The organism is Zobellia galactanivorans (assembly GCF_000973105.1).
Taxonomy (GTDB): domain Bacteria; phylum Bacteroidota; class Bacteroidia; order Flavobacteriales; family Flavobacteriaceae; genus Zobellia; species Zobellia galactanivorans.
In genome coordinates this window covers 4,052,147-4,109,817 of sequence record NC_015844.1, presented here as the reverse complement: position 1 = coordinate 4,109,817, position 57,671 = coordinate 4,052,147, and the positions used below count along the sequence as shown (strand labels likewise).

Sequence of the window (57,671 nt, the reverse complement as noted above, 5' to 3'; positions counted from 1 at the left end):
AAGCACCAATCCGCTCCCCATCAACTCCTTTAACTTCGCTCTACGTGCTATGTACTCTTCTGTTGAAAACATGAATAAAATATCAAATAATTAAACTTAAAACTTGAACCATCAAAAAACGGGCTAGTTACTTATTTAGCTTCTTCCGGTAGAGGTGCTTTTAGGCAATTTCCCATAGTCCGCCACAAATATCCTTGTTTTTTAATTCTTATTTCGACTCTTCTCGATCATCTTCTTATACGTAAGTTGACGATACTGTTTCTTCGCGCTCTCCGGGGCATTTCTATTGAACAGAATAGCGTATTTTTCGTAATCGTTCGCTTTTATCCCCTCTTTTACCAAACGCTTATATTGCCCATCATAAAGCTTCCGCATTTGGGCCAGTTCCGTTTTGTAGGCGTCATCCTTTGCCAGATTGTGCATTTCAAGTTTATCTTCCGAAATATGGAACAATTCTTCCGTAGGCCGCATGCGTTCATCGGTATATTGCCAGTAGATATATTTATAGGCTTCGGTAACCACGGACATGGCCTGAATTTCATCGTTTCCCCACATATTGGTCAAGGCTATATGATCTCTTTCAACACCCGACTCCTTCGCCATTAAGGGCACTAAGTTTTCCCCGTCCATATTTTCAGGTATTTCAAGACCGGCATAACTCAAGATGGTCGGGGCCATATCTATATTGGCCGTTACGGTCTTCCGCTTAATACCGCGTTGGCTTTGGGGCGCCCGTGGGTCGTAGATGATAAATGGCGACCTGGAAGCTTCCTCATACGGCAGTACCTTTCCCGCAAGGTTATGGGCTCCACAGCTATAGCCGTTATCACTTGTAAAAATGATGATGGTATTTTTATCGACACCCTGTTCCGCCAAGGATTTACGAATCATTCCAATGGCATAATCCACACCATGGATCAACTGATTGTATTTTGTAATGGCTTCTTGATAGGACGCTTCCGACTCCCTCCAAAAATTATAGGAATTATACTGACGGCCCGATTTTGCCTGGGGCGACAAATGGGTGGCATTTTCCGCTCCGTAATTATCGGGTTTTTTATAGGTTTGTCCGGCATAGACCCCATCAAAGAAAGGATCGGGTGTAAAAGGTAAATGGGGAGCCTTAAAACTAATGGACATACAAAACGGCTTCCCTGAACTCTTCGCCTCCTTTATAAAATCTCCCGCCCAAGCACCATAGGCCCGTGTGCTATGTGGATATTCCTTCGCATATCCTGCTATAGTCGGGTTTTTGGCCGTCTCGTATTCGGTTTGTTCAGGCCCTCCGCCCCATTTGTCAAAATAACCTACCGGCAATCCGTCCTCGATTTTTTCTGAATCTCCCCCCTCAAGTACAAATCCGACCTTGCCCGCAAAGCCCGTAAAATAACCAGCTGCTTTCAACAACACCGGATAGGAATTTTCGAACTTGTCTACCCCAAGGTCACCATGCATGAAATTACACCCGGTTTTGTATTCATACATCCCCGTTAATATATTGGCCCGACTCGCCATACATATAGAGGTCGTATTATAGTGATTGAGAAATAACACACCATCTTTGGCCAATTGGTCCATATTGGGTGTTTTCACCTGGTCGTTTCCGTAACAACCAGTGGCTACACTCGTCTGATCATCGGAAAGCAGGAATATAATATTAGGTCGCTCTACATTTTCAGACGATCCTTCCTTTTTTTGAGCCGTTGCAATAGCGCCTGTGATAAAAAGAAGAAAGGCTAAATAAGGTCGTATACCTGCGCCGCAGAAAACTGTTGGATATGACATTGTCAAATGTTTTGAAAATTAATTAATTCTTAATCGGCTTCCAGCACTACTACCCGTTTCCTCGTTTCCCACAAGAGGGCCCGTTCTCTTTTAATCCCCCTCTACGTGCCATGCTTTTCTGTAAAAAAGGAAGACACCAAAAGTTTTAAAGGGACTTATTTACCTCCTGCCGGCAGGTTTTCCTTCCAAAAATTTTCCATGGTCTGTCTTAGATGGTATGAAGTATTTTCCCGTTCATAAATGCCATGCGCCCTCATGGGGTAAGACATCATATCAAATATCTTATTATTGGCGATTAGCTTGTCTACCAACATTTCATAACTCTGGTAGTGCACGTTATCATCTGCCGTACCGTGTATGACCATAAGATTACCTTCTAAGTTTTGGGCGAAATTTATAGGGGAACCGTCATGGTAGCCTTTGGCATTATCAGACAATAGGCCCATATAGCGCTCTTGGTAGGTGGCATCGTACAATCTTTGATCGGATACGAAGCTCACGGCCAACCCGGACTTATAAGTCCCTGGGTAACGGAACATACAGTTCAAGGTCATCTGGCCTCCACCGCTCCATCCCCAAATACCCACTCGGGCCGGATCGATAAAGCCATAGGTATCGATTATTTTATTTGCCGCCTTGTTTTGGTCTTCAGACGCTAGAATACCTATCTGTCCATATATGGCATTCCTCCACTTTTTTCCTCTAGGGGTTTTCGTTCCCCTGTTATCAACGCTCATTACGATGTAGCCTTGTTGTGCCATATATTGGTCCCAAAGGCTTCCTCCACCCCAATTATCTTGAACCGTAGCACCCGCAGGCTCACCGTACACGTAAAACAACAATGGGTATTTTTTTGAAGGGTCAAAATCAATCGGTTTGATCATAAAGGCATCAAGAACATCATCGCCTATATCAACTTTTACAAACTCCTTAGGATTCAGTTTTAGCGCATCATATTTTTCTTTCAGCTCCTTATTATCCTCAAGTACGCGTACCGTTTTATGGGAAGGTAGACTTACCAGCGAATATACGGACGGTGTCGTTGCATTTTGGAATACATGTATTCCCCATTTGGCATTTTGAGAAATCTGATAAGAGTTCTGACCTGAATTTGACGCCGGTGTTACACGCTGGGCAGTACCCTTTCCATCAATCCTACTTCTGTACAAATAACGTTGCGTAAAGTTATCGGGCGAAGCGATATAGTATACATAACCACTTTTGGGATCTATACAGTTGATACTCACTACATCAAAGTCCCCTTTGGTAATCGGCTGAATATCCGAACCATCTCTTGAGACCTTATATAGTTTCAACCAACCATCGCGTTCGCTAGACCATGTAAAATATCTCTCATTATCCAACCATCGAATATCATCGTGAATATCCAAAAAGGCTTCATCTTTCTCTGTTAGAATATTTTTGAATTCAAGGGTTTCAACATTGGCCACATACACCTTATTCGTGTTTTGGGGACGATTGAGCTGTTGGATCATTACTTCGTTAGAATTCGGAATAAAGTCCATTCGGGCCAAATAATTATTTCTTGGGTCCCCGGGAATATCAAACCATTTTGTACTTCCTCCTTTTGCCGGTACTACGCCTACTTTTACGGCGGAAAGTTGTGTGCCCACCTTAGGGTAAGGCATTGGAATAGGCTTTGAATAAATAGAATCGAGATTATTGATCATATAAAAAGTGCCCACACCTTCTGTATTGGATTGCCAGTACGCGATATGCTCTCCGTCGGGACTCCATCGAAACCCGTCCCTACAATTCAATTCTTCCTCATAGACCCAATCAAAGGTGCCATTAATAATATGATCACCCCCATCTTTGGTAATCTGGGTAAAGCTGTTCGTATTCAAATCCTCTACATAAATATTCAGGTTGCTAACGTAGCCGACCCTAGAACCGTCTGGGGAAAACTTGGCGAACATTAAAGTAGCCTCGGGCAAGGTTTTACCTAATTGGACCAGTTTTTTGGTAGCAAGGTCCAATACCCAATAATCGCCACGGGTGTGGTAGCGCCACACTTTTCTGGTATTGGTAAAAACGAGAAGTTTTGTGTTGTCTTCAGACCATTTGTAATCTTTGATAACCAATGGCTTTTCACTTCCCTGAGGTATTAAATCGGCCGCTGAAACGACAATGGACCTTCGTCCGGTTTTGGCATCGTACTTAACGATATCCTTACCTGATAAATCTTTGTTCGCCTCCAATGTAGAATAGCCCTTATTGTCTTTCATCCACCTGATCGGACCATAGCCTTTCTGGCCAAACTCACCGTTTTTATAAATATCGGCCAAGGTCAGTTTTTTCGCTTCTTGCGCATAGCCCACATTCACAAATACCAAAATTGCCAATAGAACGTTCAATACAGCTCTCTTCATAGTTATTCCTCTTTACAAATAATCTCTTGTTAGATAATAATTTTCTTTTGCCCTACAACACCCAAAGGTATCATCTAGAAGCCACACAATATTAGGGTAGATTTTACGAAATCATGTTATACATTTTAGCCGAAAACAATACTATTTTCTTGTTTTCTTTGCCGACCCGCCCCCGTTTTTCCTTAATTCCTAACTTTTAAAGTAGCTCGATTGGTTTCAAAATACCTGCCTATTAAAGCCTTATCTAGGCACACTTGCGGTTTTTACCGGAGCAATCTCCCGTTACTTTAATGCGATACTCGGAGGGGGACATCCCGGTCTGCTTTTTAAAATGCCGATTAAAGTTCGATAAATTATTAAAACCACTTCCGTAACAACAATCTGAAATAGAATACCCCTTATCCTTCAGCATTTTACAAGCGCTTTCGATTCTAACTTCGGCCAAATACTGTGAAAACGTTTTTTGTTCATGAGACTTAAAAAATCGACAAAATCCGGTAGGTGACATGTTTGCTATTGCCGAAATTTGTTCCAATGTGATCGTATCCCTATGATTCTCTTTAATAAAATCGAAGATTTTTCTCAGCTTCGGCTCTTCACTTGCCTGATTACATTTCATCGCCGCTTTTGCCGACAGTACCATTATATCTTTGTTTCTAGACGCATGATCTATAAGCTTATAGAACGACAACATCTTATGCAAGCCTTTGGCCTTGTGGATTTGAAGGACTTGATTCGCCAAAGCCCGGTTTTCTGTACAGGACAACTTTAACCCATAATCGGCAAAGGAAATCAGCTTTTTAATATGATAGGCTTCCGGCACATTGTTAAGGGCTTCTTCAATTTGACTCAAGTTGAAGAACAAGGATATAACTTTTAAGTTGTTCGATTTATTTTCCCTTCCATTATTTTGATCATCATTGAACGAACGCGCTATTCTTCCCGCAAAAAAGAATAAATCATTTTTCACAAAGGGCACTACATTATCCCCAATAAAAAATTCACCCTTTCCACGTAATACCAATAACACGACAAATTCGTCAATAGAACGGCCCGAATCGTACAATCGGGCGGAAACATTCGACCCAAAAGAAAAAATCTTTTTCATAATCGTCTGGTTTATATTATTACATCAACTTACTCCCATAGCCCCCCCCTAATAAATAGGCTATTTCAAAACGTAGCCACACTATCCCTATACTGGGTCGGCGTCATACCTATAACACTCTTGAACTGCCTGTGAAAATTAGAAAGGTTCGTAAACCCGGTCGTAAAGCAGGTTTCGCTGGCATTGTGCGCACCGGACCGCATTAACTCACAGGCCTTGGCCACCCGTAACTCTATCAGAAATTGCGAAAAGGTCTTTTGGGTTCTAGATTTAAAAAATCGACAAAAAGAGGAAGGATTCATATTAAAACGCGTAGCGATATCCTCTAATGTTATTCTATTGGAGTGGTTGTTCTCCATAAATTTAAAAATCTCGTTCAGTTTCCGAATGCCATATTCATCGTGGCTGATTGTTTTACAATTTTCGTTGGCCAAACATTCATTTTTTCCGTTTACCGCAATATCTTCCAATATGTACAATAGCTCCAGCAAGCGTTCAAAACCGTTCTTCGATTTTAAACGACTCATTGACCGGAGTAGTTTGGGTGATTGCAAGCGATCTAGCTTCAACCCTAGGTCGGCCTTTTTTATAAGTTCGACAATAGGCCCGGTTTCCGGCACACCATTCAACATAGAATTTAAAGAGTCCGCATTAAAAAACACACTAATGTAGTGGGCCCTGGCCTCCTCTTCGGTTAAGGCTTCGTTATTTTCATTTCTAAAAACATGGGGCAAATTTTTCCCGAACAGATATGAATCACCCGGTTTGAAACCATAACTCTTTGAACCGACCACAAGGGTTCCTTCCCCCTTAAAAATATAGGTCAATTGGTATTCTTCATGAAAATGCACCGCCTTGTAAAAATTGCGATCACTCCATTCTTCTATATATAAAGATTTACCTCTAAAAAAAGGTACTTTAAACCCAATAGCGTTCATTTATAAGACTTTTTTAAATAGAGTTACAAACTCGAATTTACAAAAAAAGTATTAACTTAGACGAATCAACAGCATTTTCATCAAACAATAACCAATAATCCATAAAAAACGAAAGACTTTACTCTTTTTATCACATATAAATATGAATATTTAGAAAATTCATAACTTTAAAAAACAACAAGGCAACATTCACCCATATACTTTTTACAATGAGCTTATTCCCCAGTATTTTCAATGACGTAATAGGACCCGTAATGAGAGGCCCCTCAAGCTCCCACTGTGCAGCGGCACTGCGAATTGGCAGAATCTGCAGAGACATTATGAAAAACGACATTACGGAAGTCTACATTGAATTCGACCCCAATGGATCATTGGCCACGACCCATTCGGGACAGGGATCCGATATGGGACTTTTTGGAGGCCTGTTAGGCTGGAATGCGGATGACGAGCGACTAAAGGACTACCAGCTCCATATGGATGAAGCCCATATTAAGGTAACCATAGATATACACCCTATTGGCGCCACCCATCCCAATACTTACAAAATAACATTAAAAAACGAAAAAACGAGCCACCAAGTCATAGGCCTATCCACAGGCGGCGGCATGATCGAAATCATAGAAATAGACCAAACCCCAGTTTCACTATTCGGAGACCTCCACACCACCTTAATTTACTCGGACACACCTAAGCAAACCGCCAACACCCTTAAAACGCTAGACCTTAAGGAGAGTACCATTTATCCAAACGGCAGCACATTTGTCTTGATCAACTCAAATTCGGGCGACCAAAAGATTCTGTTTGAAAGCATTACGGCGCTACAAGACGCAAACGACATCATATCAATAGAACCGGTACTCCCCATTAAATCGAGAAAAAATCTAAGCGTTCCTTTTATTACGGTAGAGGAAATGCTCGAATACAACAAGGACAAAAACCTAAGCCTATGGGAACTGGCCGTCGCTTACGAAAGCACTAGGGGCAATATATCTTCGGACGAAGTCTTCGAAAAAATGGGAACGATAGTAGATATCATGAAAAACTCTATCGACCTTGGCCTAAAAGGCACCCACTATGATGACCGAATACTAGGAAGCCAATCATTGGTTTTTAAAAAGAAAATGACCAAAAAAGAACTTGTTCGTGGCGATGTCCTCAACAACTCCATCATGTTCACCTCGGCCATGATGGAAGTAAAAAGTTCCATGGGAGTAATCGTTGCCGCCCCCACAGCCGGGTCCTGCGGAGCATTGCCCGGTACTATTATCGGCACGGGCACAACCATGGGGCTCTCTAGGGAACTTATGGTACAAGCCATGCTAGCAGCCGGTCTCATCGGCGTTTTCATTACCGCACATGCAACGTTTTCCGCAGAAGTTGGCGGTTGTATGGGCGAATGCGGTTCCGCTTCCGGTATGGCCGCAGCTGGGGTCGTTACCCTAAAAGAAGGTTCGTTAAACCAAGCATTGGCAGCGGCATCCATGGCGCTTCAAAGTTCGTTAGGACTTATTTGTGATACGGTTGCGGACCGCGTCGAAGCCCCTTGCCTCAACCGAAATGTAATGGCCGCCTCAACGGCCATATCATCGGCCAACATGGCGCTTTCCGATTACGACCAGGTCATACCTTTAGACGAGGTAATCGAAACCATGAAAAAGGTAGGTGACGCCATACCCCATACCTTAAGGTGTACCGGCCTTGGTGGATTGGCCATCACCAAAACCGCCAAGAAAATCGAAAACCAATTGAACAACAACAAAAACGTGGTTTCTACAGGCTTTAAAAACTGCTAAGCTATCCTCCTAACTTAACCACCACCTTAATTCGATTCCGCATTTAAACTACTTTCGCATATCTATTTAACAAGTAATACTTTACTATAACTATCCCATTTAGCCACTTCGGCGAATTTCCGTCAAAATAGTATATCATATGGGCAACATATCAACTAATATGCAACGATGACTATATTAACTTTATAGTATTATTAAACTCATATTAATAATCTATGAAAGCCATCAACAAATTACCTTCCAAAAAAATTAAACTACTGCTATTTGGCATTTGCTCTTTATTGGCAAGTGCGATGCAAGGACAGAGCCCAAACATCTCTGGAACCATTGTAGACGAAACCGGAATACCTCTCTTAGGGGTCACCGTCCTCAACGAAAGTTCCAATAAGGGTACCGTTACCGACTTTGATGGTAACTATACCATTGAAGCCGACAACGGTGATGTTTTAAAATTCAGTTACATCGGGTATACTGAAAAGAGTGTTAGCGTTGGAACGAGCCCAACCATCAATATTACTTTAGAACCAAACGTACAATCACTAAACGAGGTTGTCGTTACCGCCTTAGGTATTACCCGAGAGAAAAAAGCCTTGGGTTACGCCGTACAGGAGATAGATGGCGACGATATTAAAAACACCTCGGAAACGAATGTTATCAACGCCTTGGCGGGTAAATCAGCCGGTGTTTTCGTAAACAGCTCCAACGGAAACGTAGGTGCGTCATCACGGATAACCATAAGGGGTAACCAATCATTGACGGGAAACAACCAACCTTTGTTTGTTGTAGATGGCATACCTATAGATAACACCGTGGTATCCAGCTCCAATGGTGGCTACGATTTTACCGATATGGGTAACGGTGCAGCGGACATCAACCCTTCCGATATTGCCGAAATGACCATCTTAAAAGGCGGGAACGCCGCGGCACTTTACGGCTCGAGAGGAGCAAACGGTGTTGTTCTTATAACTACCAAATCAGGAAAAGGCAAAGGCTTTTCTGTTTCTATAGAAAATTCCGTCACCATGAGCTCGCCCCTTCTATTACCGGATTACCAGAACGAATACGGTCAAGGTGGCGGTCAACAGTATTGGTATAAAGACGGACTGAACGGAGGTAAAAATGATGGTGTAGACGAAAGTTTTGGCCCACGTTTAGATTATGAAGTACAGGCTGAGGATATAGTTCCAGGTGGCAAATTGTACTGGGCGGTTGAAGCGGGCTTCCCCCAAACTCCCGGTCAAATCCTATCACTCCCACAATTCAACTCGCCAATCGACCCAGCTACCGGAGAACGTATCCCCACTCCATGGGTATCCAATCCAAACAACATTAAAAACTTTTACGAGACAGGGATAACACGGGTTACCAATGTAGCCATGAGCAATTCGGGTGAATGGGGCACTATGCGCCTATCGGTTACCAACTCGGACCAAACAGGTATGGTACCGAATACCAACCAAATAAAGAATACCATCAACTTTTCAGGTAGCACGGACCTAACGGATAAATTATCTTTTGAGGCAAAGGCTTCCTACATCAGTTCCCACGGAAACCTGAACGGTTCCGGATATACCTTTAACAACATAGGTATGCAAACCATTTGGACCGCAAGACAGGTAGATTGGGAGTATATGAAAAACAATATTGAAAATCCAGACGGAACACAAATCAGCTGGATCGACAGATGGCACAACAACCCGTATTGGATCCAGTACAAAAACCTCAACCCACAAACCAAAAATAGGTTGATAGGTTCGGCCAGCCTCAAATACCAATTTAACGACTGGTTAAGCCTTACTACCAGGGCAGGTATAGACTATTCCAATGAACAAGTTGAACTAATAAGGGCATACTATGGCAATAATGACCCTGAGGGTCGCTATAGCGTCAGCAACTACTTCCGTCAAGAAATCAACGCAGATATCTTATTGTCCGCCGTTAAGAATATCACGGACGACTTATCGCTCTCGGCCAACCTAGGTTCAAATATCATGAACAACCAGTACCGTTTACAGAACTCCTTTGTAAATAAATTAGTGGTACCGGACACCTATTCCCTATCCAATGCCAAAGAAACCCCTACTACCACCTTCTTTCAAAGAGAGAAGGAAATCCAAAGTGCATACCTAGCCCTTTCACTTGGCTATAAAAGTCAACTTTATCTTGATTTGACCGGCAGAAACGATTGGTCATCTACACTACCCGAAGCAAACAATTCGTATTTCTATCCTTCCGCAACCACGAGCTGGTTGTTCTCCGAAACATTTAAAACCAATAAGAGTTTGCTAAGTTTTGGTAAAATCAGGTTAAGTGTTGCACAGGTGGGTAACGATACAGACCCTTATCGTTTAGATGCCACATACAATGCCGCAACGCCTTATGGCGATAATGCATCCTTCAGTTTGAGTACGGCCATGCCACCATCCGATTTGGTAAACGAGCTGGTTACCTCTAGTGAAGTAGGTTTAGACACCAAGTTTTTCAATAACAGATTGGGAATTGATTTAACGCTTTACAAATCCGTGGCAAAAAATCAAATACTTAGCGCCCCAGTTTCACCAACTTCCGGCTTTAACTCCCAGGTCATAAACGCGGGTCAGGTAAATAATGAAGGTGTAGAACTCATCTTATCGGGAACACCTATCCAAACCCAAAACTTCTCTTGGGACATTACCGCGAATTACGCGAAGAACACCAGTAAGATCATTTCCTTAAACGATAATATCGAACGTCTCGAATTATTCAAGGCAGAAGGCAACCAAATAATCGTAGTTGCAGATGTAGGCGGTGCTTATGGCGATATGTGGGGGAAAGGCTTCGTATATCACGAAAATGGAAAACCTATTGTTGATGCCGATGGCGTTCCTTTGACCAGTGAACTAAAAAAGCTTGGCAACATAATGCCCGATTGGCTTGGTGGGATCACAAACTCCTTCACTTACAAAAACATCAACCTATCGGTTTTGATCGATGCTAAAATTGGCGGCGACGTCTACTCTAGAACCAACCAAGATGGCTGGGCTACGGGAGCTTTAACAAGCACTACGGGCACTAATGCAAACGGTGTTTCCGTTCGTGACCCCCTTGAAGATGGCGGTGGATACCTTTTTGACGGTGTTTTTGAAGATGGAAGTCCCAATACCGTTTATAAAGATCTAGACAACTTTAGATGGAACCCATTTGCAAGGGCGGAAAGATGGATCTACGATGCCTCTTATGTAAAGTTAAGACAGGTTACCTTGTCTTACTCCCTGCCCAAAAAGACCGTTCAAAAAATTGGACTTAGCGCTGTTGATCTTTCCTTATTCGGAAGAAACCTAGCCCTACTGTACAAAAACAATGAAAATTTTGACCCCGAAGTTTCCAATAAGGATGCCAGCCTATCCTCTCAAGGTTCGGAATTTGCTTCCAACCCATCTGCCCGGAATATTGGCTTACGCGCAAAAATAACTTTCTAGGTCAAACATAAAAATTCAGTGTAATCTTAAATATACATCAAGATGAACATATATAAAACACCAATAGCATTACTCATTTTCATAGGTACTGTTTTGGGCTGTACAGACGATTTCGAAGAAATGAACACCAGCCCTAACGATTTGACTTCCGTACCCTACGTCACCTTAATCACCAATGCAGAGGTCAGCATTCTCAAAACCTACAATCCCATCCTAAACTTTGAAGTAAGTTGGGCCAGGTACAATGTCAGGGATGTATACGTAGACAATGACCGTTATAGCATTAACGGTAGCGGAACCAATTTTAATGTTTACAGCGGACATTTAAAAAACCTGAACTTAGCATTGGACTTAGCGGAAGAAGCCGGCGATGCCAACGCCATTGCAGTCAGTAAGATCCTTAGGTCCTATGCCTATCAAAACTTAACGGATTGGTACGGGGATATTCCGTATTCGGAAGCACTTTCGGCCGATAGCGATGAAAATGCGACCATATACCCCAAATACGATAGCCAAGAATTCATTTACACCGATCTAATTGCGCAACTAAAAGAGGCCAACAGTATGATCGATGTGAGCCAAAGCTTGGGTTCTGCCGACGTTATCTTTGAAGGGGATATGATGCGATGGAAAAGATTTGCAAACTCATTATTGCTCCGTATCTACATGAGAATGTCGTTAGTAGATGCAGCCACGGCAAAAACGGGTATAGAAGAAATTATGGCCGACCCCGGAAAGTATCCGATCATCGATAGCAATGACAACGCCGCTTTTAAGTATTGGATTCCAGAAGATGCCACGTATCGCAGTCCGTACTACATGGACCCCACACAAGCGGCCAAACAAGAAAATGTAACCTCGGCCTATATGATCGACTTTCTTAAAAGCAGAAACGATTTAGAGCGACTTGCCGTATACGCAGAACCTGCGGCCTCAAGTGGAGAGTACGTTGGTATTCCCTTAGGTACTTTAGGCGAAAACACACCCGACCTTTCGATTATGGGAATAGATGAATTTAGGGCATTGGATTCCCCTACAAGGGTAATGCGCTATTCCGAAGTACTTTTCATTATCGCCGAAGCCGCGCTAAACGGATGGAACGTAAACATGACCGCCAAGGAAGCATATGAGGCAGCAATTGCCGCAAGCTTTGAAGAATACGGCCTCGACCCCGGCACCTATCTTACAGAACCTTTGGTCGATTTTGAGTCCGGCAGGGACCAAAGAGAACTGATAGGAGAACAAAAATGGTGCGCCCTCTACCCTGATGGCAATCAAGGCTGGGCCGAAGTAAGACGCACGGGCTACCCTGTTTATGTTGCCACTACCGAACCCGTTGAAACCTTATATCCTGGAAAAGGAACCATTGTTAGAAAACCATACCCCTACTCGGAAGCGATTTCCAACCCCGATAATTTTTCAGCCGCTATTTCCGCCCAACCCGGCATAGTAGAAGAAAAATTCGAAGCCGGTGTATGGTGGGATGTGAATTAAGTAATGCCAATACCTGAATGTTTATGTTTTGATTTATAGTGTTTTTAGATTGAGTTAGCTTAAAAGAGTAGTAGCGAATCACCTTCTGCTACTCTTTTATATTTAGGGAAAGAACCCTAACAACCCGATGTTAATTCATATTTTAGATTAGATTCAACTTGAGTTTTCCCTAAAACTCTCCAAGCACTAGATATAACCATACAATCGTCTAATAATTTATAGAATAAAAAAATTGACTATGTCATCGATTATGCGCCTTAAAAGAACAATACTCCTAACCCTAATATGCACTTCGAGTGTATTGATTGCCCAAAATACCGATAGTAAAGAAAACGGCTTTGACCCGGCCACCGTCTTATGGTACGACAAGCCCGCATCTATGTGGGAAGAAGCCCTGCCTGTCGGAAACGGACGAATTGGTGCAATGGTCTACGGTAAATCGGGTGAAGAAAAAATTCAATTCAACGAAGAAACCTATTGGTCAGGTGGCCCCTATTCCCAAGTCGTAAAAGGAGGATACAAAAAACTGCCCGAAATTCAAAAGTATATTTTTAACGGAGAACCCATTAAGGCCCACAAGCTTTTTGGACGTGCGCTAATGGGCTACCCTGTAGAGCAGCAAAAATATCAATCGCTCGCAAACCTGCATCTCTTTTTTGGTCAGGACAGCGTTGACAACTACCGCCGATCTTTAGATTTAAAAACGGGAGTGGTAACCGTAGAATACACCTATGGGGGCGTAAACTATACAAAGGAAGTTTTTGCCTCTGCCGTTGATCAAACGATTGCCATTCGCATTACCGCCGACAAGCCCGGTAGCATCAACTTTGACGCCGAACTACGCGGTGTACGCAACAGTGCCCACTCTAACTACGCTACCGATTACTTCCGTATGGATGGTCTAGGTAAAGACCAATTGAAACTTACCGGAAAGTCCGCCGACTACATGGGCGTAGAGGGCAAGTTACGATATGAGGCTAGAATCAAGGCCGTACCCGAAGGTGGTACAATGAGTATAGACGGCACCATGCTAAGCATAAAAAATGCCGATGCCGCAACCCTTTATTTTGTAGCGGCAACAAACTTCGTCAACTACAAAGATGTAAGTGCCGATGAAAACAAACGTGTGGAAGATATGCTTGCCAAAGTGCAGCAAAGTTCCTTTGACGCTATCAAAAAAAGTGCATTGGCCGATTACAAGGAATATTTTGATCGCGTCTCCTTAACCTTACCCACTACCGACAATTCCTTTTTGCCAACCGATAAGCGCATGGTCGAGATACAATCAAGTCCTGACCCCCAATTATCTACCTTATGCTATAATTTTGGCCGATATTTATTGATCTCTTCATCTAGACCCGGCACGCAGCCTGCCAACCTTCAAGGGATTTGGAATAATGACATGAACCCTGCATGGGATTCAAAATACACGACCAATATAAATACAGAAATGAACTATTGGGCGGTCGAAAGCGCAAATCTTTCCGAGCTCTCCGAGCCTTTGACTACAATGGTCAAGGAACTGACGGATCAAGGCGCGAAAGTGGCCAAGGAACATTACGGCGCCGATGGATGGGTATTCCACCAAAACACCGACCTATGGCGGGTAGCCGCACCTATGGACGGCCCAACTTGGGGTACGTTTACCGTTGGTGGCGCTTGGTTGACCACACATTTGTGGGAGCACTACCTGTTTACCCAAGACAAGGAATACCTTAAGGACATTTACCCGGTAATGAAAGGTTCCGTGGAATTTTTTATGGATTTCCTAGTGGAATACCCCGGCACGGATTGGTTGGTAACCAACCCTTCCAACTCACCGGAAAATCCACCGGAAGGAAAAGGATACAAGTATTTCTATGACGAGATAACAGGCATGTACTACTTTACGACCATAGTTGCCGGATCGACCATAGATATGCAAATCTTAAAGGATCTTTTCTCTTACTACGATTCCGCTTCTGAAATTTTGGACGTTGACCCTGAACTAAGAAAACAAGTTTCCATTGCCCGTAGCAGATTGGTTCCTTCCCAAATCGGAAAAGATGGAACACTACAAGAGTGGACCGAAGATTATGGTCAAATGGAAAAAAACCACCGTCATGCTTCCCATTTATATGGATTGTTCCCCGGCAATGTGATTTCCGTAACCCGAACCCCAGAACTTATCGAACCCGTAAAGAAGACCTTAGAACTTAGGGGCGATGGGGCTTCAGGATGGTCTAGAGCTTGGAAAACCTGTCTTTGGGCCCGATTAAGGGATGGTGATAGGGCCAACTCTATCTTTAAAGGTTATTTAAAGGAACAGGCCTACTCTTCCCTATTTGCCATATGCGCCAGACAATTTCAAGTAGACGGTACACTAGGTATGACGGCAGGAATTTCCGAAATGCTGATCCAATCACAGGAAGGATACCTCGACCTATTGCCCGCCTTACCTTCAGAATGGGCCGATGGTCAGTTTAGCGGAGTATGTGCCCGTGGTGGTTTTGAATTGGATTTCAGTTGGAAGGATAAACAGATCACTTCCTTGGAAATATTGTCCAAAGCCGGAACGACCTGTAGTCTAAAGGCCGGAAGCAAGGTAAAAGTGTTTTCTGACGGAAAACAGATCAAGACCAAGAAACGTAAGAACCAGATTGTTGAGTTCAACACGGAACAGGGTAAAACCTACAGCGTTCAAGGCATATAAGCCGTTTACTACAACTGATATTTAAAGCATTAAACCCTATCAGGGCCAATAACCATTGAAACTAAACCTTAAATGAAATATAACACCTTAGGAAATACAGGTATAAGAATTAGTGAACTAGGGTTTGGTGCCTCGGCAATTGGAGGGATGTTCAATACAGGGGAAACCAACGAAGCTTTAAAGACCGTCCAAACTGCCTTTGACCGCGGTATTAGCTATTTCGACACCTCCCCTGCTTACGGAAGAACGAATTCGGTCTATGGCCCCACTACATCGGAAATACTTTTAGGAAAGGCCTTAAAAGGGATTGACCGTTCAAAATTCATATTGTCTACCAAAGCAGGAAAGACTTCTTCTTTACCGCCAGAATTGAATTTTCGATACGATGCCATAACCCATTCCGTAGAATCTAGTCTAAAACGGCTTCAAACCGATTATCTAGATATACTTTTCCTGCATGATATCGAATACGATAAGGGGAAACATCTCGACACTGCCCTAACCGAGGGACTCACTGCCTTGAGGGATTTAAAAAAAGCAGGAAAAATTAGATGTGTCGGCATCTCATGTTACTCTATCGAAGTACTAAACAAAGTAATACCCAACTATGATTTAGATGTGGTACTGGTACACAATCATCACACACTTATCAACAATCAGTTATTGGAATTGGTCCCGCAAATCAAAGAAAAAGGAATGGGCCTAGTGAACGCCTCCCCTTTTGCCAGCGGCCTCTTAACGAAGCAAGGACCTCCTGATTGGTACCCTACTACAAAAAAAGACTTGGCCATCATGGACAAAACGCTTAAATTCTGCAAAGAAAACAATGTTCATATAGAAAAATTAGCAATTCAGTACGCTTTAAGCAATTCTGAAATCCCGACCACATTGTTTAGCTGCAACCAACTTTACCATTTAAACCAGAATGTAGATTGGAGCGAAGAATTAGCGGATAAGGATATGCTTGAAAAGCTACTTACATTGCTTGAACCACTTCGGAACAAAGATTTCGATTTCGGGGCATATAACGACTAACATGCAAAATGTAGATTTAATAATTATTATTTTTTATTTGGCGGCAATTTTGGCCTTGGGAATTCTGTCTACCAGAAAGACCCAAATGAGTTCCGTCAACTATTTCTTGGCAGGACGCAGCCTAAACTGGGTAGTCATCGGCGCCGCACTTTTTGCCAGTAATATTTCTACCATACACTTGGTAGGCTTGGCTGCTTCGGGTTTTGAAGATGGTCTTGTTTGGGGGAATTTTGAATGGATGGCATCCGTTGTATTAATTCTCTTGGGCCTTATTTTCGCCCCTTTTTATTTTAGGAGCAAAATTTCTACCCTTCCCGAGTTTTTAGAAAAAAGATATAGTTCCAAGTCTCGTTCATTCTTGGCCTTTATGGCCATACTAGGGGCTTTGTTCGTTCATATCGGCATGAGCCTATATGCCGGTGCAATCGTTTTTAAATCTTTTTTCGGAATCGATGTGAGTATCTCCATCTTGATCATTTCCGTCATTACCGCTACCTATACCATTTTTGGGGGATTGAAGGCCGTAGTAATAACCGAAACCGTACAAGCCGTCGTCTTGATTATCGGGGCCTTGGTGTTGACCTTGTTTGCCATTAATGCCCTCCCCGAAATTGGAATACATTCATTAAGCGATTTTAAAGACCATATAAAACCCGACCAACTGAGCATGATCAGAAGTGGGGAAAATGCTGGAAATTCAGGACTTTCTTGGTACTCGATATTTTTAGGCTACCCCATTCTCGGTTTGTGGTATTGGTGTTCCGACCAGACCATAGTTCAACGCGTTCTGGCCGCTAAAAGTGAGGACGACGCCCAAAAAGGACCTATTTTCGCCGGCTTCCTTAAGATTCTCCCCGTTTTTATAATGGTCTTGCCGGGCATCATAGGCTACGTACTGTTCAAGGATAAAATAAGCACAAGCAATGAAACCCTACCGGTTTTAATCAATGAACTCCTCCCCGTGGGGATCAAGGGCATATTTGCCGCCGCACTGCTATCCGCCCTCATGAGCACCATTGCTGCGGCCCTTAATAGCTGTTCTACCTTGGTGGCCGTAGATATCGCAAAAAGACTGAAACCCTCCCTAAGCGATCAAAAACAAGTAAGCATAGGCAAATGGGTGGCGGTCGTTGTAATGATATTGGCCATGGCATGGTCTACCCAAGGAGGTCGATTCAATAGTATTTTTGAAGCCATAAACAAGATAGCCGCCGCATTGGCCCCTCCGATAGCTACCGTATTCCTCTTTGGGGTATTCAGCAAACGGGGCACAAAAGAAGCTTCTTTAATTACATTGACCTTAGGCTTCATTCTGGGCATGACCTGTTTTGCGGTAGATTTTATTCCTACACTTTCCGGAAAACCAAGTATAATAACGACGGAATGGGGCATCCCCTTTATGATGCAAGCGTGGTGGCTGTTCTGTATTTGCACCGTAATATATTTCATTGTAAGCTACCTCACCCCTAGACCTGACAAAGCGCAATTAACGTACACCTGGGACAATCCCTTACAATTCATAACGGGCAAAAAGTTCCAAGGCATCCAAGATGTTCGCTTTTGGGCGGGATTGCTATTGCTGTCCATCATCATTTTATATATCATATTTCAATAAAACCAAATACATGAAGTTCAAGTTTACCAACATCCATTATATTTTGCTCCTTGCTACCGCCGTACTAGGCTCAAGTTGTAATTCTAAAAAAGCAGGGAAAATTGCGAAAGCTGACCCAAAACCCAATATCATCATTTACTTAACCGACGATTTGGGTTACGGGGACCTAGGATGCTATGGCAACCCCATTATTCAGACACCCAGTATTGATAAATTTGCCTCGGAAGGGGTATTGCTTACCGATTGCCATTCGGCAGGAACCGTCTGCTCGCCTTCCCGGTCAGGGCTTTTAACCGGAAGAAATCCTTACAGAAGCGGATTTTACTACATTCAAGGGGCCTATGGGGCCCATATGCAAAATGATGAAGTTACCCTAGCCGAACTCTTAAAAACCCAAGGCTACGAAACGGCATTTATGGGCAAATGGCATTTATCGAGACTTGAAAAATCTGAAAAATATGATGAACCGGGCCCTGGGGACCAAGGTTTCGATTACTGGTTCGCCTCTACCCATAATGCCTTTTCCGGACCTAAAAATTATGGAAAGTTTCTACGAAACGGCGAAGAAGTTGGCGAAACAGATGGATGGTATGTAGATGTACTTACCAAGGAAGCCACCAATTGGCTTACCAAGGTGCGCGACAAATCAAAACCCTTTTTACTGGTAGTCTCGACCCATGAGCCGCACACCCCCATCGCCCCACCTGAAAAATTCAGCAGTTTATACGACAACGCCACCGTCGACAGCTTAGAGCAGACAATCAAATACGGAGGAGTAGACCGTACCCTATATGATATCAGCTCAAATAAAAAAGAATATTACGGCACCGTTTCCCAATTAGACCATGCTTTTTCAGACCTCATGAAAACGGTCGAGGATGAAAACGCATATGATAACACCATGGTAATTTTTACAAGTGACAACGGTCCTGAGCATCCGGTCAATCTAGAGGAATCACAAGGAACATGGGAAGAGCCTATTCGCGATTATTGCTTTGGCACCCCAGGGATATACCGAGGTATGAAGCGCTATCCTTTTGAAGGTGGCCACCGGGTTCCGGGCATTGTCCGCTATCCCGCAAAAATACCGGCAGGAACCACCAGTGATGCCATGGTCGTCGCCACCGATTTTCTGCCTACCGTGGCCACACTCGCCCAAGCGGAAATACCTACGGATAGAAATATGGACGGAAAAGATGCCCTTTCGGCCTTTTTAGGGGAAAAAATTGAAAGGGACGAGCCTTACTTATGGCTTTTCCCCACACATGAGGACACCTATTTTAGAATGCCGCACATGGCTATGCGTTATGATGACTACACCCTTCTAGGATGGTTTCCCGAAAAGACCGAGGAAGGTACCTTAGTAGAATGGATGAAGTCTTCCGTTCCCGTAAAATTTGCACTTTACAATCTATCTACCGACCCTGGCCAAGAAAATGACCTAGCCGCATCCGAACCCGAAACGGTGGAAAAACTAAAACCCATAATGATCCGTACCTGGAAAAAAATCAGGGATGAAGGCCCAGACTGGGGTAAATTGAAGTCCCCTAAACCTAAGGCCGCGTCCCTCACCAATTAAGTCCTATTACTTTTACAAAAAAAACCGATTTTTTTAAGTCGAATCTATGAAACGTCGAAATTTTATAAAACTGACCGGTGCAGGTGCAACCGCATTATCGCTTAAACCTCCCTATGAATTTATAGAACATCGTTCTAGCATATACAGCTTTCCGCAAATGGTAGGTGAAGTAACCCAGTCGTCCGCCATTTTACAGACCCGGCTTACGAGCATGAACACAATGCCGGAAAATGGTTTCGATTCTGCGGAAGAGCTTCTTAGTTATGATATTCAGGGAGTGCGTGGCTTTGCCAAATTTGAGCTTGCGAACAATCCTAAATTCAAAAATGCAAAAGCCTCACCATGGTTGGAAGCTATACCGGACAGGGACTTTATTGTAAAATATAAAGTAGACGGACTCAATGCCGATACCCCCTATTTTATGCGGGTAAGGTTCGGGGCAACTCCATCAAAAACCCAGAAGGGGCCAGTTAGTCAATTTTCCACCTTACAAACAACCGACTCGGAAAAGCCCGTTTCTTTTGTGGCCACCTCTTGTTTAAATTTGGGTAAATTTTTTCTTGGGGGAGGACTACTTCGCGCAGGAAGCAGAAGTAAGGCCGCTGAAGGTGAAGACCGAAGCTTAGGCTTTCCCGCTTTGGAAGAGATGTCTAAACTAAACCCTTCTTTTTGGGTTCAAACCGGGGATACGGTGTATTACGATTACCCCAACAAGGAGGGAATCGCAAAAACACGTCCTGAACTACGGGCCAAATGGCACCGTCAAATGGCCATGCCCCGTATGTACCGTTTTTTAGGGCAGACCCCTGTCTATTTGATGAAAGACGACCATGAATATCGGTATAACGATAGTGATAACGTAGAGAACGGCAAAGAGCCCTCACCCAGTTTAGCCCGGGCCACTTTTTTGGAGCAGGCACCGATAGCGGTTTTTGAAGATGAAAATGCCGTCACTTATCGTACGAGACCAATAAACAAACACCTACAAATCTGGATGCCGGAAGGGCGCGATTATAGGGATGCCAACGATAAACCCGATGGTCCGCATAAATCTATTTGGGGCAAGGAACAGCTAGCATGGATCAAAGAGACCCTACTTGCCAGCACAGCTACCTTTAAACTATTTATTGTAGCCTCTCCCCTTGTTGGCCCCGATGATGGTACAAAGCACGATAACCATGTAAGCTACGGCGGCTTTCAACACGAACGGGATGCTTTTTTCCATTGGCTGAAGCAACACCATTTAGATTCAAATTTTTACATCATAACCGGTGATCGCCATTGGCAGTACCATTCCATTCATCCGGCCGGTTTTGAAGAATTTGGTACGGGAACCGTAAACGGGCAAAATTCAAGACCAGGAAGAAAACCCGGAGACCCGGGCTCAACAGACCCTCTAGGTTTTATACGGCAACCTTACATTCAAGAAGACCCGATAGGCGGCTTTTTACATGTAAAGGTGAGCCCTCCGGAGAATGGAAAAACGGCACAGCTGACCATAGAAACGATAGCTGAGGACGGAAGCCTCCTTAATACTGCGGTGAAGCATGCCAAATAAGGTTAGCTGCCCTTGTAGCGTTTAGAATTTCCCTCACGAAACAGGAAGACCACAAATACGACCCAATATGTAATAAACAGGCCGAACACCAGTAAGATGTTCGGCCTGTTTCATAGCATTAAAACTAAGTTTCCCTAAAAAACCAATCTTCTTTTTTCCCCTGCTTTTAGCTTCACTTTTTCCAACCTATTATTTGCTTTTACAACGCAAGAGCCTCCTTTTTCCGAAGAGACCTCAACGGTCAGTTCATTTTCCTTCCACTTCATAGCAAGCTCAAAACCGCCCCTAGCCTTAAGTCCGGAAATATTTCCTGTAGACCATTCCGAAGGAATCGCCGGTAAAAGGTCAAGTATAAAATCGCCTTGGGCATCCTTTCGGTGACTTTGAAGCAGCATTTCAGAAATACCCGCAGTAGCCCCTAGATTTCCATCAATCTGAAAAGGGCCGATGGTATTCATCAAACTACTTTTTCGTCCTCTTGAGAGTAAGGTAAACAAATTCTTGTAGGCCTTCTCCCCTTCCTTTAATCTAGCATGCATCAACAGACCGTGGGCATAGGCCCATCCCATTCCCCCTTGTCCGTTTACCTCTCTCCATTCCAAACTTTTACGAACCGCCTCAAAAAGTCCGGGAGTCTCCTCATCAATAAGTGAAAAAGGATGTAATCCTAATAAATGGGAAAGATGACGATGTCCTGGCTCCTTCTCTTCCAAGGGCTGCCTCCATTCCATCATACGTCCGTTCGTTTTATCAATCGGGAAATCTGGCAGTGCTTTCCCTGCTTCAACAATGCGTTTACATCTCTCATTATTCCCCTCGCCAAGAATGGTCGCAGCCTCTAAAGTCGCTTTAAACATGGCCCTGATGATGGACAGATGATAGGTCGATGTTGACGTAATCCGCATCATTTGTCCCGTAGCCGGATCTTTGTATTGGTTTTCCGGGGAAGTCGAAGGCACAAAGTGAAGTACACCTTCTGAATCTTCCACCAATACATCCAATATAAATTCACTGGCTCCTTTCAATAAAGGGTATAACCTTTCTTTTAAAAACACCTTATCCTGCGTAAACTCGTAGTGGTCCCAAAGGTTCATTGCCATCCATGCGCCAGGCAGCGGGTCTAAGACCGCATTATTGAATTGGGAAGGCAAGGTAGAGGCGGAAGGCGTTACCCTGCCGAAAGGGTTTGAGGCATGATGGGAAAACCAACCATCTGAACCGTACATCTCTTTTGCCAAGGGCTTACTGGTTTCTACGATCAATTCAAACCAGTTGACCAGGGGATCTATTGTTTCAGAAATATTGGTAACATCGGCAGGCCAGTAATTCATCTGCAGGTTTACGTTCAAATGATAATCCGCCTCCCAAGGCGCCCACATACGTTCGCTCCATTTTCCTTGCAAATTTGCAGGGAGAACAGCCGGTCCTCTTGAACTCCCCATAAGCAAGTATCTACCAAATTGAAACAATTGCACGGGAAGTCCCGTATCCTTTGCCCCATTCTTAAACGCCAGTAATCTTTCGTCCGTAGGTAAAGAATCATTGGGCGATGTACCCAAATCAAATTGCACCCGGTCAAACATGTTCCTATGTTCTTCACGGTGCGTATACTCTAACTCTTTCCAAGATTTTTGATCGAGCTTTTCCAATATTCCCCTGACTTTTAAAGATGGGTCAACGGAGGCATCAAAATTCAGTTTAGAAAGGTCATAGTTCGTAGCGGCCGTGTAGGCGATCAAAACTTCGTCCGCATTTTCTATAACCAAATTATGTTCCGTATGACAAAGTTTTCCACCTGAAACCTTCGTTTGAAGTCCTGCCGCAAAGCTCATGTGCTCTCCACCTTCTCCCGAACCTCCTGCATTTTCATCATGTGCCTCAGGAGCTTCGATATCTACGATCTGACCCAACATGTAAAGTTTTCCTTCCGGTGTTGCCGTAATCCGGACATCTTTTGGGCGTGCCAATGAAATTGTACAGTTGATCTTTTTACTTCCCTTTGCCGATAGGCGAATAAATAGGGCATCATCTTCCGCGGAAATAAACGATTCCCGTACCATTTCAGAGTCTTCCGTACGGTACGTGACCTTACTTATTCCCGTTTCTAGATCGAGTGCTCTCTTATAGTTGGAAATATGGGTCGTATCCTTAAAATCCAATACTATATCCCCCAAAGGCTCATAGGATCTAAAGGAAGCCGGAGCCGCCGTCATATTTTCAAGTCCGAAAGCATTGGCTTCAAGCGTTTTTCCTTCTAAAATCAATTTTTGAAGCTTGGTCAACTTAGCCCGGTAATCCTCGGCAAAAGGATTACTAGGGACACCGGCCCACAAGCTTTCTTCATTCAACTGAAAACGTTCTTGTGCTACCCCGCCAAAAGTCATTGCGGCCAACCTACCATTCCCTAAAGGAAAGGCGTCTGTCCATTTCTTTGCAGGAGACGTGTACCATAAGGTCAAGGCTTTGTTTTGTACGACTTCTTTTTCTTGACTCCATGCCGAAAAGGAAATCAACAAGAGAAGCCCCCCCAATATGTGGATTGTTTTTTTTGTCATCATTCCCATTACTTAAATTCAGTGAGGGTTTGTTTTTCCGCCGTAGCGAATACCAATTCCGTTATGGAATCACCAACTTGAACCTTACAAATAGAAGCCCCGCTTGAAATAAGGGACACCGATTTTAGCACGCCGTTTTCCCAAGCAAAGCTAACTTCAAAGCCCCCTCTTGCCTTTAAACCGGAAACACTTCCCGTAGGCCATTCCGAAGGTAATGCGGGTAATAGGTTGATTATCGTATTTCCGTTTTCATCCGTTTCATGACTCTGAAGGATCATCTCGGCAATACCGGCCGTACCACCAAAATTTCCATCAATCTGAAAAGGAGGGTGATAATCGAACAAATTGGTAGCCGTAGATTTTGCCAATAAAACTTTCATGTTTTCGTAGGCCTTATCGGCATTGCCCAATCGCGCATAAAAATTAATGATCCATGCCCTACTCCAACCTGTATGCCCCCCACCGTTAGATAAACGGTGTTCAATACTTCGGTTGATAGCATCTATATAATACGGGGTTTTCTTTTTATCAAATTGCTTACCAGGATAAAGACCGTATAAATGGCTCAAGTGGCGATGCCCCTTATCCACTTCATCAAATTCTTGCGACCATTCCATTAATCGACCATCGGAACCGATTTTAGGAAGGGAAAGATTGCTTAATGCCGCCTTAACTTCATCTACAAATGCATCTTCAATCTTCAATATTTTGGCCGCCTCCAGAACATTAGAGAAATTGTCCCAAATAATTTCTTGGTCCATGGCATTCCCCATATCTACGTTCGCGAATTTTTCACCATTCTTTGGCGTGTAGAATTTATTTTCGGGAGAAGTAGACGGGCCCGAAACCAGCTTGCCAGACCGAGGGTCCGTAACAAGCCAATCTAAAAGGAATTTAGCCGATTCCTTCATTATGGGATAAGCCTGTTCCGCCAGAAACGTAGTATCTCCCGTAAAGCTGTAATGCTCCATAAAATGACGTGTACACCAAGCTCCGCCCATAGGCCACATGCCATATTGAACTTTCCCGATAGGGGAAGTCCAATGCCAAACATCGGTAGTATGATGCACCACGAAGCCCTCACTATCATACACCTCTTTTGCCGTTTTTTTTCCCGAAGGGACCAAAGATTCGATAAACTCAAAAAAGGGTTCATGACATTCGGAAAGATTGGCCACCTCGGCAGGCCAATAGTTCATTTGCATGTTGATATTGGTGTGATAATCACTGTTCCAAGGAGCTGCCAAATGATCGTTCCAAATACCTTGCAAATTAGCGGGCAGGCTACCCGGGCGGGATGAGGAAATGAGCAAATAGCGTCCGTACTGAAAATACAACTCCATTAACCCCGGATCATCCGCCCCGTTTATCACGGCCTCCAAACGTTCATTCGTAGGTTTGTCTTCACCCGGAAAACTTCCCAAATCAAGAACTACCCTATTAAAATAATGTTGATAGTCATCGATATGTTCCTCCTTGAGTTTTTTTACCGATTTCCTAGCTGTTTTCTTTAAGACCGAAGCGCATGCCGTACTTAGGTTTTCGGTAAAAGGGGAGAACGGGTCTTTCTTGTTGTAATCGGTTTTTGCCGACACCAAAAGAACCACCGAGTTCGCTGCGGTAATTTTTATGTTCCCGTTTTCAGAAGACATCTTCCCTCCTTTAGGAAGGGCCATTACCTGAGTTTCATATTTCACCCCAAGATGTTTTCCTTTCTGACTTGCCTGTCCCCACATACGCAGTCTGTTTTTTCCAACACCGGCCACTTCAAAATCGGCCTTTCGGTCCATTTTAAGTTCCAATGAAATCGCCTTCGGTTGATTTGCGGTAAGTACTACTACAATGGTATTTTCTATCGCACTGGAAAAATATTCCCTAGTATATCTTACCCCATTCACGGTGAAATCGGTCTTTGCGATAGCTCGTTTTAAATCGAGTTCACGTCTGTAATCCGTTGGGCTTCCTTTTAAATTAAAATTAAGTATCAGATTCCCTAAAGGTTGGTAACTACGAGGTGCGATACGTTCTCCCATCACGTTATCCTGCATGACCTTATTCGCCTCCAAATAATCCCCTTGAAAAATCAAGGCTCTCGCCTTTTCAATAGACTTGAACGCCCCTACCCTATTTTCAGGTATAGGTGGTCCGGCCCAAACCGATTCTTCGTTAAGCTGTAAACGCTCGCTTTCAACGCCACCAAAGACCATGGCACCAAGCTTACCGTTACCAATGGGCAAGGCCTCCATCCAATCAGCGGCAGGTTGTGTATACCATAGCTTATTGCCATTTTTCATACCAATAGGGCTTGTTTGTGCAAGCAAAGCTTGCTGGCCCAAGGAGAAAAACAAAAGCAGGACGGCACTTATAAACTTGTAATTGTACTGCAGCTTCGCTGTGCTGCAGTTCGACTGAAATCTAATTTTCATATGTTCTTCATTAAATTGATTTTGCCGAAACCGTGGCCATTTTTAGACCTTCACTTTCCGCCTTGATCGTAAACTCCCCCTGCTTCTTAGTGGTTTTGACAATAATGATGCATTTGCCGTTAAAAGCCTTTCTTGTATCGCCAATAAAGCTTTCTTCACTTTTGGGATCGCCATTATCTACCGCTAGGATAGTAGCTTCCCCTGTTAGGGTAAACTTAATTTCGTTCGAGGCGTTTGGCACAAAATTGTTGTCTTTGTCACGTATATTCACCTCTACGTGAACCACATCCTGCCCGTTTGCATTTACGGTATCGGTATCTGCCAATAGTTCAATTTTCGCAGGTTTGTCCGCGGTAACAATCACCTTTTCGCAAACCACCTTGCCATCTTTAATACCTTTAGCCATTAGGGTTCCGGGGGTATATGGTACTTTCCACATCAAATCCATGGCATCACCCATTTCTTTTGTCCCCAGCGATTTCCCGTTCAAGAACAGCTCTACACTATCGCAATTGGAGTAAGCCACGACCGGTATTTCCACACCTTCCTTTCCTTCCCAATTCCAATGAGGAAGAATGTGCACCATAGGCGCTTCCGTCCACTGACTCTGATAAAAATAGTAGGTGTCTTTCGGAAAGCCGCACATATCTATCACGCCAAAATTAAATAGCTTGGCCGGCCAACCGAACATCGATTCCCCCAAATAGTCAAAGCCGGTCCACCTGAACTCCCCAGCCATATAAGGAAAGTCCCTTGTCCGTCTCCACGAATCCCTTGCCGAGATGCGAACCATAGAATTGTCATAAGAAGAACTGTAATATTTACTTACCTCACCGAACACCTCTTCATTTGAAAGATCAGGCACCTTCATAATTCCTCCCAAGGGATTTTTACCCCTGTACCACGATTGGCTTTGATAGACCCCACGGGTTTGAAACGTATGGGGTACTTCCGTGGCCAGAAATTTTCGCTCAGGATAGGTTTCTCGATCTTTTTCGTACATAAATGCAGAACCACCGCCACCGTTATACCCGGTAACATCCAATTGGCTAGCGAATCCGCTTTCATTTGCCAAGTGCATATGGGTAATACCACAGGTTATTGGCCGTGTAGCATCATGTTCACGAACTATATCCATAAGAACTTTCAATCGTTCCGTTCCCTCTTCAAAACAAGCATCGGGAATTTCATTCCCCACACTCCACAATATAATGGATGGGTGGTTACGATCTCTTTTGATCAATTCCGTCAAATCTTTTTCGGCCCATTCCTCAAAATACAAATGGTAGCCGTATTTGGCTTTTCCCTCTTTCTTTTTATTTCCGAAGGGCCATGACTCCAACCACTCGTCAAAAGCCTCGTCCATAACCATAAAGCCCATCTTATCACAAAGGTCCAACAAAGTGGCACTTGGCGGATTATGTGCCGTACGGATGGCATTACAGCCCATGTCTTTGAGTATTTTCAGTCTACGCTCAAGAACTTTGTCATTTATAGCGGCACCCAGCGCACCAAGGTCACTGTGGTTATTCACCCCCTTTAGTTTGATGTTCTTGCCGTTTAATGAAAAACCATTTTCTGCGGTAAACTCAAAACTGCGAATTCCTAAATTGGTTTCTACTTGGTCTACTACCTCATCATTCCGTTTAACTTCTGTTCTTAGAGTATATAAATACGGGTTTTCAGGCGACCATAATACCGGAGTCCCTACCTGTATTTGCTGAAGGATTTCCTCTTCTTTATTTCCCAATAATTCGGAAGTAGATTCATGCTGGGCCAATACCTTGCCACCAGCGTCATAAATGGTATTAACGACCACAAATTTCTCCGGGCCATTAGATTCGTTCTCCACTTTCGTTTTTACCTCTACCGTAGCCTTTTCCTTTGAAACTTCAGGAGTTGTAGCGTAAACCCCATAACGGCTTATATGCAGTGCATTGGTCTTTACCAGCCAAACATGTCTGTAAATACCAGAACCCGTAAACCACCTTGCACTGGGCTCTTTGGAGTTGTCGACCCTTACGGACAGTACATTATCCGCATCAAAATTCAAGTAAGGGGTCAAGTCGTAATTAAAGCTGATATAGCCATACGGGCGTTTACCCAAATAATTCCCGTTGATCCATACTTCACTGTTCATATAGACCCCTCCGAACTCAATGTTTATTTTTGATCCGGCATCGGTCTTATCTAAACTGAATTTCTTTCTGTACCAACCAATTCCTCCTGGCGCATAGGCCCCAACGTTCCCTGAGGGATTATCCTTTTTGAAAGGCCCGGCCATACTCCAATCATGTGGTAGGTCTAGGGTCTCCCAATCGGCATCATTAAAGACCGCTTTGTCCGCTCCGGGAAAATCCCCTTTTTTAAACTTCCAATCAAAGTCGAATTTTATTTTTTCGCGTGGCTTTACCTCTAGTTCATTAGAATTTTCACAATTGTAGAAAGAGAGTGCGAACATGTAAAAACCAAGGGTGTATAGTGCCTTTTTGAGTAAATTCATTCTTTTATTTTTAACATCTGGTAAATAGCCGGTTTACATTACTTTTTTAAATGATCATTGCCCCCAGCGAAGTTTATGGGACGGCTTGATATAGGTATTTAATTTATTTAAACCGGAGCGGGATCCCTATAGAACCTCCACCCCGGTTTATTTGAAAAACTATTGATTTCAAGACTAGTTATATCCTGGATTTTGCTCTAAGGTAGCCTCTGTATTTCGTTCTATTTCTTGCTGTGGTATCGGCCAAAAGTTATGATATTCCTCTACGGAATAATTTTCATATTTGCCGTTGTAAAAAGGATTGAACCTAGCCTTTCTTTCATCCATTAGGCCTAATCTCATAAGGGTCTGCATTCGATATTCCTCCATATGCAATTCCCTTGTCCTTTCGTCCAAGATATAATCTATATCTACCTCACCAGCTTCAACGGGATCTGCATTCGACCTGGCCCTTACCCTGTTGATGTCATCTGCCGCAAGGCCCAAGTTCCCCTTGCCTAAATAAGCTTCCGCCCGTAGCAAGTAGGTTTCGGCCAAACGCATATGATAATGATCCCTAAAGGTTTGGGATGCATTACGGGTGACTTCCCCCGTTTCAAAATCGACGAATACCTCATCAGGAAAATCATTGATCGGGGTCGTTTTGGCAAAAATGGCGTTCCAGTACCTATGATAAGGATCTGCATCATCGGTAAACGCATTATTTTCCACTATTTTCTGGCCGTAAAAGGCAGATTCGGTATTGTCGGCGACCAAATCACGAATAATATTATATTCAGAATTCCTCATATCATTGGGGTCGCTCTCCCATACATCGTTCAATAAATAATCGGAAGGCGAAAACCAACCTATACCACGGCCACCATGTTGGTTGGTTGGCCCAAGAAAGAGGTTTTCCCCATCTGTTCCCACCAAATTATAATAACCCGGGTTAAAGTATTGCGTAAGGATGCTACCCCGTCCACCGGCCGTAACATTATACTCGTACTGTGCCACCCAAATACCTTCGGTATTGCCCGAGCTTCTATTTTGGTTGCCCCGTCTAAAAAGGTCACCGTATACATCGCCCGGCTGGTCCGTCTTGCTTCCAAAACGCGACGTCATTAGTGCATAGTTCGGGTTATCTATAACTTTAGAAGCACTTTCAATAGCCTTATCGTAATCTTTGGTAATGATATATAGCTCCGTCAAAAGATGGTAGGCGGCCGCTTTTGTCAACCTACCTTCCTCAGACAATTCAGTGACTTCAGGTAAGTTTGCAGCGGCAAATTCCAAATCATTAATGCACTGTGCAAAAACTTCTTCTTGGCTAGCACGTACAAAATCTCTTTTAGGCTCCGTTAGCTCTTCGAGAAGAAGGGGTACGCCACCATAGGTTATCCCTAGGTTTTTATAGATGAAAGCCCTTAAAAACAGGGCCTCCGCCTTTAGAGTGTTTCTTTGCTCCTCCGAATCGAACTGTGTATTCTCGCCATCGATCCTTCCAATGATCACGTTGGCATTGGTAACGATTTCATAATAGCGCTGCCAAAGCGTCCTGACCCTTACGTTTTCGGGAGTCAAGTTATCGGGATACGAATTTAATTCGTGCGTAGGGCTAATTGCATCATAGGCCACATCCGAAGTATATTGGAATATAAAGAAAGAAGTAGCCCCTCCCCAAACCGTATACAAATCGGTAAGGTTGTACAGTCTGGCCACTGCCGAATTGAACTGTGCGGCAGTTTCATATGAATTATCTGCCGAATAAAAATCAATGACCTCTTCTTCCAACCATTCCTCTTCATTACAGGAAAAGAAACTTAGGGTAAGTATCAAACAAACGATGGTGTATCTATATTTTCGCATTATAGTATTTTTAAAATTCAACATTTAACCCTAAGGTATAATTTGCCATTACCGGGTTTACCCCCCAAGTATACTCTCCTCCGGTTTCGGGATCCCACCCTCGCCATTTTGTAAAAGTGTGCAAGTTCTTTCCACTTACGAAGAGCCTTAAGCTGCTGAACCCTATTTTCCCTAGAATTTTCTTATCGAAATCATAAGACAAGGAAACATCTTGTATACGCACAAAATTTCTTTGTAAATAGCGGTTTGGCTCATAACCTGCAGGGCCATCCAACCTTCTGAACCTAGCATCTGGGTTCTCAGGCATCCAATAATCCCATGCCCCTGTGGGAATGTTCTGTACCGAGTAACGTTCAATACTCGTATTGGTCGCCCCAAAGATCAAGGCATCGGTTCCGAAGTAATAATCGTCGCCCCCTTGAATTGAATTGATGAAGGCGTATAAGCTGAACTGCTTGTATTTTACCGTATTGGCGATCCCAAAACGATATCCCGGGTCTTTATAGCCCAATATCTTCTTGTCATCATTGGCGGAATATGCCCCATCATCATTTAAATCGGCGATCTTATAGGTTCCGGGGTAAAAACCATTGGGAATATTACCCGCCTCTTCATCGGCCAATTGCCACATACCGATAATCTCATAGTCATATACAACATCGGTAGGTTCGCCGATAAACAAGGTATTCGATACCAAGTCATCTTCAAGACCATCACCGTCATTATCGGCCCCTAGTATAGAAACAATTTCATTTCTGTTTCTTGAATAATTCACCGTGGTAGACCATGACAAATCTTGATTGTTGATCCACTTTCCGGTTAAGGAAAATTCAATTCCGTGGTTGGCAACTTCCCCGATATTGGTGTTTATACTGCTAAAGCCTGAAGTGGTAGGCAATTGAATGGCGTACAAAATATCTTTGGTTGAGTTATTGTAGTATTCGACATTACCCGAAAGCCTTGAATTAAAGAAAGCAAAATCGGCACCGACGTTCAATCCTGTAGTAGTCTCCCACCCAAGGTTATTATTTGCCAACGACGAGATCCATTGCACCTGCGTAGGTGAACCTCCATCACCAAAAATATAGCCGTTATTGCCTTCTACCGAAGTAGAGACCACAGCCTGGGTATCATATCGGCCTAAACCTCTACGTCCCGTGGTTCCGTATGACCCCCTAAGTTTAAGATAGTTCAACCATTTGGAATCGGTATTTACAAAGTTTTCCTCGCTAACCACCCATCCTAACGCTACGGATGGAAAAACACCTAATTTATCGTTTGTACCGAAACCTGAAAAACCGTCCCTTCTGATGGTTCCTGTTACCAAGTACTTACTGTTGTAATTATACTGTAGACGTCCCATAGTATACAGACTCTGTTCCCTTTCCTTGCCGGTATTCATGCCGTACAAGGTGGGGTCACCAGCCTCTAGCGAATTATACCCCAATAAATCGTTTGTAAAGTTTTGGGAATTTACATTGGTAAAGGAATAATTACGCTCCTCTACCCCATAAAGAAAAGTAGCACTTATATTGTGTACTTCGTTAAAGGTTCTGTTGTAGCTTAGGATATTATCAAGGGTCCAGTCGTAATAAATGGAAGCATTTTTATAACCATAGCCCGTAAAATTAGCATCATTGGCATCAAAATTATTATGATTGATGGTTCTATAATTTTGAGAGAAATTCATTCTGTAATTCAATCCCTTGATCGGCAACTTTACATCAGCATGGATATTCGCGAACAAGTTCAAACGTTTGTCGTCGTCATCCGCCTCTAAATCCAAAAGCGGGTTGAACCATGTACCTTGAAGCGTTTGTCTTGGAGAGCCATCCTCTTCATACAAAGGCGTCCAAGGATGTACCAATGAAGCCGTAGCAATACGAGGTGTCTCCCCTGAATAATCACTGGTCGTGATAAATGTTTCGGTACCTACGCTCAACCAATCATTGATCTCGGCATCTAAATTCATCCTGTAGTTTACCTTTTTATAGGTATCATTGGCCGCAAAGCCTTTAACATCGGTAAAACCACCTGAAAAGAAATATCCGAAATTTTCAGACCTCCCGGTAACACTTAGATTATGGGTATTGATATACCCATCTCCGGTAAGTATATCGTATAAGCTACCATCCGTTCCATTTTCATAGCCTTCGACCATTTCAGGGGTGTTAAAGTAGCTAGTGATATCAAAATTTGGGTCGGACTCTAGGTAATCCGGTCCGATCCTAGAGCCGGTCTGCCAATAGGCATCGGGCAAAAACTCCTTGAGTTCTGTGGCCTTCATGGGTTCCAAAGCCGTATTGGTCGGCGTTTGTACCGTATAACTTGCCGAATAGTTTATTGTCGGCTTACCCACTACCTTACCTTTCTTCGTAGTTATCAACAAAACCCCATTCGCTGCTTGAGAACCATAGATAGCGGCAGAACTGGCATCTTTCAAAACATCAATCGATGCAATATCGGCCTTATTCAAGTCTACCAGGTTACCCCTGTAGATAATTCCATCCACTACAATAAGTGGCGAATTTGCAGATGAGTTACTTGACAGTGAATTCTGCCCCCTAATAGAAATTGAAGGGTCTTCGCCCGCAGCATCTACGGCCCCGATGTTCAACCCGGCCACAGAACCTTGCATGGCCTGTAAAACGGATACGTTCGGTATGGAAGATAGTTGCTCTACATCAACACTGGCAACCGCTCCCGTAAGGTCACTTTTCTTTGAAACCCCATAACCTACTACAACTATTTCATCTAGGCCCAAGGCATCGGGCTCCATGTTAATTTGTATCGGATTTTGATCAGAGACAACAATTTCTTGTGACTTCATACCTAAGTAGGTAAACACAAGAATATCCCCTGATGTAGCTTCAATAACGAAGTTACCGTCAAAATCGGTTTGAGTGCCCTTGGAGGTACCCTTTAAGACAATTGAAACACCCGGCAAAGCAACTCCAAATTCATCATATACAACACCTTGTGCCTGCATCTGCATGGCACCGGCGGCCACCATACTTTTAGGGGACAATATAATCTGCTTATTCACAACCGAATAAACAACCTTATCGTCATTGAACACTAATTTTAAGATATCGCTTATCCTTCTTTTAGTCACGTTAATACTCACCTTCTTTTCTACATCGATCAAATTATCATTGTACAGAAAGAAGAAATCACTTTTGTTTTCAATTTGCCTTAGGACATCTTTAATGGGAGAGTTAGCTACCTCTAAAGTAAGTTTGGTTTTTTGCGCATATGAGAGCGTTGGTATAGCCGCAAATGACGAAAGACAGATAAGTATAATGCTTAGCTTCACGATGAGTACGATTTTGGGCGGGATAAACCTTTCGGATACCCTAAGCCCCTTTAAATAATTTTTCATAAATTGGGTTGGTATTAGTTAATACTATTTACATCCTGAATAACAGTTCAGGTACTTTACTAAACGGGGGAATGCGGCAACATTTCCCTGTTTTATTTTACTCGGTTTTCAATTCATCCGATCTATTTTTTAGTTGACGAAGCCCCTTCTTATCGTCTTTTTTTGGTAGTCAATATCACCTTTCGTTGACTAAAAGTCTTGTCTTCGTTTAATTTGGCCGGTATAATTTTATAGGTCATGGGGGACGACATACTCAACAAGTCCAGTACTTGCTCTAGAGATTCATTTTGGATGGTAGCGGTAAACCTATAATCGCCCAATGCCTTTTCCACATCAACTTCTACGTTGTACCATTTCCCTAATCGTTGGGCTACCGTGGTTATTGAATCGCCATAGAAGACCACCAAGCCGTCTTTCCAACCTGTAAACTGCTTCATCTTCATATCGGTTACAGGCACAATCGACCGGCTCTCTTTGTCAAGCATTACCACTTGATCCGGTTTCAGTTCCGCCAGTTGTCTGACCTCTCCTTCTTGTTCTTTTTCCAATGTCACCTTCCCTTCCACCAAAGCAACCGTTATCGATTTATCTTCGGTATAGGCCGACACATTGAAGGAAGTGCCGTGGACCCGAACATCTACGTCCGATGTTTGGACAATAAATGGTTTATCCATGTTTTTTTCGACATCAAAAAATGCTTCACCGGTCAATACTACCCTTCTTTCATCCTCATTTCCGAATGAAACCGGGAAACGCAATGTACTGCCCGAGTTGAGCCAAACACTGGTGCCATCATCGAGAAGCAACTTGGTATTGGTTCCGTGCATGGCCTCTACCTGCTGAAAACCCGTAATGGTATTTTCCTTACCAAAACCGTAGTCAGATAACAAATAACCCGACCCTAGGCCTATGGACAGTAAAAGCGCTACACTCGCCGCAATTTTGACAAAGGCCGGTTGCAAAAATCTTTTCTTCTTAAAATCGCCAATTTGAGCCTTGGTCTTCAAAAGAGCGGCCTCTACATCGATATCATCATGAGACACAAGTGTTTCCGCTTGCTCCCATAAATAGCGATATCCCTCATACTTTGCCTTGTTATCATCGGAGCTAGACAGCCAATGGTTTAGCACCTCCTGCTCCGATGCCGTAAGCTTCTTGTCAAACGACTTGCTTATTATTTTTAAAATCTCTTTGTTCTTCACGAGTTTCAATGATCAGTGTATATAAAAGACGTATAGCACTTGGCCCTACCCTACGTCTTGTTGTAAAAAAAATAAAAATGAGGGACCGGATTACCACGGATGCCCTTCCGAACTGCGCTTTGTTCCCTTTTACCCTACGTATGGACGGGACATCCCTAAAAAGCAAAAGGTCGGCCTTTTTAGGGCCGACCTTCCGTTACATCTTATAAACATCAATAAAGCGACAGGAACAACAAAGGAAGCACGAGGGTACTCAAATAGGGCTTTAAGTCTTTTCTTAGCATCCTCAGGGCCCTTGCGATCAGAGCTTCGACCGCCTTGTTCGAAATATCCATTTTTTCCGCAATTTCCTTATAGGTCAGATTTTCGAACCTGCTATATTCAAAAGCAAGCCTGCTTCTTTTAGGAAGCTGGGCTATTAAATGCCTTAAGTTATCTTCAAAAGAGGTAGACGTCAAAATATCTTCAAACTCAATTTCTACCGATTCGTATTTTACGTTATCATGAAGAATACGCAAGGATTCTGTTTTCCGGATGTAATCGATACACCTGTTCCGCACCATAAAAGATAAATAAGAAGATAGATTGGTGATAGAGCCCGCCTCTTCCCTTTTTGTCCATAGCTTGACAAAACAGTCCTGAACAAGACTTTGCGCCTTATCCAAATCCTGAACGTACGCATTGGCCCTGATGCACAAATTTTTGTAATATTTTCTAAAAATATAATCAAAAACCTTTTCTTGGCCAGCTACAAGCCCCGCCAACATAGCCTCTTCGGTCATATTCTCAATCCTCATAATCGTACATTTAATTATTGAGCAATTACATATTCTTCCACTTCCCTTATTATCGTAAACCGACAACAATAGAATTATTTCAAATAAAACCCTGATTACTAGCTAGTTACATCCATCATAAACGATGCAACACCTTCTATAAACCAAGCCCTTACCGTATGCCCCCCCTTTATCAGCAGCAGCTTCAATCTGTACCAACAATGTTTATTGCAACCTAAGTCGCTTCCTATTATTTTCTGATAGAAGGCAATACATCCTCCCTAATCTTAAACCAACCGTTCCTTAAATCACCATTACACTCGGCAATCAAAATTTGTTTTAACTCTTCGGCTTTCAGTTCATTGTCCGCAATCACATTATGGGATTCTCTGTAATCGTCGGGCAAGTAATACAGTTGAAAAATATCCTCCTTAGCAAAATACCTCAGTTTCCACCCATCCTTGCTTACTATGGCCGGTCCCATAAAGGAAGCGTACACAAGATAGTCGTGAACCTCCCCTTTTTCGGACAAGAGTTCAGAAAGATATGAGACCCCATCTTTATTTTCCGGCAGGGGAAAATTGACCAAATCTGCCATTGTAGCCATAAAATCATAATTTGACGCCAAGACCGTAGAGGTACTACCCGCTTTGATTTTTCCCGGCCATCTGGCCATTAAAGGAACACGGACCCCACCTTCCCAGTTACTTCGTTTTACACCGGCCATACCATCGTTGCCATCGAACACATCCCCACCTATATCACTATAAAACTTGGTAGTGATATCGTCGAAAAACGCTCCGGTTTCCATGTTTCTCACCGGCTTAAGAATTCTACCTTCTTTGGTATAGTAGATTTCATGTCCGTTATCGGAAGTAAAAATCACCATGGTATTATCATCTATGCCCAAATCCTTCAATTCCTTCATGATCAAACCCACATGGTCGTCAAGCATTTTTACCATAGAGGCATACTCCTTCTCTATCTGGGTAAGCCTATCATCATTCTTGAATTCTTCATGGACTTCAGGAATGGATACCGGCCCGTGAGGCAATTGTGTTGGATGATAAAGGAAAAATGGCTTCTCTTTATTATCGCGAATAAATTTTAAAATCTTCTCTATAAAAAGGTTTTGGGAATAGGTGGTTTTCCCTTCCATATTCCACCGTTCCTCATACGCTTTTTCCGTTTCCTTCTCTGTAGACCTACCACAATTGACAAAAGTATTCCCTTCGATTTCTACCAAGCTGCCATTTTCAAAGAGAAAGGGCGGGTAAAACCCGTGACAACGAACATGGTCTAAATAACCATAATAATAATCCCAACCATGACGCTTCATTTGTGCATCCGTAGCAGAAAACCCCCATTCCAGCTTTCCTACTTCGCCGGTTACATACCCAGCTTCCTTAAAAACTTGCGGAAGAAAAACCTCATCTTCGGGAACTTCACCTAACTGTTCATTGATTTTCGACTCTATTTGCTGCTGGGTCATTGTCTTTTTAGAGATGTTCATATAGGCGCCACCGGAGCTAATATTCCATTTATCCCCATGTGCATCATGATAGCCGGTAATCAAACTGGCCCTTGCAGGGGCGCAGAACATAGCGCCATAGGCATTCTCAAACCGAATACCTTCATTGGCTATTCTATCAATGTTCGGTGTTTTGATGATTTTTTGGCCTTCTACAGAAAGTAAGCCTCTTCCCAGGTCGTCCGCATAAATCAAAATAACATTGGGCGCTTTAGTAAGGGGATCCCCTTTTACCGTCGAGCCTTTTGCATCGGCACAGCCCATGACAAAACCCGCTTGACATATCAGCCAAGTCCCTACCAAAATCAACGATTTACTTCTTAGCATATACCTATTATATTTCGTACCCACCTTTAAAATCCATATAAATCCGCGAAACCTTCAGAGTAAATCCCACACTTATAAGTGTATAAAAAACACCCACTTAGAATTCCACAAAAGAAACTTCACATTATTTTAAGCATTAAGGGCAAGAACATCTTAATATTTTTTAAATATATAAAATTAAGTTAAAATAAAAACAACATTAAAATAACTTAAAAACAAAATACAACATAAATAACATTTAATCAACATATTACAATAAAAACTATTAACAGTACGACTTATTCCTTTTGTAAGAAAAAAAACATAAACAATGCATATCACAAAAAAATAACTACTTTTAAAACTTATATTATAAAGTATTTCGATTCAAAATCACCCCTAAAGTAAGTTGACATGAATGGCATTAAAAATTTGCTTCTACTCGTACTCGCAATTTCCTTATACAATTGCGGGGGAACCGATAAACCGCAACCCAAAAAGGAATCTACCCGGCCCAATATCCTTTTTATTCCGGTGGACGACCTTCGCCCCGAACTTGGCAGCTATGGCAACGACTTTGTCAAAACCCCGAACATAGACCGGATCGCACAACAAGGCGTTGTCTTTATGAGGGCCTATTGCCAACAAGCGGTCTGCAACCCCTCTAGGGCCAGTTTACTTACCGGCTTAAGACCTGATTCCATTCGAGTCTGGGACCTATCCACAAAACTCCGCAACAATGTTCCGGACGTGGTAACGTTGCCCCAGTACTTTAAACAAAATGGCTATATAACCGTTGGCCTGGGCAAAACCTTTCACAATGACATACAAGATTCCGTTTCTTGGACGGAAAGACCTCATTTAGAAGGCTTTCCCTTTGACCCCGATGCGGTTTACGCTTCAAAACGAAACACGGATATACAGGAAGAAAAAAAGCAAAAATTAATCGCCCAGGGAAAAATTAGGCTAGACCCATTGGGCCATTGGTACCTAAAAGCAAATTCCACCGAAAACGCAGATGTCCCCGATGACGCTTACTACGATGGCGCCCAAACCACGTATGCCGTCGATAAATTAGAGGTGCTTGCGGCTCAAGAAAAGCCGTTTTTTCTTTCCGTAGGATATTACAAACCACACCTTCCTTTTAATGCCCCAAAAAAGTACTGGGACATGTACCATAGAGATTCAATTCCCCTGGCCGAAAATCAATCCCTACCAAAAGGAAGTCCCGATTTTGCCGTGCATGGTGATCAAGAATTGCGGTACTACGATGACAACCACGACCTGCCCCGCCCGAACGAAGCACCGTGGAACGAAGACCGCCAGCGTGAGGTAAAACACGGGTATTACGCCAGTGTATCTTATATAGACGCACAAATTGGCAGGTTGTATGATAAACTGGAAAAACTAAACCTTCTAGACAACACCATCATCGTACTTTGGGGCGACCACGGATGGAAACTAGGAGAGCATAATGGATGGGGGAAAATGTCAAATTATGAAATTGACGCCCACGTTCCCATGATCATAAGCGGCGCCAAGGTAAAAGCCAAAGGCAGCAAAACCAATGCCCTTACAGAGCTGGTCGACATCTACCCCAGCCTCTGTGAAATGAGCGGACTTCCGGTCCCTGCACATCTGCAAGGCAAGAGTTTTGTTCCCTTACTTGCCGACCCCAGTATCAAATGGAAAGCCGCCGCATACAGCCAGTTTTTACTTGGAAGGTTCGGCCCCGCGGAAACCCGACAAGAAGAACGTATGGGCTACTCCGTTAAAACGGACCGGTACCGGTACACCGAATGGTACACATGGAATAAGAATCAAAAGCAAAAAGGAGATTATATCAGTAGTGAGCTCTTTGACCATGAAAACGACCCGGGTGAGAACTACAATATTGCACAAGAACCGAGCAACTCGCAACTCATAAAGCAACTCGCCAGTAATCTTCACAAAAACTTTTAAAACAAAATCGTTTTAGTTTTGACGCATTTCTTATCCGTAAACGTAGGGTGCCCCCCTCTCATATTCGTCCTTAAATTGACGCAAAACCTTTCCAAAATTATTTAAATGCATTTACACAAGCTTTTTTACAGAAATCTATGGGTACTCTTAACGGTTCTCGGGCCTACAGTCTTCGCCCAAACCGACAAGCAACCAAACATTGTTTTTATTTTGGTCGATGACCTAGGTTGGATGGATATCGCTGCCAATGGAAGTACGTTTTACGAAACACCAAATATTGATCAATTGGCCAAGGAAGGCATTCGTTTTACGAAGGCCTATGCCGCTTCCCCCATATGTTCCCCCACCAGGGCTTCTATACTTACAGGGAAAAACCCGGCGCGTATCGACCTCACGCAATGGATTGGAGGCCCGGGCAACCCCGATTACCTAAGAAACCTTCCCCTTGAGGAGGTCCTATTTCCCGAACTGCTCCAAGACGCGGGTTACAAAACCGCCTTTATGGGCAAATGGCACCTGAACAATGTGGCAGGGGAGGAAAAATTCTGGCCCGACAAACAAGGCTTCGATGTAAACGTGGCCGGGCATTTTAGAGGAGGATTATATATAAAGAACAAATACTTCTCCCCGTGGAACATCCCCAATTTAGAGAACGGTCCCGAAGGCGAATATATGACGGACCGCTTGGCAAAAGAAGCCATTGATTTTATTGACGAAAATTCCAAAGCCCCCTTCCTGCTCTATTTCTCCCTTTACTCCGTACATGCCCCGTTTGATGCCCCTGCGGACCGAGTTGAAAAATATGAAAAGAAAAAAAAGGCCCTAGCCCTTACCGATAAAGAACGCTTTGCCGAAGAAAAAAATGCCCAAAAACCTTTTAAGTACCGCATAAAACAAGACCATCCTACCTATGCCGCTATGGTGGAATCTATGGACATGGCCGTCGGAAAAATACTGGGTAAGCTTCAAGAGAAGGGCATTGCAGACAACACCGTGGTCATCTTTTTTTCCGACAATGGCGGATTATCGACTTCAGAAGGAATCCCTACCGCGAACACCCCGTTAAGGGCCGGCAAAGGATGGCTGTATGAAGGAGGGATAAGGGAACCTGCCATCATCAGATGGCCCGGCACCATCAAACCCGGCACCGTATCCGATGCTGTCATTACCAGTATGGATTTTTACCCTACCATTCTAGAGATGACCGGACAGGCCCTACGGCCCGACTTACATGTAGACGGAAAAAGCTTGGTGCCATTGCTTAAAGGTGAATCGCATAAACTACATGAAGCCACCTACTACCATTACCCCCACCGTTCCAACCAAAAAGGAAGTCCCAGTAGTGCCATAATAGACGGTGATTACAAATTGATCGTGTTTCTAAACGAGAATCGGTTTGAACTGTACAACCTAAAATCCGACATTGGCGAAACACACAATTTGGCTTCGGAATTACCCGAACTTACACAGCATATGTACAAGAAGCTTTACCAATGGTGGGATGAAGTAGATGCTAAATTCCCCAAAGAATTTGTAAAAAAAGCACCAAAAAGCTAAAACCGATCATGCAAAAAAAGCCAAACCCATTTACTCCTATGAAGTTTACCAGAATATTATTTATGCTGTTGTTCGTATTGCCTATCTCTTATGGTAATGCACAAAATGAAGAAGTGATAAAAGTGGCCTGTATCGGTAACAGCATCACCTTTGGCCATGGTATCAAAGACCGAATAAAAAATGCCTACCCGGCCCAATTGAACCGTATGCTCGGTGAAGGCTATGAAGTCCGTAATTTTGGGGTAAGCGGCCGTACACTACTTTCCAAGGGCAATTCCCCTTACATTAAAACCGAGGCCTATACCAAGGCCTTAGACTACCAACCGGATATTGTCATCATTAAACTGGGTACGAATGACAGCAAAGACTTTAACTGGATTTACAAAGCGGATTTCGAAAGCGATTACCACAACCTTATCGAAAGTTTTCAAAATTTAAAATCAAAACCAAGCATTTACCTATGCTTGGCTGCTCCGGTCTATAAAAAAGGAAAGAAAATTAGTGCGGAAATCGTTACGAACGAGGTCAACCCTAAAATAAGGGGCATTGCAAAAAAACATCGGTTAAACCTCATAGACCTTTACACGCCTTTACTAGATAAGGGTGATTTCTTTCCTGACGCCATACATCCCAACGGAAAGGGAGCCGGTGAGATGGCCAAAATCGTTTATGAATCCCTTACAGGTACCCCGGGTGTTTTGGTAGACCAAACATTCCCTGGTAAAAAATCCAACTGGAAGGGTTTTAGCAAATACGATTTTGAATTTGACGGCAAGAAGGCTTTCATCGTTGAACCTACCAAACCGCTTTACGGAAAACCATGGGTCTGGCGTGCACGATTTCCAGGCTGGCACACAGAAATGGATAGCATTTTACTTTCCGAAGGTTTTCATATCGCCTATTTGAATACCAACTCACAATTTGGAAGTCCAAGGGCCGTAAAGTCCTGGGACCGGTTTTACAAGTATTTGACCAAGGCTCACGATTTTAGCGACAAGCTAGCATTGGAAGGTGTGAGTCGCGGTGGCTTGTTCATTTACAATTGGGCCAAAAAATACCCTGAGCGTGTCAGCTGTATCTATGCCGAGGCGCCTGTACTGGATTTTACCAGCTGGCCTGGGGGATTTGGCTCCGGTATTGGCTCTGCAAAAGATTGGAGAATCCTTAAGAAGGAATATGGCTTTGCTTCTGATGCCGAGGCCAAAAAATATACAGATATGCCGATGCACGGCCTTGAAAAGTTAGCCACGGCAAAAGTTCCCGTGCTACATATGATAAGTTTGACTGATTCCGTAGTCCCCCCTACCGAAAACACGCTTCCCTTGATCAACAAATACATAGCGCTTGGTGGCATTGCTACCGTAGTGACCTGTACGGAAGGGAAGCAAACCCTCCATGGGCATCACTTCCCCATAGAAACCCCGAGATTGGGAGCCGATTTTATCAAGTACTACACCAAAAAAGAAACCGGCCCCATATCTTCCTCGGCGTACCACAAGCTTAGGAACGGACTGCAAAACAGCACCATAAAATTCCAACACGGGAAAAAAGGAAGGGTAGCTTTCTTGGGCGGATCCATAACGCATAACGGAGGATGGCGAGATAGTGTTTCCAACTATATTCAAAAAAGGTTCCCCGATACGGAATTTGAATTTATCGAAGCCGGGCTTCCTTCAACAGGTTCCACTCCCGCAGCTTTTCGTATGAAAGACGACTTGTTCAAAGGTGGCCCCATAGACCTCTTATTTGAAGAAGCTGCCGTAAACGATGCTACAAACGGAAGAACCGACCAAGAGCAAATTAGGGCCATGGAAGGCATTGTTAGGCATGCCCGTTACGTAAATCCCGCTACGGATATTGTTATTATGCATTTTGTAGACCCCGGTAAGATGAAGACCTATAGGCAAGGTAAAATCCCTGCCGTCATTCAAAACCATGAGAAGGTAGCCGCCCATTATAAGCTACCTACGATCAACCTGGCCAAGGAAGTAACCGATCGTATCGACGCGGGGGAATTTACATGGAAAGGCGACTTTAAAAACCTACACCCATCGCCGTTCGGGCAGGGGATTTATGCGAATTCCATGATTTCTTTTTTGGAGGAAGCATGGGTCCGACCTGTCGCCGAAGACGACAAAATAAAAAGCTACGCCCTACCCGCCCCTCTAGACCACTTCAGCTACGACAAAGGGGAACTGGTAGATATTAAGGAAGCTAAATACAATGGGGATTGGAAAATTATAGAAAACTGGGAGCCTACCGATGGGAAGGCTACTAGGGAGAATTTCACCAAGGTACCAATGTTAATCGGAGAAAAGGCCAATGATGGCAAGCTAAACTTCAATTTTACCGGAAATACCGTTGGCATAGCGGTAGTCGCAGGTCCCGATGCAGGAATCATAGCATATAGAATAGACAAGGGAAAGTGGGTCGAACTAGACCTTCTGACCAATTGGAGCAGGAGCCTTCACTTGCCATGGTTCTTTACATTGGCAACGGACCTAGAGAACAAAAAGCATACCCTTCAAATAAAGATTGCCCAACAGGAAGACCCGAAACGAGCCGGAAACAGCTGTAGAATCCGCTATTTCTACACCAATAATTAAATCACTGCCAAGCCCATACCCCCTATGACCAAATCAAGTACAAATCCTTTTTTTACATCGCTTTTACTACTGTTATTTCTTTCCCTAACACGGGTCGCGGCCCAAGAACCGGTAAAGGTCTTTATTCTTGCAGGACAATCGAATATGCAAGGCCATGGTGAAATGGAAAAAGGAGAGAAAGGCAATCTCAAATGGGTGGTCGCCAATGATAAAAATGGCGAATTCCAACATCTAAAGAGCAAAGACGGAAAGTGGAGTGAAAGAGACGATGTCTTCATTTACACTTGGGATAAATTCGACGCTATAAAGACCGGGAGGTTGAGTACCGGCTACGGTGCCTTCAAGCACACCATAGGGCCAGAACTAGAGTTCGGCAATGTTATGGGCGACCACTTTAAGAACAAGGTACTCCTCATAAAAACAGCCTGGGGCGGTAAAAGCCTGGCAGTTGACTTCTGCCCACCGAGTGCGGCCGGGGAACAAGGCTATAACCGTGTCCCCTCACAGCCTAAAGATACCGGGTATTACTATGTACAAATGATGTCTACGGTTTATAAGGTACTGAGAAACCTAGACCAATATGTACCCGGGTATAAAGGCGAAGGCTATGAGGTTTCAGGTTTTGGATGGCACCAAGGTTGGAATGACCGAGCCAATAAAAAGGCAAATGCAGCCTATGAATCTAACTTAAAACACCTTATAAAAGATGTCAGAAACGACCTTGGGAGTCCCGAACTCCCTTTTGTAATCGCCACTACCGGCATGAAGGGATGGGAAGACAAAAACCCCTTGGGACTATCTTTAATGAACGCGCAGTTGGCCATGGCCGATTATCCCGAATTCAAAGAAAATGTCGCCGTTGTTGAAACTAGGGATTTTTGGCGTGATATTGAAGATTCGCCTTCCAAGCAAATCTACCATTGGTGCAGAAATGCAGAATCTTACTTGCTCGTAGGCAAATCTATGGCCAACGCCATGCTAGACCTGCTTGATAGCAATAAAAAATTTAAGCCAGTGGTAAAACATGTAGCCACGTACAACAGCGATTATCTAACCCCTACCCCCCCTATGGGCTGGAATAGTTGGAATGCCTTTGAAAAAGATATCGACGAAAAGAAAATCATGAACATGGCCGATATTATGGTCACTTCCGGTATGAGGGACGCCGGTTATGAATATTTAGTTATTGATGATGCATGGATGGCCGCCGAAAGAAATGAGGCAGGTCAACTGGTAGCAGATCCCGTAAAGTTTCCCGGCGGTATGAAAGCCATAGGCGATTACATTCATAGCAAAGGACTTAAATATGGTATTTACGAATGCAGGGGCGACCTCACCTGTCAAAATTTACCCGGTAGTTTTGAGCACGAACAGACGGATATGGATTCGTTTGCTTCTTGGGGCGTCGACTACATTAAACTAGACGCTTGTTTTGCCATAAAAAACGGTCGCTTGTCCAGTGAGGATTTAGACGTCTATCATCAAGCCATTGTACATACCCGCAGACCCATGGTATTAAGCATTTCGGATTTTGGAAGTGGCGCATGGGCATGGGGCGGTAAAAACTATGGCCAGCTTTGGCGTACCTCCGGTGATATTTACCCTACTATACGTTCCGTCTATAATTGTGCCAACACTTCTGGAGGCGATGGCTCCATCCATCCTGCCTTCCAAGGTTTATGGCAATTCGCCGGACCCGATAGCTGGAACGATCCCGATATGCTCCAGGTCGGCAACCTTAAGACCACCTTGGAAGACAAGGTCCATTTTAGCCTTTGGAGTATACTGGCCGCCCCTATTATGGCCGGAAACGATCTGAGCAAAATGACTGAAGAAACCAAGAAAATACTTTTAGCTGCGGAGGTCATCGCCATCAATCAAGATGCTAGGGCCCACCAAGGCTACAAAGTATTTGACAAGGATAGTGTAGAGATTTACAACAAACCGCTTTCCGATGGTACTACCGCCGTCTTAATGCTCAATAAGGGAAGTAAAAAAACCGATATAACCGTGCAGTTCAATACTATCGGACTCCAAGGAAAGCAAAAGGTAAGAGATGTATGGCTTAAGAACGACCTTGGCGAATTCGATAATTCCTTTACGGCAAACGGTCTAGGCAAACACGAACATGTGCTACTAAAAATCGGAAGCAAGGGCGCTACGCCGGTCAAAGGGCCCGCCCCAATTCCTGAAGAGGCATATACAGTCACCCAAGCGGGTATTACCTACCTAAGCGATATCTATTATATGTTGAAGAAAGGCAATGCCCCGGTAATGGACGCCAATTTCAATGGAAAACCCATTAAGATCAAAGGTCGAAAATACAAGAAAGGGCTTGGGGCCAAAAGCAAGTCCTCTACCATGTACCGACTTAACGGAAAGGCCGCAAGGTTCAAGGCCATTGTTTCCTTGGATAAAAGTTCCCCCAAAGATGCTACGGGCCAGTTTAAGGTCATGGTCGAAGAACGATTTGGAGGCCGGGTGCTATTCGATAGTAAGAAAATGAAAAGAGGTGATAAGATAGAAATCGATATCGATGTAAAAGGTCTCGATTTTATCTTGTTGGAGTTCACCGGAAAAAAGGTTTTTGGAAACTGGGGAGATGCACACGTAATAGCTCCTTAAGCCATCAACACTATTAAAAACCGACCTACGGGCAGATTACATTTTTAAGGAAATTACACACTAGAATATGGAAAAAATGAAACGAAAAAAAGTAAACCATGACCTGTTCCTAATAGGAGCCGGTGTTTTGGTCTGTCTACTTACCTTTTACGGCTTCGACAGTAATGACGAAGCACCTGCCCTACTTGACAAGAAAGACCTCGCTTTACTTGAGCCAGCAAAAAACGAGGGAGCGAAATTCAGTGGCGATCCACTTTTATCTTCAGAGGAAAAGGCATTTACCAATGCGGAGTGGATAACTTATGGGCGTGAAATTCCAACAGCCGATTCCTTATTATACCTCGCCCACCCTGCTCCAATTTTTAGAAAGGAATTTAAATCGAAGGGAGAAATTTCCAAGGCTACACTTTATATCACGTCCGCAGGATATTATAAAGGCAGCATAAACGGGGAAGCTATTGGGAAAAATGTATTGGATCCCGCATGGACGGACTATAGCAAAAGAACCTATTACACCGCATACGAAATCACCCAACAACTAAAAGAAGGAAGCAATTGCCTTGGCGTTATTCTTGGCAACGGTTTTTATAATCCGCTCCCCCTAAGAAAATGGGGCAGGCGAAACCTAAGAACCGACCTTACCGTAGGCAAACCCACTTTTATAGCGCAACTTGTCGTAGCGTATAAAAACGGGGAGACCGACACCATCAATACCGACAACACCTGGAAATATACGTATGGTCCCATCCAGAAAAACAGTGTTTACCTCGGTACCGTGTATGATGCAAAGCAAGAAATAGAGAACTGGAACCAGCCCGGTTTTAACGACGCCTCTTGGTCAAAGGCCATACCGGACAAAGGTCCTGGCGGAAAACTACAGCAGGCATTCTTCCCTCCTGTACAAGTCACCCAAACCATAACCCCCGTAGCCATTACCAATCCCGAAAAAGGAACTTATGTGATTGATATGGGCGTGAATTTCACGGGCACGTATAAAATCAAGTTAAGTGGCAAAGTCGGCGACACCATAAATTTCAGGTTTGGAGAGCGTATCTACGATGATGGAACGTTAAACCCCATGACCACCGTAATAGGTCAAATAAAGAAAAAAGGCATTGGTGGCCCCGGTGCCCCGGAAATCGCATGGCAGACGGACAGCTATATCGTAGGCAAGGAGTCCCCTTCGTGGTTTGAACCCGAATTCACCTATCACGTTTACCGATATATGGAAGTTAAGGGACTAGAGAAGGCGCCTGCCGTTTCTGACGTACATGGTTTGTTGATGCACACCCATGTTTCCGAAGCCGGTGAGTTCAATAGTTCATCAGAGTTGCTCAATAGCATTCAAGAGATTACAAGGAGGTCATTTGTCACCAACTTGATCAGCGTACAATCGGATTGTGCCGCACGGGAGAAGTTCGGGTACGGCGGCGATTTGAACGCGACCAGTGAATCGTATATCAACAATTATGATATGCAGGACATTTATAAAAAAACCGTCTACGATTGGATCGATGCCATGAAGGATTCCTCCTTCGTAGACACCGCGCCTTTTGCGGGCGTTGCATATTGTGGAATCAGTTGGGAGTCTGCCTACCTCACCACACAGTATTACATCTACCTCTATTACAATGATGTAGCATTCGTTAAAGAACTCTATTCAAAGAATAAGGAATGGATGGACAAAGTAGCTCGTATTCATCCGGAAGGCTTAGTAAATAACGGCTTGAGCGATCACGAATCCCTAGAGCCCGTTCCAGTACAATTGACCGGTACTGCGCACTACCTGCAATGCGCTGAAATCATGGAAACCTTCGCAAAGGTAATGGGCGATAAAGAAAACGAATTAAAATATGCCGCACTTGCCGAACATTTAAGGGAATTGATTAAAAATGAATTTTGGGACAAAGCGGTGACTAAAAAAATAAACCGCCAAACCCTATTCTCTACCTTGCTTTATCATAACATCATCCCTAAGGAAGAGCTCGGGGCTGCCAAAGATTCTTTGCAAAAAGCATTAAAGAACGGTCCTTCGGCACACTTTAATACCGGTATCTTCGGAACCAAATATATACTGGAAGCCGCCTCTAAAAACCTTTCACCTGAAGTCGTTTTTGACGTTGTCAACAGCAAGGCCTTTCCGGGTTGGGGCTTTATGGTAGATAATGGTGCCACCACTCTATGGGAGACATGGAAAGAAAGTGATAATACTTTCTCTAACAACCATCCCATGTTCGGTTCTGTTTCCGAATGGTTTTACAGGTGGTTGGGCGGCATCCGCCCCGACCCTGAGCATCCCGGTTTTAAAAAGTTCGTACTTGCCCCGTCAACACCGGAAGGCCTAGAATTTGTAAATACAAAATACAACTCGCCCTATGGCTCCATCGTATCGAATTGGAAAAAGCTGTCAGCCAACAGCTACGAATACAGCATTGAAATCCCAAAAGGAACTACGGCCAAGATCAGTTTAGCCCTAGATGCCTCACAGAAAATAACGGTCTTAAAAGAGGGCGTACAATTGAAGTCAAAAAAACGCAAAGCACTAAAAACCGGAAACTTCGACCTTGAAGAAGGCCAATACGCCATTATTGTATCGCCAAAAGCATAAATCATCAGTCAGATACCGAAGCGCAATCTTATTTTCTAACATCGAAACACCTATGAACCAAACGACAACCAGTCTTTTTCCAAGCCGGAATCTTATTTTATTTTGGGTGCTCTTAATGCCGTTTTGGCCCGTATCGGCACAAAACAAGGTGTCTGCCGGGGCAGATGAACGCACGCCTTCCAAAGCTCAATATTTTAGTTGGATAAACAACACCAACGAAGGGGCCGCCGCAGAACAAACAAAGATCAATTTGGAATTCTTTGGATGGCTAAAGAAGGAATATGGTATGCAGTTGGATATTTATGCCATGGATGCAGGGGCTATTGACGGCAAGAATTTTTATGGCAGTATCTATTCCGATAGATTCAAAACCCAGTTTCCCAACGGTTTTGACCCAATTTACGCCCAAGCCAAATCCCTTGATATACGATTAGGGGTTTGGGGCGGACCGGATGGGTTTGGAGATACGCCAGAGGAGGAAAAGGCCCGCACGGACCAAATGGTAAAGTTGTGCAAGGATTATAACTTTGCCCTCTTTAAGTTTGATGCCGTATGTGGACCGCTACGCCCCGAAAAGGAAGATGCCTTCATCAATATGATGCAACAATGCCGTGTGCATAGTCCCGACCTCATTTTACTGAACCATCGTATAGGTCTTGATAAAGCCGCACCTTACGCTACCACTTTCTTATGGGAAGGTCACGAAACCTATATAGATGTGCATATGACCAATAACGTTACCGCTCCACACCATAGGGCCTCTGCCCTATCGCGAGGTTTGGTTCCCGGTTTACAGCGCTTAACGGAAGACCATGGCGTATGTATTTCGTCTTGCCTAGATTATTGGGAAGATGATTTGATCTTACAAGCCTTTAACCGCGAGTTGATCTTATCCCCCGAAATTTACGGAAACCCTTGGCTACTCAATGAGAATGAATTTTCTAAGTTGGCCCACATTTACAACATTCACAAAAAGTATAGAGACATTCTGGTCGACGGAAAAGTCGCTGATGAATCGTACGGACCAAACGCGGTAACCCGAGGCAATGGAAAAACCCAATTAATAAGCCTAAGAAACCTAAAGTGGGAAGCCGCCACTTATGCCATACAACTCGATGAAGAAATCGGACTTAAAGGTGATGGTTCTATTACATTGCTACAATTACACCCGACCGAAAAAATGATCGGTACATTTTCCAAAGGCGAAAGCATTCCCGTTGAAGTGTTGCCTTTTAGATCGGCTTTATTTTTAGCAACAACCCAAGCATATGACGCCCCCCTAATTGCCGGCGCCAATTTTCAAACCGTAAAAAATGTGGACGACGCCCCTATTGAAATTGAACTCTTGGGAATGCCGGGAACGACATCCAACATTCAATTACAGAACGAAAACCAATATACCTCAGCAGAAATAAACGGTAAAAAGGTGCAACGGTTAGTCAAAGGAAAAAAACTGAAGTTGAATTTCCCGGGAAATAAGCTAAGGAACAATTTTCACCGTAAACTAAGCCCCTTTACCGAAACGGCCATTCCCGAAGATGTGGAATCTATATACGAAGCCACCGTATTTGCGGCAGATAACAATGCCCTGGAAGTACGTTCACTACAACGTTCCGGAGCAACCCTTATACCCGAGGTAAAGGCGGCAAGGGATGCATTTTTCAATCAAAAGGCATTTGTCAACAGAGGCGTTTGGGATAAAAATTTATTTGACGGCAATTTAAAAACCGGGTTTTGGCCTTCCCGGAAGTTTCGTTTAGACCCAAGGGTCGATGGCGGGAGCTTACGCTTAGATTTAGGTGAAGTCACCTATATGGACAAACTTATAATTACCGTTCCAGACGAGTTTTCCTTACAGCCTTTACTAGTTGCCGAAGGTAATTTTGTAGAGGTATCCACCAACTTGGTCCATTGGGAAGAAATCACGTATTTGGCGGCTACACAAATAGAGATAAGCCTCAATAAAAAGGTACGTTATTTACGGTTTAAAAATTTTCCGCAACGCATCGTAGAAATTGAAGGTCTGGCGAATGGAAAAAAACTGGATCGTAGCTTGTGGAAAGCCTCTAATCTGTTTGCGCATTCCAGTAAGAAAATCGCAAAAAAAGTATGGAAGTCAAAAATCGTCTTGGACGAAATTGCCGATGGCAGCTATCTCTGTGTTGCCCTAAATGGAAAACACGGTATTGAGGGGGCCTATGCCGGTGCCAAAATCGGCGAAAATTATATCGGTGCAAATGACAGGGCTTCCTCCTTCCCTTCGAACACCTGGGAATTTCTAAATTCACGCAGGGATACGAATTACACCTATTATATTCCTTTGGACAAGAATATGGTAGGTAAAGAAATCGATGTTTTTGTCATGGGCTATGATAAAGCCAATTTAAGCTTTGACCCAGAATTATGGATTACCGCATATCCCCATCCTTGGAAAAAAATAAAACTCATCCTCAACAAAAAATAAAACACTTCACTATTTAACCATCATCTCGACTATGCTTAAAAATTCGATCGTAAAAAAGCTCTTATTTCTTATTCTCCTATGTGTGGCCCCTGTGGCCAAAGCCGAAATAAAATTACCTGCCCTTTTTGGGGACCATATGGTACTTCAGCAACAATCGAACACTTCCATTTGGGGTTCGGCTTCTCCGGGCCACCTTGTTGAAATAAAGACTTCTTGGGATGACAAGACCTATAAAACCCATGCCGACTTACGTGGGGACTGGCGATTGAAAATCCGAACCCCTGCTGCGGGAGGGCCTTATTCCATTACGATTTCCGATGAAAGAACATTGACCCTTTCAGATGTCCTTATCGGTGAAGTATGGCTTTGCTCCGGGCAATCAAACATGTTTATGACGCTTAAAGGTAATATCAACCAACCTGTTCTAGGCTCGAACAAAGCTATTGCGACCTCTACCAATCCCTCCTTACGTTTTTTTACCGTTGAGCGAAATGCCAGCTTAAAAAGATTGGAAGATTTTAATGGCGAGTGGCAAAATTCCACTCCAGGAACGGCCGCAAATTTTAGTGCCACGGCCTATTATTTCGGCAAAATGTTGCAAGAGGTTCTTCAGGTACCTGTAGGATTGATCAGTTCTAGCTGGGGCGGAACGGCCATAGAGCCTTGGATCAGTGAAGATGGCTTAAAAGAATTCGATTGGGTACCCGAACCGGGCTTGGACGCTAAAGGAAAGTTATCGCAGAAAATACCCTCTGCCCTGTTCAATGCCATGATCCATCCGATTATCGGCTATACCATAAAAGGGGCCATTTGGTACCAAGGGGAATCGAATAGAAAGCATCCTAAAAAATATGGGCAACTCTTACCCGGACTCATCGCGAATTGGCGTAAGGAATTGGGCCTAGGCGATTTTCCCTTTTACTATGCCCAAATTGCACCGTATGATTACGCTACACCCGGTATAAATTCGGCCTTGCTCAGAGAAGCCCAGTATAACACCTTAAAACTTACCGAAAACACGGGAATGGTCTGTTTAATGGATATTGGCGAGAAGAATTGCATTCACCCCTCTAATAAGCAAGTGGGCGGTGAACGTTTTGCCTATCAAGCCTTGGCACAGACCTACGAAATTCCGGGTATTGCCTACTCCGGTCCCGTTTTAAAGGAAATGACCATAGAAGGCCCAGCGGTAAGATTGACCTTTGATCACGCCCAACACGGTTTAAATACCTTTGGAAAAGCACTTACCAACTTTAAGATTGCCGGAAAAAACAAGCGTTTCTATCCGGCCCATGCCACTATCAACTGGCAAGGAATCACGCTGTTCTCTGCCTTCGTAAAAGAGCCCGTAGCCGTGCGCTATGCCTTTGATGACTTTGTTGAAGGGGAACTATTTAATACCGAAGGCCTACCCGCTTCTTCCTTTAGAACCGATGATTGGGAAATTGAATAACCCCCAAAGGAAGTCACTTGAACCCAACAACCGCCCTGTGCATCATTTAAAAACTACAGCATTATGCCCGATAATTTTATAAGAAGTCTCTTCCCCTTTTTCTCCCATCTCCTATGGGCCGGTATTCTTATCTCAAGTATATCGTGCAATGAAACCAAAAAAGCGGCCCCTTCAGATAAAGGGGCTATTCAAAAGCCCAATGTCCTTATTCTTTTGACCGATCAATGGCGTGCCCAAGCTACAGGATATGCCGGTGACCCCAATGCCATTACCCCTAATTTAGATGTATTGGCTTCCGAGAGCCTAAACTTTGAAAATGCCGTATCGGGCACACCGGTATGTACCCCGTTTCGAGCATCACTATTGACCGGCCAACGGCCTTTGAGCAATGGCGTTTTTATGAACGATGTGCAATTGGATACCAATGCGCTGACCATGGCCAAAATATTCAACAAGAACCATTACGATACCGGATATATCGGCAAATGGCATTTAGACGGACACGGCAGGCTTCAAAATGTTCCTCCGGGAGCGAGAAGACAGGGCTTCGATTTTTGGAAGGCCAATGAATGCACCCATGATTACAATCATTCCGTTTACTATGACAATCTCGATCCCGAACAAAAAATCTGGGAACACTACGATACTTTTGACCAGACCGATGCGGCCCTAAATTATATCCAGACCAAAAATGGGGACTCATCACCTTTTATGATGATCGTTTCCTATGGCACGCCACATGCCCCCTACCATACCGCACCGGAGAAGTATAGAAAGATGTTCGACCCTGCAAACATCAAACTACGGGAAAACGTACCGGAAGAAATGCAGGAAAAGGCCAAAACCGATTTGGCCGGCTATTATGCCCATATTGCGGCCATAGATGATATGATCGGGAAAATCACCAAAAAACTCAAGGAAGAGGGACAATGGGAAAACACCTTGATACTCTTCACTTCCGACCATGGGGATATGCTAGGTTCACAAGGAGCCTACAAAAAGCAGCAACCCTATGAAGAATCTATTCGGGTACCCATGTTAATGAAATTACCTAAGGACATGAACCTGGCTCCCGCGGTCAAAAAAACAGTTATCAATACCGAAGATATTTTACCCACATTATTGGGCTTGTGCGATATTGACATACCCAAAAGCATAGAAGGCATGAACTTTAGTTCCATCATTAAAAACAATGAAGACGATATAGATTACGCAGCCGAAATAAGATGTATCCAACCTTTTGGACAATGGGGCAGACATAGAGGAGGCAAGGAGTTTAGGGGACTTAGAACCCTCAGGTACACCTATGCCCGAGATTTAAACGGGCCGTGGCTTTTATATGACAATCAAACGGATCCCTTTCAACAAAATAACCTTATCGGCCAAGCTGAGTTTAGCGCAATACAAGAAAGGCTTGACAAGACATTGACCCAAAGGTTGAATGCCAATAACGACGCGTTTCTTTCAGGACCTGAGTACATAAAAAAATACGGTTATCATGTAGACAAAAATGGAATGGTACCCTACACCCAATAAAATGGCGAAGGTCAACAAAAAAACCATTGTCCGGCGTATTTCGCGTTAACCCGATATTCGTTTTATACAAAGCACCTATGTTTCAACATTCTAAAGTACTAATACTTGTCTTAAGTCATTTCTGTCTATACCTTCAATCCCAAGCACCGGAAAACCCGAGGCCCAATGTCATTATGGTCATGACCGACGATCAAGGTTTTGGTGATTTGGGCTATTATGGCAATCCGCATGTGAAAACCCCCACAATCGATGCTTTTGCCCGAGAAAGTGTTCGATTTGATGAATTTATAGTATCTCCCGTATGTGCTCCTACAAGAGCGGCACTAATGACCGGTAGACACCCCTTAAGAACAGGTGTAAGGGATACTTATAGAGGTGGGGCCATTATGTCTACAAATGAGATAACCCTCGCGGAAATGCTAAAACAGGAAGGCTATGCTACAGGTATGGTCGGCAAATGGCATTTGGGCGATAATTATCCCTCAAGACCCCAAGACCAAGGTTTTGATTTTACGTTACGTCATTTATCCGGTGGTATAGGTCAGCCGGGAGATTGGCCCAATACGGCAAAAAGAGACAGCAGTTATTTTAACCCCGTACTCTGGAAAAATGGAGAAATGTTTCAAAGTGAAGGCTATTGCTCCGACGTGTTTACCGATGTCGCCATTGATTTTATAGATCAAAACAAGGCCAAACCTTTCTTCCTTTACCTTGCCTACAACGCGCCACACGCCCCTCTGCAGGTTCCTCAAAAATATTACGATCTATATAAGGATATCGACCCTGCTTCCGGTTTTGAAAATGATAACAGACCTTTTCCTGCAATGAATGAAAAAACCAAGGAGCAAGCTAGAAAAGTCTATGCCATGGTATCCAATATAGATGACAACTTAAAGCGGCTTTTTCAGCAACTCGATGATTTAAAACTTAGCGAGAATACTTTAGTTATTTTTATGACGGACAATGGCCCTCAGCATGACCGGTACATTGCTGGCATGCGAGGCCGAAAATCCTATGTTTACGAAGGTGGTGTTCGCGTTCCGAGCTTTTGGCGTTTACCTTCAAAATTTATGGGCAATAGGGATATAAATACGCCTGCCGCCCATTATGATATCTTGCCGACATTGGCCGAGCTATGCCGGGCCAAGGTGCCTACAGACCGAAAAATAGACGGTACCAGTCTTCTTGGACTTTTATCCGGTCGTGATACTACTTTGGAAAATCGCTCCATCGTGCGAAGTTGGGTACGTGGTGGCCCCGAAAAATACAATAATATCTCCATTAGAAACAAGGAGTTCAAGCTCGTAGGCAATTGTGATGGGAACGCCTCCGTTGAGAAATTCGAACTATATGATTTGGCCCAAGACCCCTATGAACTGACGAATTTGGCAACTCCAAAAAACAAAAAATCCAAGGAGTTAAAAACCGAATTGGACCAGTGGCTGGATGAAATGTTTGCCGAGCCTAATTTTATCAAATCGCACCCTGCCATTATAGGTACGGTACACGAACCTACTACGGTTCTAAACCTCAATGACGGGGAATTTACCTTAGACCCCAATTTTAACAAGGAGATTGTAGGATGGGCGATTACCGTTGCAAAACAAGGAAACTACACCATCAAAATTCATATGGGCCGAAAAATAGGCGGTGACATAAACTTAAAATTGACCATAGGGTCCCTAAAAGAATCGCTAAGCTTTAAAAACCTTTCCGATGATGTGCTAGAAGTAAAAAACCTCAAGCTATCAAAAGGGAGTTACAAGCTAACCCCCTTACTTTACAATACCAGTGGTTACCTAAAACCTTTCTATATCGAAATAACACCAAGCAGCTAATAGCCCCCTTTCGCAAGTCGTCTTTTCTTAATGGAACAGAACCGACTCGGAAATAGCTTCTTTGGCAAAAGAAGGCCCACTCCATTCCAATTTGAATTGGGGACTAGCCTTTTTACCGTTTTTTAAATAGAATTTAACCGGGTGTAACCCGGCCTTCAGCCTGTATTGCCCGCTCATGTTAGAATTCTTTATGTATCCGAAATCGGCATCGATAACGGTAGATTCATGGATACGCAATACCCCTCCTGCATTGGCACGTAAATAAAAAGTATAGTCTCCATCCACGGGCACTTCTATATATCCTTCAAAATAAAGGATACTACTATTGCCCGAGGTTCGAATTTCGGAATTTATATGGGCAGATACCCCCGTTTCATTTGGGGTTAAGGATTCAACAGATGGCACCCAACGGAATTTCCCTTCGTAGGATTTCCAAGCAATGCCTTCTTTCACCTCTTTTTCCACAACGCCCGGAACCAAGGCTTGATCATAAGGTCTAGCTGCAGTAGCATTGGGCATTCGTCGCTGTAAAACATTGGCTTTCATTTCTTCTTGAAGCGCCGTAAAATTGGCAGACTCGCCTAGGTTTACCGATTGGCTCATATCATCGATTACATTATAGATCTCAAAGTCATCCTTTTCCGACTGAATATCATATCTAACCCCCACGTAATCGCCTTTTCGTATCATCTGCATTTGATTCCGACAACGGCTCTTCAAATCGGCGCTAAAATCATCATAGCCCGGTGTTTTTCCACCTTCAAAATATTCGACATAAATAGTACTGGGTGACTGCTTTCCTTTTCCTGTTAGGGAAGGCAACAACGAGGTTCCGTTGGAAACCGCCGGAGCCGGCAAACCGGCCATTTCAGAAAAGGTAGGCATCCAATCGTAAGATATACTAGGGCTGGAAACAACCGTTCCCGGTTTAATAGCTTCAGGCCATCTTGCAATGGTCGGCATACGCAGTCCTCCCTCCCAACAGTCTCTTTTGATTCCGGTAAAAGGTCCGTAACTACCAAAGAAAGTAGGTACAATGGGCTGG

General features: G+C 43.7%; 31 protein-coding genes (2 of these 31 running past the window's edge). 17 read left to right on the top strand and 14 right to left on the bottom strand.

Annotation, left to right across the window (positions count from 1 at the left end; translation table 11 throughout):
* The 5 genes from ZOBGAL_RS16685 to ZOBGAL_RS16665 form a co-directional block, all read right to left on the bottom strand.
* Nucleotides 1–72, bottom strand: the 5' portion of a protein-coding gene (locus ZOBGAL_RS16685) for an aminopeptidase P family protein (protein ID WP_013994877.1). It extends 1,332 nt beyond the left edge of the window; only the first 72 of its 1,404 coding nucleotides appear in the window; the start codon lies at nucleotides 70–72; the stop codon falls past the left edge of the window.
* 129 nt (nucleotides 73–201) lie between these two features.
* Nucleotides 202–1,785, bottom strand: coding sequence for a sulfatase family protein (locus ZOBGAL_RS16680; RefSeq protein WP_013994876.1), 1,584 nt, complete (start codon nucleotides 1,783–1,785; stop codon nucleotides 202–204).
* 155 nt (nucleotides 1,786–1,940) lie between these two features.
* Entirely contained in the window at nucleotides 1,941–4,178 is a 2,238-nt protein-coding gene (locus ZOBGAL_RS16675) for a S9 family peptidase (RefSeq protein WP_013994875.1), read from the bottom strand.
* 244 nt (nucleotides 4,179–4,422) lie between these two features.
* On the bottom strand, nucleotides 4,423–5,286 hold the full coding sequence (locus tag ZOBGAL_RS16670) for a helix-turn-helix domain-containing protein (RefSeq protein ID WP_013994874.1): 864 nt from the start codon (nucleotides 5,284–5,286) through the stop codon (nucleotides 4,423–4,425).
* A gap of 65 nt (nucleotides 5,287–5,351) precedes the next feature.
* Nucleotides 5,352–6,224 carry an AraC family transcriptional regulator gene (locus tag ZOBGAL_RS16665; RefSeq protein WP_013994873.1) on the bottom strand — a complete coding sequence of 291 codons (873 nt, stop codon included), beginning with the start codon at nucleotides 6,222–6,224 and terminating at the stop codon, nucleotides 5,352–5,354.
* Nucleotides 6,225–6,433: 209 nt separating this feature from the next.
* Between ZOBGAL_RS16665 and ZOBGAL_RS16660 the strand changes: the two genes are divergently transcribed.
* From ZOBGAL_RS16660 to ZOBGAL_RS16625, 8 genes are all read left to right on the top strand, one after another.
* Complete coding sequence (locus tag ZOBGAL_RS16660) at nucleotides 6,434–8,017, top strand: L-serine ammonia-lyase, iron-sulfur-dependent, subunit alpha (protein ID WP_013994871.1); 1,584 nt, start codon at nucleotides 6,434–6,436, stop codon at nucleotides 8,015–8,017.
* A gap of 215 nt (nucleotides 8,018–8,232) precedes the next feature.
* Entirely contained in the window at nucleotides 8,233–11,475 is a 3,243-nt protein-coding gene (locus tag ZOBGAL_RS16655) for a SusC/RagA family TonB-linked outer membrane protein (protein WP_013994870.1), read from the top strand.
* 42 nt (nucleotides 11,476–11,517) lie between these two features.
* On the top strand, nucleotides 11,518–12,969 hold the full coding sequence (locus ZOBGAL_RS16650; RefSeq protein ID WP_013994869.1) for a SusD/RagB family nutrient-binding outer membrane lipoprotein: 1,452 nt from the start codon (nucleotides 11,518–11,520) through the stop codon (nucleotides 12,967–12,969).
* A gap of 238 nt (nucleotides 12,970–13,207) precedes the next feature.
* Nucleotides 13,208–15,661, top strand: a complete 2,454-nt coding sequence (locus tag ZOBGAL_RS16645) for a glycoside hydrolase family 95 protein (protein ID WP_013994868.1) — start codon at nucleotides 13,208–13,210, stop codon at nucleotides 15,659–15,661.
* A 72-nt stretch (nucleotides 15,662–15,733) separates the two neighbouring features.
* The gene (locus ZOBGAL_RS16640) at nucleotides 15,734–16,696 is read left to right on the top strand and encodes an aldo/keto reductase (protein ID WP_013994867.1); all 963 of its coding nucleotides are present in this window, start codon (nucleotides 15,734–15,736) and stop codon (nucleotides 16,694–16,696) included.
* 1 nt (nucleotide 16,697) lies between these two features.
* Nucleotides 16,698–18,311 (top strand): sodium:solute symporter, encoded by a 1,614-nt coding sequence (locus ZOBGAL_RS16635; protein WP_013994866.1) that lies wholly within the window; start codon nucleotides 16,698–16,700, stop codon nucleotides 18,309–18,311.
* 10 nt (nucleotides 18,312–18,321) lie between these two features.
* A complete protein-coding gene (locus ZOBGAL_RS16630; RefSeq protein ID WP_013994865.1) occupies nucleotides 18,322–19,890 on the top strand; it encodes a sulfatase family protein in 1,569 nt (522 codons plus the stop codon).
* Nucleotides 19,891–19,936: 46 nt separating this feature from the next.
* Nucleotides 19,937–21,448, top strand: coding sequence for an alkaline phosphatase D family protein (locus ZOBGAL_RS16625; RefSeq protein ID WP_013994864.1), 1,512 nt, complete (start codon nucleotides 19,937–19,939; stop codon nucleotides 21,446–21,448).
* Between the two features lie 134 nt (nucleotides 21,449–21,582).
* Here the strand turns inward: ZOBGAL_RS16625 and ZOBGAL_RS16620 are convergent, their stop codons facing one another.
* The 8 genes from ZOBGAL_RS16620 to ZOBGAL_RS16580 all read right to left on the bottom strand — a co-directional run bounded on the left by ZOBGAL_RS16620 (nucleotide 21,583) and on the right by ZOBGAL_RS16580 (nucleotide 37,998).
* Complete coding sequence (locus ZOBGAL_RS16620; protein ID WP_158499744.1) at nucleotides 21,583–24,006, bottom strand: glycoside hydrolase family 95 protein; 2,424 nt, start codon at nucleotides 24,004–24,006, stop codon at nucleotides 21,583–21,585.
* A 5-nt stretch (nucleotides 24,007–24,011) separates the two neighbouring features.
* Entirely contained in the window at nucleotides 24,012–26,429 is a 2,418-nt protein-coding gene (locus ZOBGAL_RS16615) for a glycoside hydrolase family 95 protein (protein WP_046287560.1), read from the bottom strand.
* A gap of 10 nt (nucleotides 26,430–26,439) precedes the next feature.
* On the bottom strand, nucleotides 26,440–28,932 hold the full coding sequence (locus tag ZOBGAL_RS16610) for a glycoside hydrolase family 2 TIM barrel-domain containing protein (protein ID WP_013994861.1): 2,493 nt from the start codon (nucleotides 28,930–28,932) through the stop codon (nucleotides 26,440–26,442).
* 174 nt (nucleotides 28,933–29,106) lie between these two features.
* A complete protein-coding gene (locus ZOBGAL_RS23425; RefSeq protein ID WP_013994860.1) occupies nucleotides 29,107–30,780 on the bottom strand; it encodes a RagB/SusD family nutrient uptake outer membrane protein in 1,674 nt (557 codons plus the stop codon).
* A 10-nt stretch (nucleotides 30,781–30,790) separates the two neighbouring features.
* The gene (locus tag ZOBGAL_RS16600) at nucleotides 30,791–34,162 is read right to left on the bottom strand and encodes a TonB-dependent receptor (protein WP_046287559.1); all 3,372 of its coding nucleotides are present in this window, start codon (nucleotides 34,160–34,162) and stop codon (nucleotides 30,791–30,793) included.
* A gap of 149 nt (nucleotides 34,163–34,311) precedes the next feature.
* On the bottom strand, nucleotides 34,312–35,364 hold the full coding sequence (locus tag ZOBGAL_RS16595) for a FecR family protein (protein ID WP_148560727.1): 1,053 nt from the start codon (nucleotides 35,362–35,364) through the stop codon (nucleotides 34,312–34,314).
* A 212-nt stretch (nucleotides 35,365–35,576) separates the two neighbouring features.
* Nucleotides 35,577–36,161 carry an RNA polymerase sigma-70 factor gene (locus tag ZOBGAL_RS16585; protein ID WP_046287558.1) on the bottom strand — a complete coding sequence of 195 codons (585 nt, stop codon included), beginning with the start codon at nucleotides 36,159–36,161 and terminating at the stop codon, nucleotides 35,577–35,579.
* A gap of 229 nt (nucleotides 36,162–36,390) precedes the next feature.
* Nucleotides 36,391–37,998, bottom strand: coding sequence for an arylsulfatase (locus ZOBGAL_RS16580; protein WP_013994855.1), 1,608 nt, complete (start codon nucleotides 37,996–37,998; stop codon nucleotides 36,391–36,393).
* Nucleotides 37,999–38,391: 393 nt separating this feature from the next.
* On the opposite strand from ZOBGAL_RS16580, the gene ZOBGAL_RS16575 reads away from it, so the two are divergent.
* The 9 genes from ZOBGAL_RS16575 (at nucleotide 38,392) to ZOBGAL_RS16535 (ending at nucleotide 56,626) form a co-directional block, all read left to right on the top strand.
* The gene (locus ZOBGAL_RS16575; protein ID WP_013994854.1) at nucleotides 38,392–39,939 is read left to right on the top strand and encodes a sulfatase; all 1,548 of its coding nucleotides are present in this window, start codon (nucleotides 38,392–38,394) and stop codon (nucleotides 39,937–39,939) included.
* 105 nt (nucleotides 39,940–40,044) lie between these two features.
* Complete coding sequence (locus tag ZOBGAL_RS16570; RefSeq protein WP_013994853.1) at nucleotides 40,045–41,496, top strand: sulfatase; 1,452 nt, start codon at nucleotides 40,045–40,047, stop codon at nucleotides 41,494–41,496.
* Nucleotides 41,497–41,534: 38 nt separating this feature from the next.
* The gene (locus ZOBGAL_RS16565; RefSeq protein ID WP_013994852.1) at nucleotides 41,535–44,102 is read left to right on the top strand and encodes an SGNH/GDSL hydrolase family protein; all 2,568 of its coding nucleotides are present in this window, start codon (nucleotides 41,535–41,537) and stop codon (nucleotides 44,100–44,102) included.
* A 24-nt stretch (nucleotides 44,103–44,126) separates the two neighbouring features.
* Entirely contained in the window at nucleotides 44,127–46,727 is a 2,601-nt protein-coding gene (locus tag ZOBGAL_RS22830) for a sialate O-acetylesterase (RefSeq protein ID WP_013994851.1), read from the top strand.
* A 76-nt stretch (nucleotides 46,728–46,803) separates the two neighbouring features.
* The gene (locus ZOBGAL_RS16555) at nucleotides 46,804–49,335 is read left to right on the top strand and encodes a family 78 glycoside hydrolase catalytic domain (protein WP_084724402.1); all 2,532 of its coding nucleotides are present in this window, start codon (nucleotides 46,804–46,806) and stop codon (nucleotides 49,333–49,335) included.
* A 52-nt stretch (nucleotides 49,336–49,387) separates the two neighbouring features.
* Nucleotides 49,388–51,799: a hypothetical protein gene (locus ZOBGAL_RS16550; RefSeq protein WP_148560726.1), complete on the top strand. Its 2,412-nt coding sequence runs from the start codon at nucleotides 49,388–49,390 to the stop codon at nucleotides 51,797–51,799.
* A 31-nt stretch (nucleotides 51,800–51,830) separates the two neighbouring features.
* A complete protein-coding gene (locus tag ZOBGAL_RS16545) occupies nucleotides 51,831–53,252 on the top strand; it encodes a sialate O-acetylesterase (RefSeq protein ID WP_013994848.1) in 1,422 nt (473 codons plus the stop codon).
* 63 nt (nucleotides 53,253–53,315) lie between these two features.
* On the top strand, nucleotides 53,316–54,788 hold the full coding sequence (locus ZOBGAL_RS16540; RefSeq protein ID WP_013994847.1) for a sulfatase family protein: 1,473 nt from the start codon (nucleotides 53,316–53,318) through the stop codon (nucleotides 54,786–54,788).
* 77 nt (nucleotides 54,789–54,865) lie between these two features.
* On the top strand, nucleotides 54,866–56,626 hold the full coding sequence (locus ZOBGAL_RS16535) for an arylsulfatase (RefSeq protein WP_013994846.1): 1,761 nt from the start codon (nucleotides 54,866–54,868) through the stop codon (nucleotides 56,624–56,626).
* 27 nt (nucleotides 56,627–56,653) lie between these two features.
* On the opposite strand, the gene ZOBGAL_RS16530 is transcribed toward ZOBGAL_RS16535, so the two are convergent.
* Nucleotides 56,654–57,671: the 3' end of a sulfatase-like hydrolase/transferase gene (locus ZOBGAL_RS16530; RefSeq protein ID WP_013994845.1), read on the bottom strand. The gene runs 1,082 nt beyond the window's last position; the window shows 1,018 of its 2,100 coding nt (coding positions 1,083–2,100); its start codon lies off the right edge, out of view — the gene reads right to left on this strand; it ends in the stop codon at nucleotides 56,654–56,656.

Coding starts and splice junctions, on each gene's coding strand:
- ZOBGAL_RS16620 (WP_158499744.1), bottom strand. CDS start 24,006: ATGATGACAAAAAAAACAATCCACATATTGGGGGGGCTTCTCTTGTTG.
- ZOBGAL_RS16580 (WP_013994855.1), bottom strand. CDS start 37,998: ATGCTAAGAAGTAAATCGTTGATTTTGGTAGGGACTTGGCTGATATGT.
- ZOBGAL_RS16655 (WP_013994870.1), top strand. CDS start 8,233: ATGAAAGCCATCAACAAATTACCTTCCAAAAAAATTAAACTACTGCTA.
- ZOBGAL_RS16635 (WP_013994866.1), top strand. CDS start 16,698: ATGCAAAATGTAGATTTAATAATTATTATTTTTTATTTGGCGGCAATT.
- ZOBGAL_RS16570 (WP_013994853.1), top strand. CDS start 40,045: ATGCATTTACACAAGCTTTTTTACAGAAATCTATGGGTACTCTTAACG.
- ZOBGAL_RS16670 (WP_013994874.1), bottom strand. CDS start 5,286: ATGAAAAAGATTTTTTCTTTTGGGTCGAATGTTTCCGCCCGATTGTAC.
- ZOBGAL_RS16610 (WP_013994861.1), bottom strand. CDS start 28,932: ATGAATTTACTCAAAAAGGCACTATACACCCTTGGTTTTTACATGTTC.
- ZOBGAL_RS16545 (WP_013994848.1), top strand. CDS start 51,831: ATGCTTAAAAATTCGATCGTAAAAAAGCTCTTATTTCTTATTCTCCTA.
- ZOBGAL_RS16540 (WP_013994847.1), top strand. CDS start 53,316: ATGCCCGATAATTTTATAAGAAGTCTCTTCCCCTTTTTCTCCCATCTC.
- ZOBGAL_RS16565 (WP_013994852.1), top strand. CDS start 41,535: ATGAAGTTTACCAGAATATTATTTATGCTGTTGTTCGTATTGCCTATC.
- ZOBGAL_RS22830 (WP_013994851.1), top strand. CDS start 44,127: ATGACCAAATCAAGTACAAATCCTTTTTTTACATCGCTTTTACTACTG.
- ZOBGAL_RS16650 (WP_013994869.1), top strand. CDS start 11,518: ATGAACATATATAAAACACCAATAGCATTACTCATTTTCATAGGTACT.
- ZOBGAL_RS16550 (WP_148560726.1), top strand. CDS start 49,388: ATGAACCAAACGACAACCAGTCTTTTTCCAAGCCGGAATCTTATTTTA.
- ZOBGAL_RS16600 (WP_046287559.1), bottom strand. CDS start 34,162: ATGAAAAATTATTTAAAGGGGCTTAGGGTATCCGAAAGGTTTATCCCG.
- ZOBGAL_RS16665 (WP_013994873.1), bottom strand. CDS start 6,224: ATGAACGCTATTGGGTTTAAAGTACCTTTTTTTAGAGGTAAATCTTTA.
- ZOBGAL_RS16625 (WP_013994864.1), top strand. CDS start 19,937: ATGAAACGTCGAAATTTTATAAAACTGACCGGTGCAGGTGCAACCGCA.
- ZOBGAL_RS16535 (WP_013994846.1), top strand. CDS start 54,866: ATGTTTCAACATTCTAAAGTACTAATACTTGTCTTAAGTCATTTCTGT.
- ZOBGAL_RS16680 (WP_013994876.1), bottom strand. CDS start 1,785: ATGTCATATCCAACAGTTTTCTGCGGCGCAGGTATACGACCTTATTTA.
- ZOBGAL_RS16675 (WP_013994875.1), bottom strand. CDS start 4,178: ATGAAGAGAGCTGTATTGAACGTTCTATTGGCAATTTTGGTATTTGTG.
- ZOBGAL_RS16615 (WP_046287560.1), bottom strand. CDS start 26,429: ATGAAAATTAGATTTCAGTCGAACTGCAGCACAGCGAAGCTGCAGTAC.
- ZOBGAL_RS16575 (WP_013994854.1), top strand. CDS start 38,392: ATGAATGGCATTAAAAATTTGCTTCTACTCGTACTCGCAATTTCCTTA.
- ZOBGAL_RS16645 (WP_013994868.1), top strand. CDS start 13,208: ATGTCATCGATTATGCGCCTTAAAAGAACAATACTCCTAACCCTAATA.
- ZOBGAL_RS16555 (WP_084724402.1), top strand. CDS start 46,804: ATGAAACGAAAAAAAGTAAACCATGACCTGTTCCTAATAGGAGCCGGT.
- ZOBGAL_RS23425 (WP_013994860.1), bottom strand. CDS start 30,780: ATGCGAAAATATAGATACACCATCGTTTGTTTGATACTTACCCTAAGT.
- ZOBGAL_RS16585 (WP_046287558.1), bottom strand. CDS start 36,161: ATGAGGATTGAGAATATGACCGAAGAGGCTATGTTGGCGGGGCTTGTA.
- ZOBGAL_RS16630 (WP_013994865.1), top strand. CDS start 18,322: ATGAAGTTCAAGTTTACCAACATCCATTATATTTTGCTCCTTGCTACC.
- ZOBGAL_RS16660 (WP_013994871.1), top strand. CDS start 6,434: ATGAGCTTATTCCCCAGTATTTTCAATGACGTAATAGGACCCGTAATG.
- ZOBGAL_RS16640 (WP_013994867.1), top strand. CDS start 15,734: ATGAAATATAACACCTTAGGAAATACAGGTATAAGAATTAGTGAACTA.